Source organism: Microbacterium hydrocarbonoxydans, from assembly GCF_000956475.1.
GTDB lineage: Bacteria > Actinomycetota > Actinomycetes > Actinomycetales > Microbacteriaceae > Microbacterium > Microbacterium hydrocarbonoxydans_A.
Genome location: NZ_JYJB01000003.1, coordinates 57,361 through 111,946, shown reverse-complemented (window position 1 = coordinate 111,946; position 54,586 = coordinate 57,361). Strand labels below are relative to the sequence as shown.

Annotated in this window: 60 protein-coding genes and 1 tRNA gene (2 of these 61 running past the window's edge); 31 read left to right on the top strand and 30 right to left on the bottom strand. The window is 68.6% G+C overall.

Annotated features, from left to right (window positions below):
- Together RS84_RS00815 and RS84_RS00810 are read left to right on the top strand one after the other, a co-directional pair.
- A protein-coding gene (locus RS84_RS00815; RefSeq protein WP_045255857.1) for a sensor histidine kinase crosses the window boundary here: on the top strand, window positions 1-1,309 show its 3' portion. The gene continues 389 nt to the left of window position 1, outside the view; the window shows 1,309 of its 1,698 coding nt (coding positions 390-1,698); the start codon falls outside the window, past its left edge; the stop codon is at window positions 1,307-1,309.
- 126 nt (window positions 1,310-1,435) lie between these two features.
- The gene (locus tag RS84_RS00810; protein WP_045255856.1) at window positions 1,436-1,723 is read left to right on the top strand and encodes a WXG100 family type VII secretion target; all 288 of its coding nucleotides are present in this window, start codon (window positions 1,436-1,438) and stop codon (window positions 1,721-1,723) included.
- 62 nt (window positions 1,724-1,785) lie between these two features.
- Here the strand turns inward: RS84_RS00810 and groL are convergent, their stop codons facing one another.
- The 4 genes from groL to RS84_RS00790 all read right to left on the bottom strand — a co-directional run bounded on the left by groL (window position 1,786) and on the right by RS84_RS00790 (window position 5,375).
- Window positions 1,786-3,405: a chaperonin GroEL gene (gene groL, locus RS84_RS00805; RefSeq protein WP_045255855.1), complete on the bottom strand. Its 1,620-nt coding sequence runs from the start codon at window positions 3,403-3,405 to the stop codon at window positions 1,786-1,788.
- Window positions 3,406-3,527: 122 nt separating this feature from the next.
- On the bottom strand, window positions 3,528-4,106 hold the full coding sequence (locus RS84_RS00800; protein WP_045255854.1) for a LytR C-terminal domain-containing protein: 579 nt from the start codon (window positions 4,104-4,106) through the stop codon (window positions 3,528-3,530).
- A 9-nt stretch (window positions 4,107-4,115) separates the two neighbouring features.
- Window positions 4,116-4,373 carry a DUF3263 domain-containing protein gene (locus tag RS84_RS00795; protein WP_045255853.1) on the bottom strand — a complete coding sequence of 86 codons (258 nt, stop codon included), beginning with the start codon at window positions 4,371-4,373 and terminating at the stop codon, window positions 4,116-4,118.
- Window positions 4,374-4,382: 9 nt separating this feature from the next.
- Window positions 4,383-5,375: a DUF2332 domain-containing protein gene (locus tag RS84_RS00790; RefSeq protein WP_045255852.1), complete on the bottom strand. Its 993-nt coding sequence runs from the start codon at window positions 5,373-5,375 to the stop codon at window positions 4,383-4,385.
- 56 nt (window positions 5,376-5,431) lie between these two features.
- On the opposite strand from RS84_RS00790, the gene msrB reads away from it, so the two are divergent.
- On the top strand, window positions 5,432-5,836 hold the full coding sequence (gene msrB / locus RS84_RS00785; RefSeq protein WP_045255851.1) for a peptide-methionine (R)-S-oxide reductase MsrB: 405 nt from the start codon (window positions 5,432-5,434) through the stop codon (window positions 5,834-5,836).
- A complete protein-coding gene (locus RS84_RS00780) occupies window positions 5,833-6,426 on the top strand; it encodes a nitroreductase family protein (RefSeq protein WP_045255850.1) in 594 nt (197 codons plus the stop codon). Before msrB ends, RS84_RS00780 begins: the two co-directional genes overlap by 4 nt.
- 16 nt (window positions 6,427-6,442) lie before the next feature.
- Here the strand turns inward: RS84_RS00780 and RS84_RS00775 are convergent, their stop codons facing one another.
- The 4 genes from RS84_RS00775 to RS84_RS00760 form a co-directional block, all read right to left on the bottom strand.
- A complete protein-coding gene (locus tag RS84_RS00775) occupies window positions 6,443-6,883 on the bottom strand; it encodes a MarR family winged helix-turn-helix transcriptional regulator (RefSeq protein ID WP_045255849.1) in 441 nt (146 codons plus the stop codon).
- 25 nt (window positions 6,884-6,908) lie between these two features.
- On the bottom strand, window positions 6,909-7,364 hold the full coding sequence (locus tag RS84_RS00770; RefSeq protein WP_045255848.1) for a MarR family winged helix-turn-helix transcriptional regulator: 456 nt from the start codon (window positions 7,362-7,364) through the stop codon (window positions 6,909-6,911).
- A gap of 1 nt (window position 7,365) precedes the next feature.
- Window positions 7,366-9,021, bottom strand: coding sequence for an MDR family MFS transporter (locus RS84_RS00765; RefSeq protein ID WP_082061981.1), 1,656 nt, complete (start codon window positions 9,019-9,021; stop codon window positions 7,366-7,368).
- A gap of 78 nt (window positions 9,022-9,099) precedes the next feature.
- Window positions 9,100-10,050 carry a DMT family transporter gene (locus RS84_RS00760; RefSeq protein WP_045255847.1) on the bottom strand — a complete coding sequence of 317 codons (951 nt, stop codon included), beginning with the start codon at window positions 10,048-10,050 and terminating at the stop codon, window positions 9,100-9,102.
- Window positions 10,051-10,100: 50 nt separating this feature from the next.
- Here RS84_RS00760 and RS84_RS00755 point away from each other — a divergent pair, with 50 nt between their 5' ends.
- The 6 genes from RS84_RS00755 to RS84_RS00730 all read left to right on the top strand — a co-directional run bounded on the left by RS84_RS00755 (window position 10,101) and on the right by RS84_RS00730 (window position 14,889).
- Entirely contained in the window at window positions 10,101-10,754 is a 654-nt protein-coding gene (locus RS84_RS00755) for an SOS response-associated peptidase family protein (RefSeq protein ID WP_045255846.1), read from the top strand.
- Between the two features lie 2 nt (window positions 10,755-10,756).
- Window positions 10,757-11,140, top strand: a complete 384-nt coding sequence (locus RS84_RS00750; protein ID WP_045255845.1) for an MmcQ/YjbR family DNA-binding protein — start codon at window positions 10,757-10,759, stop codon at window positions 11,138-11,140.
- 88 nt (window positions 11,141-11,228) lie between these two features.
- The gene (locus RS84_RS00745) at window positions 11,229-12,140 is read left to right on the top strand and encodes an ABC transporter ATP-binding protein (protein WP_045255844.1); all 912 of its coding nucleotides are present in this window, start codon (window positions 11,229-11,231) and stop codon (window positions 12,138-12,140) included.
- Window positions 12,137-12,946, top strand: coding sequence for an ABC transporter permease (locus RS84_RS00740; RefSeq protein WP_045255843.1), 810 nt, complete (start codon window positions 12,137-12,139; stop codon window positions 12,944-12,946). The genes RS84_RS00745 and RS84_RS00740 overlap by 4 nt, the downstream gene beginning before the upstream one ends.
- Before the next feature lie 9 nt (window positions 12,947-12,955).
- On the top strand, window positions 12,956-14,209 hold the full coding sequence (locus tag RS84_RS00735; protein WP_082061980.1) for a sensor histidine kinase: 1,254 nt from the start codon (window positions 12,956-12,958) through the stop codon (window positions 14,207-14,209).
- A complete protein-coding gene (locus RS84_RS00730) occupies window positions 14,206-14,889 on the top strand; it encodes a response regulator (RefSeq protein ID WP_045255842.1) in 684 nt (227 codons plus the stop codon). Before RS84_RS00735 ends, RS84_RS00730 begins: the two co-directional genes overlap by 4 nt.
- On the opposite strand, the gene RS84_RS00725 is transcribed toward RS84_RS00730, so the two are convergent.
- From RS84_RS00725 to RS84_RS00715, 3 genes are all read right to left on the bottom strand, one after another.
- Window positions 14,886-15,839: an aldo/keto reductase gene (locus RS84_RS00725; protein WP_045255930.1), complete on the bottom strand. Its 954-nt coding sequence runs from the start codon at window positions 15,837-15,839 to the stop codon at window positions 14,886-14,888. The genes RS84_RS00730 and RS84_RS00725 overlap by 4 nt on opposite strands.
- 65 nt (window positions 15,840-15,904) lie before the next feature.
- Window positions 15,905-15,980: transfer RNA gene (locus RS84_RS00720), tRNA-Thr, on the bottom strand.
- Window positions 15,981-16,021: 41 nt separating this feature from the next.
- On the bottom strand, window positions 16,022-16,972 hold the full coding sequence (locus RS84_RS00715) for a DsbA family protein (RefSeq protein ID WP_045255841.1): 951 nt from the start codon (window positions 16,970-16,972) through the stop codon (window positions 16,022-16,024).
- 248 nt (window positions 16,973-17,220) lie between these two features.
- Between RS84_RS00715 and RS84_RS00710 the strand changes: the two genes are divergently transcribed.
- The 8 genes from RS84_RS00710 to RS84_RS00675 all read left to right on the top strand — a co-directional run bounded on the left by RS84_RS00710 (window position 17,221) and on the right by RS84_RS00675 (window position 24,531).
- Complete coding sequence (locus RS84_RS00710) at window positions 17,221-18,327, top strand: ABC transporter ATP-binding protein (protein WP_045255840.1); 1,107 nt, start codon at window positions 17,221-17,223, stop codon at window positions 18,325-18,327.
- A gap of 85 nt (window positions 18,328-18,412) precedes the next feature.
- The gene (locus RS84_RS00705; protein WP_045255839.1) at window positions 18,413-19,720 is read left to right on the top strand and encodes a DUF4032 domain-containing protein; all 1,308 of its coding nucleotides are present in this window, start codon (window positions 18,413-18,415) and stop codon (window positions 19,718-19,720) included.
- A 45-nt stretch (window positions 19,721-19,765) separates the two neighbouring features.
- Window positions 19,766-20,365, top strand: coding sequence for a TetR/AcrR family transcriptional regulator (locus RS84_RS00700; protein WP_045255838.1), 600 nt, complete (start codon window positions 19,766-19,768; stop codon window positions 20,363-20,365).
- Window positions 20,362-20,772, top strand: coding sequence for a hypothetical protein (locus RS84_RS00695; protein WP_052676151.1), 411 nt, complete (start codon window positions 20,362-20,364; stop codon window positions 20,770-20,772). The genes RS84_RS00700 and RS84_RS00695 overlap by 4 nt, the downstream gene beginning before the upstream one ends.
- Before the next feature lie 9 nt (window positions 20,773-20,781).
- Window positions 20,782-21,630, top strand: a complete 849-nt coding sequence (locus RS84_RS00690; RefSeq protein WP_045255837.1) for a helix-turn-helix domain-containing protein — start codon at window positions 20,782-20,784, stop codon at window positions 21,628-21,630.
- Between the two features lie 53 nt (window positions 21,631-21,683).
- Window positions 21,684-23,024: an FAD-binding oxidoreductase gene (locus RS84_RS00685; protein WP_045255836.1), complete on the top strand. Its 1,341-nt coding sequence runs from the start codon at window positions 21,684-21,686 to the stop codon at window positions 23,022-23,024.
- Window positions 23,021-23,614 (top strand): dihydrofolate reductase family protein, encoded by a 594-nt coding sequence (locus RS84_RS00680; protein WP_045255835.1) that lies wholly within the window; start codon window positions 23,021-23,023, stop codon window positions 23,612-23,614. Before RS84_RS00685 ends, RS84_RS00680 begins: the two co-directional genes overlap by 4 nt.
- Complete coding sequence (locus RS84_RS00675) at window positions 23,611-24,531, top strand: NAD-dependent epimerase/dehydratase family protein (RefSeq protein WP_045255834.1); 921 nt, start codon at window positions 23,611-23,613, stop codon at window positions 24,529-24,531. Before RS84_RS00680 ends, RS84_RS00675 begins: the two co-directional genes overlap by 4 nt.
- Before the next feature lie 17 nt (window positions 24,532-24,548).
- On the opposite strand, the gene RS84_RS00670 is transcribed toward RS84_RS00675, so the two are convergent.
- From RS84_RS00670 to RS84_RS00645, 6 genes are all read right to left on the bottom strand, one after another.
- On the bottom strand, window positions 24,549-25,190 hold the full coding sequence (locus RS84_RS00670) for an NAD(P)-dependent oxidoreductase (RefSeq protein WP_045255833.1): 642 nt from the start codon (window positions 25,188-25,190) through the stop codon (window positions 24,549-24,551).
- Window positions 25,191-25,201: 11 nt separating this feature from the next.
- On the bottom strand, window positions 25,202-26,209 hold the full coding sequence (rlmB, locus tag RS84_RS00665; RefSeq protein ID WP_045255832.1) for a 23S rRNA (guanosine(2251)-2'-O)-methyltransferase RlmB: 1,008 nt from the start codon (window positions 26,207-26,209) through the stop codon (window positions 25,202-25,204).
- Complete coding sequence (cysS, locus tag RS84_RS00660; RefSeq protein ID WP_045255831.1) at window positions 26,202-27,617, bottom strand: cysteine--tRNA ligase; 1,416 nt, start codon at window positions 27,615-27,617, stop codon at window positions 26,202-26,204. The genes rlmB and cysS overlap by 8 nt, the downstream gene beginning before the upstream one ends.
- Before the next feature lie 74 nt (window positions 27,618-27,691).
- Window positions 27,692-28,282, bottom strand: a complete 591-nt coding sequence (locus RS84_RS00655) for a short chain dehydrogenase (RefSeq protein ID WP_045255830.1) — start codon at window positions 28,280-28,282, stop codon at window positions 27,692-27,694.
- An 80-nt stretch (window positions 28,283-28,362) separates the two neighbouring features.
- The gene (gene ispD / locus RS84_RS00650; RefSeq protein WP_045255829.1) at window positions 28,363-29,538 is read right to left on the bottom strand and encodes a 2-C-methyl-D-erythritol 4-phosphate cytidylyltransferase; all 1,176 of its coding nucleotides are present in this window, start codon (window positions 29,536-29,538) and stop codon (window positions 28,363-28,365) included.
- Window positions 29,539-29,605: 67 nt separating this feature from the next.
- Entirely contained in the window at window positions 29,606-30,088 is a 483-nt protein-coding gene (locus tag RS84_RS00645) for a CarD family transcriptional regulator (protein WP_045255828.1), read from the bottom strand.
- 134 nt (window positions 30,089-30,222) lie between these two features.
- On the opposite strand from RS84_RS00645, the gene RS84_RS00640 reads away from it, so the two are divergent.
- Window positions 30,223-30,768, top strand: coding sequence for a restriction endonuclease subunit M (locus tag RS84_RS00640; protein ID WP_045255827.1), 546 nt, complete (start codon window positions 30,223-30,225; stop codon window positions 30,766-30,768).
- 76 nt (window positions 30,769-30,844) lie between these two features.
- Here the strand turns inward: RS84_RS00640 and RS84_RS00635 are convergent, their stop codons facing one another.
- Complete coding sequence (locus RS84_RS00635) at window positions 30,845-31,528, bottom strand: response regulator transcription factor (RefSeq protein WP_045255826.1); 684 nt, start codon at window positions 31,526-31,528, stop codon at window positions 30,845-30,847.
- A complete protein-coding gene (locus RS84_RS00630) occupies window positions 31,525-32,751 on the bottom strand; it encodes a sensor histidine kinase (RefSeq protein WP_045255825.1) in 1,227 nt (408 codons plus the stop codon). Before RS84_RS00630 ends, RS84_RS00635 begins: the two co-directional genes overlap by 4 nt.
- A 196-nt stretch (window positions 32,752-32,947) precedes the next feature.
- On the opposite strand from RS84_RS00630, the gene phoU reads away from it, so the two are divergent.
- Window positions 32,948-33,643, top strand: a complete 696-nt coding sequence (gene phoU / locus RS84_RS00625) for a phosphate signaling complex protein PhoU (protein WP_045255824.1) — start codon at window positions 32,948-32,950, stop codon at window positions 33,641-33,643.
- A 55-nt stretch (window positions 33,644-33,698) separates the two neighbouring features.
- Here the strand turns inward: phoU and RS84_RS00620 are convergent, their stop codons facing one another.
- Window positions 33,699-34,442 (bottom strand): phosphoglyceromutase, encoded by a 744-nt coding sequence (locus tag RS84_RS00620; RefSeq protein WP_045255823.1) that lies wholly within the window; start codon window positions 34,440-34,442, stop codon window positions 33,699-33,701.
- A 37-nt stretch (window positions 34,443-34,479) separates the two neighbouring features.
- Between RS84_RS00620 and RS84_RS00615 the strand changes: the two genes are divergently transcribed.
- Window positions 34,480-35,310 (top strand): class I SAM-dependent methyltransferase, encoded by an 831-nt coding sequence (locus RS84_RS00615; protein WP_045255822.1) that lies wholly within the window; start codon window positions 34,480-34,482, stop codon window positions 35,308-35,310.
- Between the two features lie 24 nt (window positions 35,311-35,334).
- On the opposite strand, the gene RS84_RS00610 is transcribed toward RS84_RS00615, so the two are convergent.
- The 3 genes from RS84_RS00610 to RS84_RS00595 all read right to left on the bottom strand — a co-directional run bounded on the left by RS84_RS00610 (window position 35,335) and on the right by RS84_RS00595 (window position 37,506).
- Window positions 35,335-36,468 (bottom strand): YgfZ/GcvT domain-containing protein, encoded by a 1,134-nt coding sequence (locus RS84_RS00610; protein WP_045255821.1) that lies wholly within the window; start codon window positions 36,466-36,468, stop codon window positions 35,335-35,337.
- Complete coding sequence (locus RS84_RS00605) at window positions 36,468-37,067, bottom strand: FABP family protein (RefSeq protein ID WP_045255820.1); 600 nt, start codon at window positions 37,065-37,067, stop codon at window positions 36,468-36,470. Before RS84_RS00605 ends, RS84_RS00610 begins: the two co-directional genes overlap by 1 nt.
- 148 nt (window positions 37,068-37,215) lie before the next feature.
- Window positions 37,216-37,506, bottom strand: a complete 291-nt coding sequence (locus tag RS84_RS00595) for a hypothetical protein (protein ID WP_045255818.1) — start codon at window positions 37,504-37,506, stop codon at window positions 37,216-37,218.
- 72 nt (window positions 37,507-37,578) lie between these two features.
- Here RS84_RS00595 and RS84_RS00590 point away from each other — a divergent pair, with 72 nt between their 5' ends.
- From RS84_RS00590 to RS84_RS00555, 8 genes are all read left to right on the top strand, one after another.
- The gene (locus RS84_RS00590; protein ID WP_045255817.1) at window positions 37,579-38,259 is read left to right on the top strand and encodes a winged-helix domain-containing protein; all 681 of its coding nucleotides are present in this window, start codon (window positions 37,579-37,581) and stop codon (window positions 38,257-38,259) included.
- A gap of 53 nt (window positions 38,260-38,312) precedes the next feature.
- Window positions 38,313-40,478, top strand: a complete 2,166-nt coding sequence (locus RS84_RS00585; RefSeq protein ID WP_045255816.1) for an RNA degradosome polyphosphate kinase — start codon at window positions 38,313-38,315, stop codon at window positions 40,476-40,478.
- Window positions 40,475-41,479, top strand: coding sequence for an NUDIX hydrolase (locus RS84_RS00580; protein ID WP_082061978.1), 1,005 nt, complete (start codon window positions 40,475-40,477; stop codon window positions 41,477-41,479). Before RS84_RS00585 ends, RS84_RS00580 begins: the two co-directional genes overlap by 4 nt.
- A 135-nt stretch (window positions 41,480-41,614) precedes the next feature.
- On the top strand, window positions 41,615-42,721 hold the full coding sequence (pstS, locus tag RS84_RS00575; RefSeq protein WP_045255815.1) for a phosphate ABC transporter substrate-binding protein PstS: 1,107 nt from the start codon (window positions 41,615-41,617) through the stop codon (window positions 42,719-42,721).
- A gap of 91 nt (window positions 42,722-42,812) precedes the next feature.
- Window positions 42,813-43,763 carry a phosphate ABC transporter permease subunit PstC gene (gene pstC / locus RS84_RS00570; protein WP_045255814.1) on the top strand — a complete coding sequence of 317 codons (951 nt, stop codon included), beginning with the start codon at window positions 42,813-42,815 and terminating at the stop codon, window positions 43,761-43,763.
- A 1-nt stretch (window position 43,764) separates the two neighbouring features.
- Window positions 43,765-44,862, top strand: a complete 1,098-nt coding sequence (gene pstA, locus RS84_RS00565; RefSeq protein ID WP_045255813.1) for a phosphate ABC transporter permease PstA — start codon at window positions 43,765-43,767, stop codon at window positions 44,860-44,862.
- Between the two features lie 23 nt (window positions 44,863-44,885).
- Complete coding sequence (pstB, locus tag RS84_RS00560; protein ID WP_045255812.1) at window positions 44,886-45,665, top strand: phosphate ABC transporter ATP-binding protein PstB; 780 nt, start codon at window positions 44,886-44,888, stop codon at window positions 45,663-45,665.
- A 284-nt stretch (window positions 45,666-45,949) separates the two neighbouring features.
- Window positions 45,950-46,792 (top strand): type IV toxin-antitoxin system AbiEi family antitoxin domain-containing protein, encoded by an 843-nt coding sequence (locus tag RS84_RS00555; RefSeq protein WP_082061977.1) that lies wholly within the window; start codon window positions 45,950-45,952, stop codon window positions 46,790-46,792.
- Window positions 46,793-47,146: 354 nt separating this feature from the next.
- Here RS84_RS00555 and RS84_RS00550 read toward each other — a convergent pair whose 3' ends face one another.
- The 5 genes from RS84_RS00550 to RS84_RS00530 all read right to left on the bottom strand — a co-directional run bounded on the left by RS84_RS00550 (window position 47,147) and on the right by RS84_RS00530 (window position 52,056).
- Entirely contained in the window at window positions 47,147-48,031 is an 885-nt protein-coding gene (locus RS84_RS00550; RefSeq protein WP_045255811.1) for an aminodeoxychorismate lyase, read from the bottom strand.
- A 164-nt stretch (window positions 48,032-48,195) separates the two neighbouring features.
- Complete coding sequence (locus RS84_RS00545; protein WP_045255810.1) at window positions 48,196-48,822, bottom strand: hypothetical protein; 627 nt, start codon at window positions 48,820-48,822, stop codon at window positions 48,196-48,198.
- Between the two features lie 28 nt (window positions 48,823-48,850).
- Window positions 48,851-49,717: an anti-sigma factor domain-containing protein gene (locus tag RS84_RS00540; protein ID WP_045255809.1), complete on the bottom strand. Its 867-nt coding sequence runs from the start codon at window positions 49,715-49,717 to the stop codon at window positions 48,851-48,853.
- Window positions 49,714-50,313, bottom strand: coding sequence for an ECF RNA polymerase sigma factor SigK (sigK, locus tag RS84_RS00535; RefSeq protein WP_192627847.1), 600 nt, complete (start codon window positions 50,311-50,313; stop codon window positions 49,714-49,716). Before sigK ends, RS84_RS00540 begins: the two co-directional genes overlap by 4 nt.
- Before the next feature lie 30 nt (window positions 50,314-50,343).
- Window positions 50,344-52,056 (bottom strand): cytochrome c biogenesis protein DipZ, encoded by a 1,713-nt coding sequence (locus RS84_RS00530; RefSeq protein WP_045255808.1) that lies wholly within the window; start codon window positions 52,054-52,056, stop codon window positions 50,344-50,346.
- A 143-nt stretch (window positions 52,057-52,199) separates the two neighbouring features.
- On the opposite strand from RS84_RS00530, the gene RS84_RS00525 reads away from it, so the two are divergent.
- Window positions 52,200-52,853, top strand: coding sequence for a fasciclin domain-containing protein (locus RS84_RS00525; protein ID WP_045255807.1), 654 nt, complete (start codon window positions 52,200-52,202; stop codon window positions 52,851-52,853).
- Window positions 52,854-53,765: 912 nt separating this feature from the next.
- Here the strand turns inward: RS84_RS00525 and RS84_RS00515 are convergent.
- Window positions 53,766-54,293 (bottom strand): CGNR zinc finger domain-containing protein, encoded by a 528-nt coding sequence (locus RS84_RS00515; protein ID WP_045255805.1) that lies wholly within the window; start codon window positions 54,291-54,293, stop codon window positions 53,766-53,768.
- Between the two features lie 25 nt (window positions 54,294-54,318).
- On the opposite strand from RS84_RS00515, the gene RS84_RS18835 reads away from it, so the two are divergent.
- Window positions 54,319-54,519 carry a hypothetical protein gene (locus RS84_RS18835; protein WP_082061976.1) on the top strand — a complete coding sequence of 67 codons (201 nt, stop codon included), beginning with the start codon at window positions 54,319-54,321 and terminating at the stop codon, window positions 54,517-54,519.
- Here RS84_RS18835 and RS84_RS00510 read toward each other — a convergent pair.
- On the bottom strand, window positions 54,509-54,586 hold the 3' portion of the coding sequence (locus RS84_RS00510) for a DUF1697 domain-containing protein (protein ID WP_045255804.1). The gene runs 465 nt beyond the window's last position; 78 of the gene's 543 nt are visible here — the last part of the coding sequence; its start codon lies off the right edge, out of view; its stop codon occupies window positions 54,509-54,511. The genes RS84_RS18835 and RS84_RS00510 overlap by 11 nt on opposite strands.

Sequence of the window (54,586 nt, the reverse complement as noted above, 5' to 3'; positions counted from 1 at the left end):
CGTGATCATTCAGCTCGAGGGCACGAAGGGCTCGAGCTTCCATGCGGCCGTAGCGAACACCCCGGGTGCCGGCGGCGGCGCGGTGCGCATTCAGCTCGTCGCGATGCCGCTCTCCGCCGCCGACCGCATCATCAGCCAGTACTTCGGCATCTACGTCACCGTGGCCCTCATCACCATCATCATCGCGGCTCTGCTCATCCGCGGTCTCGTCACCCTGACATTCCGCCGGCTCGGCCAGGTCGAATCCACCGCCATGTCGATCGCGGCCGGCAATTTCAGCCAGCGTCTCACCGACCTCGAGCCCACCACAGAAGTCGGTCGTCTCAATGCCGCGATCAACGCGATGCTCGATCGTGCCGACCATTCTCTCGCCCAGCGCGACCGCACGGTCAGGCACATGCGGCGCTTCATCGGGGATGCCAGCCACGAGTTGCGCACACCGCTGGTGAGCGTCCGCGGCTACGCCGAGCTGTATCGCATGGGAGCCATCAAGGGCGAAGAGGACACCGCCCGCGCCATGGAGCGCATCGAGAAGGAGGCGATCCGCATGGGCGTGCTCGTCGAGGACCTCCTCGCTCTCGCGCGCCTCGACGAGGAGCGTGAACCGGAGATCACCGCGATCGATCTGCGCCCGGTCGCCCGCGACGCCGCCCTCGACGTGCAGGCGGCCGCCCCCGGGCGCGCCGTGACCGTCGTCGACAAGACGCTCGAGGCGCCGCTCACGGCCCCCATCACCCGCCCGGCGAAGCCGGCGACGCAGCCGGCGCCCGCACCGCGGGGGCTCTCCCGTGCCTCGCTCGCACGCCTGCGCCGACGCACGCGCAATGCGCCAGCCGAGATGCCGGCGATCGACTTCACCGAGGTCGAGGACATTCCGGTGCGCACTCCCCCGATCGTGCTCGGCGAGGAGAACAAGGTGCGCCAGGTGGTCGCGAACCTTCTGGGCAATGCGCGCCGCTTCTCCCCCGACGAGAGCCCGATCGAGATCGTGGTCGACGCCGACCGCGTCGCGGGAACCGGCAGCATCGCGATCGTCGATCACGGCGAGGGCATTCCGCCGCAGATCCGTGAGCAGATCTTCGAGCGGTTCTGGCGCGCTGACACCTCGCGGGCGCGCGAGACCGGCGGATCCGGGCTCGGACTCGCGATCGTCGCCTCTATCGTCAAGGCTCTGCACGGCAGCGTGGCCGTGACCGAGACCCCGGGCGGAGGTGCGACGTTCACCGTGACGTTCCCGCTCGCACCGTCTCGTGCGACACCCGAGCATCTTCTCGAGGACACCCAGCCGCTCGACCCCCTCGAACTCTGAGTTCTCTCCTGCACATTCGCGTGGTCTGACGCGTTGTGCACATCGGGTGGGGATCGCGGCCGAGAGAGCGGATGCCGGCATCCGCTTCTCTATAGCGTCGGAACCCCACAGATCAAAGGAGTTCCCATGTCCGTCTTCACCGTCGACACCGAGGCCGTCTCCACCGCGCAGGGCTCCACCCGCGCCACCATGGAACGGCTGCAGAGCGAATCGGCGACTCTGATGGCCCAGCTCACGCAGCTCGAGTCGTCGTGGTCGGGTGCCGCGTCGGTCGCGTTCCAGAGTTGCGCGCAGCAGTGGCGCGGCGCCCAGCTGCACGTCGAGCAGGTCCTCGAGTCCATCGGCACCGCACTCGGCGGAGCGGCGACGCAGTATGCCGACGCCGATCAGTACTCGGCGAGCCTGTTCCGCTGACCCCCCCCGAAAAGCAGAAACGCCCCGGCCGGAGCCGGGGCGTTTCTGTCAGAAGGAATGGATCAGAAGTCCATGCCGCCCGACGGGTCACCCATCGGAGCCGCAGCCTTCTCGGGCTTGTCGGCGACGACGACCTCGGTGGTGAGGAAGAGGCCGGCGATCGACGCGGCGTTCTGCAGAGCCGAGCGCGTCACCTTGGCCGGGTCGATGATGCCGGCGGCGAACATGTCGACGTACTCGCCGGTCGCGGCGTTCAGACCGTGTCCCGACTCGAGCTCGGCGACCTTGTTCGCGACGACACCCGGCTCGAGACCGGCGTTCAGAGCGATCTGCTTCAGCGGAGCCTCGATCGCGACGCGGACGATGTTCGCACCGGTCGCCTCGTCGCCCGTGAGCGAGAGAGCGTCGAGCGCCTTGGTGCCCGACTGGATCAGCGCGACGCCACCACCGGGGACGATGCCCTCCTCGACGGCTGCCTTCGCGTTGCGGACGGCGTCCTCGATGCGGTGCTTGCGCTCCTTGAGCTCGACCTCGGTCGCAGCCCCCGCCTTGATGACGGCGACGCCACCGGCGAGCTTGGCGAGGCGCTCCTGCAGCTTCTCGCGGTCGTAGTCGCTGTCGGTGTTCTCGATCTCGCGACGGATCTGCGTGACGCGACCCTCGATCTGCGCGGCCTCGCCTGCGCCCTCGACGATCGTCGTCTCGTCCTTGGTGACGATGACCTTGCGTGCGCGACCCAGCAGGTCGAGCGTGGCGTTCTCGAGCTTGAGGCCGACCTCTTCGGTGATGACCTGGCCGCCGGTGAGGATCGCGATGTCCTGCAGCTGAGCCTTGCGGCGGTCGCCGAAGCCGGGAGCCTTGACGGCGACCGACTTGAAGATGCCCTTGAGCTTGTTCAGCACGAGGGTCGCGAGAGCCTCGCCCTCGACGTCCTCGGCGATGATGACGAGCTCCTTGCCGTCCTGGATCACCTTGTCGACGATGGGCAGAAGGTCCTTGATGTTCGAGATCTTCTGGTTCGCGATGAGGATGTAGGCGTCTTCGAAGACCGCTTCCTGGCGCTCCGGGTCCGTCACGAAGTACGGGTTCAGGTAGCCCTTGTCGAAGCGCATGCCCTCGGTGAGCTCGAGCTCGGTGCCGAAGGTCTGCGACTCCTCGACGGTGACCACACCCTCCTTGCCGACCTTGTCGATCGCCTCGGCGATGAGCTCGCCGATCGCGGTGTCAGCGGCCGAGATCGATGCGGTCGCAGCGATCTGCTCCTTCGAGTCGATCTCCTTGGCGCTGGAGAGCAGCTCCTCGGTGATGGCCGCGACGGCCTTCTCGATGCCGCGCTTGAGCGAGATCGGGTCGGCGCCGGCTGCGACGTTGCGCAGACCCTCGCGGACCAGTGCCTGGGCGAGGACGGTGGCGGTGGTGGTTCCGTCGCCGGCGACGTCGTCGGTCTTCTTGGCGACCTCCTTGACGAGCTCCGCGCCGATCTTCTCGTACGGGTCGTCGAGCTCGATCTCCTTGGCGATGGAGACACCGTCGTTCGTGATCGTGGGGGCGCCCCACTTCTTCTCCAGCACGACGTTGCGACCGCGCGGGCCGAGCGTTACCTTGACGGCGTCGGCGAGAATGTTGAGGCCGCGCTCGAGGCCGCGGCGGGCCTCCTCATCGAAAGCGATGATCTTTGCCATGAGTTTTGTCGTCCCTCCTGGACGTAGACGTTGGGTTTAGCACTCAGAGTGAGAGAGTGCTAACGCCATTCTGGCACTCGACCCCATCGAGTGCAAGCTGCCGGGAGAGACGCGAGCGGCGTTCAGGAAGCCGGAGTGTCCTCGGGGGTCGATGGTGCGGAGCTCGAACGATCGAGGCCGATCACCATGACCAGCTGCTTGCCGTCGGTGTTGTTCATGTCCGCGTAGAAGTCGCTCTGCTCGACCTCTGCACCGCCGATGAGATTGGCGAGACCGATCGCGGCGAGCTCGTCTGCCGCGTCGACGTAGTAGACCGTGGTGGTCGAGAAGTCCTTGCTCGTGCTGTCGCTCGCGAACACCGTGTCAGCCGCCCAGCCGCCGTTCAGCAGCGTGTCGCGCATCTGCGTGTCGAGGCCCTCGTCCGGAGTCGCGTTGAGGATCGTGACCGAATACGTCGTATCGACGACACCGGTCTCGACCGGGGTCGGCGTCGAGCTCGGCACCGCCTCGGGGAAGAGGGAGATCCGCCCCATGACCACGAGCGAGCCGAAGATGCCGCCGATGATGAGCACGAGGGCGGCGACGAACGACCACAGCAGAACGACCCAGCCGTTCATGCCCGGAACCTCGGCGCGGTGCGCCCCTACTCGTCCAGTCGAACGGGGGACGTCGTCGAATCGGTCTCGGGTGGGCTTGGACACCCCTCGATGCTAGCCGACGAATCCCGGAGTCCGTGTGGAGCGCTGCAGCGCCCGCGCATCGCGGATGCGGCGGAGTCGCCCGACGAGCATGGGGTCGTAGCGGAGAGCCTCTTCCGACTCGATCAGGCGGCCGAGCAGCTGGTAGTACCGGGCGGCGCTCATGCCGAGCTGGGCGCGGATGACCTCCTCCTTCGCCCCGCTGTGCCGCGGCCACAGGGTCTCCAGCGCGAGGATCGCGCGATCTCGCTCCGTCAACTCACCCAGCATGGGATCAGACTAGATCGGCCGGGACGCGGTTCCGGTGCGCCACTCCCATCGACGCCCGAGCGGGTCCGACGCCGCGCGCACCGATCCGTCGAGGGCCACGACGAATCCCGGCCAGCTCTCGGCGTCGACCGGCGGATCCCACACGTCCAGAAGTGCCGGCGGATCGATCGTGATCCACCGGGCGGGCAGACGGCGGATGCTCTCGACGAGCGCTGTCCTGGGCTCACGCGGGATGTGCACGAGCACCCCCGGCGTCGTGATCACGAGAGTCGCTCCCGCCGGCGCCGAGCGCGCGAGAGCGTCGATCTCCGCAAGCGCGTCGCCCGCCACGAGCATCGGCGGGTCGGACGCCGCGATGTCGAGCGCCGCAGTCACGCGCTGCTCGCGCCCCTCCTCCCCCGGCCACACGAGCCCCTGCAGCCAGCGACGGTCACGGTCATCGGCGGCGTCGAGCGGCGCGAGGTCCACTCCCGCGCGCCACACGACGTGCGGCAGGCGCATGGGCGGGAGGGGGCCGGTGACCACGCTCTCCAGCACGACGGGCGAGGGGCCGGCCGCGGGGTCGATCGCCTGGCGCAGCGCGCCTGCGTCGTCGACGAACCGGTACGAGTAGCGATCCGGGTACAGGCACAGGCCTGCCGACGCGCCGACCTCGAGCAGTGCGATGGGGCCGTCGATCTCGCTGAGCACGGGCAGCAGCGGGGAAAGACGCAAGGGCTCGTTGGTCTGCAGTCGCCGTGACGAGCTCTCGGTGACGATCTCGTCGGCGTGGGCGAGCACGAAGTCGCGCCACTGCGCGAAGCCGGTGAGACGGGCGCCCAGCATCCGCGTCACGGCGAAGACCAGCGGGGGCTGCCGCCGGTTCTCGGGAATCCGCTCGAACACGCCTCTGATCGCCGCGTCCGCGGCCACCCCGCGCGCCCATTCGGCGTACAGCTCGCTGCGCCCCGGCGCCTCCTCTTCGGCGAATCGCGCATATCGGCGCTGCACGGCATCCGTCATGCGTCCATTCTGGTCGCACTGCGCCCGGTCACAGGCAGACGCGAGAGAATGTACGCATGTCGTACAGCGTGGACAAGACCGAAGAACAGTGGCGCGAGGAACTCGGCGCCGATCAGTACGCAGTGCTGCGCCAGGCCGCGACCGAGCGCGCATGGACCGGACAGCTGCTCGACGAGAAGCGCGCAGGCCTCTACACCTGCGGTGCCTGCGGTGCCGAGCTCTTCAAGAGCGGCACGAAGTTCGACTCCGGATGCGGGTGGCCGAGCTTCTACGAGTCGATCCGCCCCGAGGCGGTCGAGCTCATCGAGGACACGAGCCTGGGCATGGTGCGCACCGAGGTGCGCTGCGCGAACTGCGGCTCGCACCTCGGCCATGTCTTCCCCGATGGCTTCGGCACTCCGACCGGTGACCGCTACTGCATGAACTCCATCGCGCTGAACTTCACGCCGGACGCCGAGTGAGCGCCCTCGAGGCGGTCCGCTCGCGTCAGTCCTGGTCGAAGGTCACGGAGCTCGCGCCGGGCCGTGAGGAGCTGCTGCATCTCGTGGCGGCCGCCGGCCGCGTGGCCGACCACTCCTCGCTGCGGCCCTGGCGTCTGATCGAGCTCCGCGGCGCCGACCGCGAGGTCCTGGGAGCTGCGATCGCCAAGGCCGAGGGCGACTCGTCGCCGTCGTCGAAGCCGCTGCGCGCTCCGCTGCTCATTGCGGTGGTCGCGAGCTACCGCAAGAGCGAGAAGGTTCCGCGCTGGGAGCAGGAGGCCGTCGCCTCCGGCGTCGCTCACATGCTGAGCCTGCTGCTCGACGAAGCCGGCTGGGGCGTGCTCTGGCGCACGGGTCACTACACGCGGTCCAAGGCCGTCGCCAAGGTGCACGGCCTCGGCAAGGATGAAGAGCTGCTCGGCTGGCTCTATGTCGGAGGCAAGCCGGCCGGAAAGCGCCCGGGCCGCCGCAAGGCCGTCGACGCCCGAAGGCTCCTGACCCGCATGCCCAAGGCGGAGAAGGCGTCGTCGAAGCAGGACAAGCCTGCCAAGAAGTCCAAGAAGAAGAAGTAGCCGTTGCGGGGGCGGCTCAGCCGCCCAGCGACGCGAGAAGGTCGGCGAAGTGGTCGAGGTCATCGGCCGACCACGCTTTCAGCCGCTCGCCGAGACGTTCCTCGTAACGGGCTCGCGCGGCGGCGACGCGCTCCTGAGCAAGATCCGTGGCGACCAGCACGCGCGCGCGGCGGTCGTCGGGGTCGCGCACGCTCTCGACGAGTCCCAGCTCCTCGAGCTGGCGCACCTGTCGGCTCACGGCAGATTTGTCGGTCTGCAGGCGCTCGATGATCGCTCCGGCCGAGGTCGCCTTGCCCGTCGCGATCGACGTCAGCACCTGGTAGCCGAGAGGCTGCAGAGCGGGATGCACCGTGACCGCCGCTTCGCGCCAGCTCACGCGGATCCGGGCGATGAGTCCGGCGAGCTCGTGCTCGACCCTGGCCACGGCGAGATCGAGGTCGGAGGGTTCGTCGGTCATGCTCGCCAGTGTAGAGCGCCGTGCCTCAGGCCTCGGCCAGGAGGCGGAACACCTTGGACGCCGTCGTGATCTCGTCGACGGTGAGCTCGCCGATCGCGGCGCGCAGGCGCAGGGCGTACTCGGCCCGCACCCGCGCGAGCGCCTCTCGCGCCTTCGGCGTCACCGTCAGGACCCGCAGCCGACCGTCGCGCTCATCGGGGCGGGATTCGAGCAGGGCGTGGCATTCCAGCATCCGCACCTGCCGGCTGATGACCGACTTGTCCATCTCGAAGCGCTCGGCCAGCTCGTGCGCGCTCGATGCTCCTGCGCCGTCGAGGAAGGTCAGGAGCTTGTATCCGGTGACGTGAAGCTCGGGATCGATGCGCGCGGCGGAGTCCTTCCAGAGCAGCCGGGCCTTCGCGAAGATCAGGTTCAGCTGCCCTTGGAAGTCGGCCAGGGCGCCGTCGACATCCGACGGCACCGAGGCTTCCGTGACGGTCATCTCAGCGCCGTGACGGCTCGGCGCCGACCACGCCGATGGTTCCGGTCGACGCGCCGACTTCGGCTTCGGCGACCTCGATCGCCGATTCCTCCGCCTGCTCTCGCAGCTGCTCGGCGGCGTTCTTGGTCGACAGCGGCTTGTTCTTGATGAACGCGATCGCGATGATCGCGAGCACCGCGAGCGGGATGGCGATGATGAACGCATCCGCGATGCCGTGGCCATAGGCGCTCTCGACGATCGAGCGGATCGCGTGGGGCAGCTCCGACACCTTCGGCACGTCGCCCGAGGCGAGGTGCTTGAGTGCGGCGACCTCATCCTCGTTCGTCGGCGTGAAGCCGGTCAGCCCGTCCTTCACGTAGGTCGTGACGCTGTTCGAGAGCATCGAGCCCATGACCGTCACGCCGATGGTTCCCGCGATCGTGCGGAAGAAGTTCACGTTCGACGAGGCCGCGCCCAGCTGCGTGGGCGGGGTGTCGTTCTGCACGATCAGCGTGAGGTTCTGCATGACCATGCCGAGACCGGCGCCCAGCACGAACATGTACACGGCCACGAGCGGGAACGGGGTGTCGTAGCGCAGCGTGGCCATCAGGCTCACGCCGATCGTGGTGAGCACGGAGCCGACCAGCATCCACCCCTTCCACTTGCCGAAGCGGCTCACGAGCTGGCCGATCACGATCGAGGCGCCCATCTGGCCGACGATCATCGGGATCGTCATGAGGCCCGACTCGGTCGGCGTCGCGCCGCGCGCGAGCTGGAAGTACTGCGCGAGGAAGACCGAGGTCGCGAACATCGAGACGCCGATCGCGATCGACGCGATGACCGAGAGCGTGAACGTGCGATTGCGGAACAGCGACATCGGGACGATCGGCTCCTTGACCACGAACTCGACCGCGATGAAGGCGATGATGGCGAGGCCCGCGACCGCGGCGAGCGCATAGCTCGTCATCGAATCCCAGTCGAACTCGCTGCCGCCCATGGAGACCCAGATGAGCAGGGTCGATACGCCGACGGCGAGAAGCACGATGCCGAAGTAGTCGATCGAGACCTTCGCCCGAGCGGGCTTGGGCAGGTGCAGTGTGAACTGCAGGAGCACGAGGGCGACGACGGCGAACGGAACGCCGACGAAGAAGTTGGCGCGCCAGCCCCACACATCCGTGATGAGACCGCCCAGCAGCGGCCCGCCGATCGTGCCGAGGGCCATGATGCCGCCGACCACGCCCATGTACTTGCCGCGTTCGCGGGGCGAGATGATCAGCGCGACGGCGATCATCACCAGGGACATGAGTCCGCCGACGCCGATGCCCTGCACGACGCGGACGGCGATGAGCATGTTCGTGTCGGTGGAGAATCCAGCGATCACAGTGCCCGCAGTGAACAGGATCAGGGCGATCTGGATGAGGATCTTGCGGTCGACGAGGTCGGCGAGCTTGCCCCAGATCGGGGTGGACACGGCGGTCGCGAGCAGGCTCGCGGTGATGACCCAGGTGTACTGGGACTGCGTGCCGCCCAGGTCGGCGATGATGACGGGCATCGAGGTCGACACGACGGTGCCGGAGAGCACCGCGACGAACATTCCGACGATGAGGCCGGAGATGGCGGTGAAGACCTCGCGTGCCGAGCGCGCGGTCTCGGGCGGCGTGGAAGAAGTGGTTGTCACAGTGATGGCTCCTGCGTAAATAGTTGATCTTCATCAACTGTACGCCTTTAGTTGCCGAAACGCAACTATCGACTGCGATCAACCATTTCGAGGTCGGCGGCGCCGCGGCACCGCCACGACGACCGAGAGGACCGCCACCGTGATCATGGCGACGAGCTGCCACAGCTGAGGCCCCGCATCAGCAGGCCAGAGCAGATCGATGAGGACGGATGCCGTGAGCTGCCCGAGCACGGAGCCGAGCCCCATCAGCAGCACGCCCGTGTGCGCCACGATGAAGGCGCCGAGAAGGATGTATGCGAAGCCGAGCAGACCGCCGAGATACAGCCAGGGATCGGCGGGCGGCTGCTGCGGCAGACCGCGGATCAGGATGCTGACGCCCGCGGCGAGGGCGAGCGCGATGACCCCGCCGATGAAGCTCATCAGCGTCGCCGCCATCGGCGACTGCACGCGCTGTGCGAGCCGCCCGTTGGCCGCCGACTGCCACGCGATGCCGACTCCGGCCGCGAACGGCAGCAGCAGCATCCACAGCGGCGCTTCGGCGAGCACATCACCCGAGAGTGAGATCGCGACCGCACCGAGGGCGAAGACGCCGCCCAGCACACGGCCGGGCGTGACGGCGACGACCCCGGCCGGCCCGACGCCCAGCCGATCGAGCACGAGCCCATGCAGGGTCTGGCCAGCCACGACCCCGACTGTGAACAGCGAGACGCCGAGCACGCCGGCCGTGATGCCCTGCGTCGAGACGGTGAGGGCGCCGCAGGTGCCGCCCAGGAGCATCCAGAACGGGATCGTCCTTGCGCGCACGCCGCGCCACAGGCGCGCAGCTCCTCGCCTCGCCGAGGGGATGCACGGGATGACGACGATGAGGATCAGCAGACCCACCGCGAAGGAGATGAAGCCCGCGACGATGCCGTTGTCGACCTCGACCCCGAGCACGCCGTTCACGCGAGCCTGCACGGCCGTCATGACGCCGATCGCGACCGCGCCGCCGAGGGCGACAGGGGTGGGCAGGGGGCGTTTCGCGGTCACCTCTCGACCCTAGCCGAGCGGATGTCGGTGCCCGGAGCTAACCTGTCTGCATGTGCGCGAGCTACGGCCTGGATCCCCGCTTCACCGATGACGAGCTGCTGGCCGAGGCCGACGAGGCCCTGATCGAGGGTCTCAGGGAGTGGGCCGAGGCCAACGCCGGCGAGACGCTGCGCCCGACCGGCAAGAATCTCCGCAATCTCAGCCCGATCGTCATCGATGCCGACGGGCAGACCACGCTCGAGCCCGCATGGTGGGGGTTCCTCGTGAACGGCGAGCCGGCGAAGTTCCCCTCGATCAACACCCGGTCCGAGCGGCTGCAGGAGCGAACGGGGGCTCTGAAGTCGCGCGCGCTGGTTCCCGCGACCGGGTGGTACGAGATGAAGAAGCCCGAGCGCGTCTGGCACGAGTTCGGTCTCGACACCTCGGCCCTGTTCGGCATGGCAGCCGTCACGCAGCGTGGCCGGACGGCCGACGGCCAGTGGTTCACCTGCTACTCCATCGTGATGCGCCCGGCCCCCGCGCACCTGGCAGACCTCCATGACCGCATGCCGGTGCTCATCCCGACGGCTTTCGCGCAGGACTGGCTGCGGGCCCAGGGCGACCGCGAACTCATCGACGAGGCGCTGCTGGCCGCGGCATCCCTCGACGACCGGGTCGTCGCCGTGCCCCGCGCCGACGACAAGGGCGCCGAGCGGCTGTTCTGAGGATGGATGCCGAACACCTGATCTCCCTCGCCGCGCAGCGCGCCGAAGAGCTCCCTGGCGCGACGCGCGAGAATCCCTTCGGACCCGACTGGGACGTCTACAAGGTACGAGGACGCGTGTTCCTGCTGATCCCCCTCGACCGTACGGGCCGCGTGACGCTCAAGTCGCACCCCGACGACTCGGTCGCTCTGCGCGAGACGTTCGCCGACATCTCGCCCGGCTACCACATGAACAAGAAGCACTGGATCACGCTGACACCGGGCCCGTCGCTCGAAGCGGGACTCGTGACCGAGCTCGTGACCGAGTCGTACCTGCTCGTGGTCGAGAAGCTGCCGCGGGCGATCCGCCCTGTCGACCCGGACACCTTCGGCCGGCCCAGCTCCTGAGCATCCGCCACAGGGAGGACACCGCCGTGCTCGAGGACGGTACTCGGGGAGGACGCGGGGAGCGGATGCCGCCGCATAGCGTGGAGGCATGATCACAGCTGAAGGCCTCACGAAGAGGTTCGGAGACAAGACCGCCGTTCAGGACGTGTCGTTCACCGTCAAGCCGGGAAGCGTCACCGGGTTCCTGGGGCCGAACGGTGCGGGCAAGTCGACCACGATGCGTATGATCGTGGGACTCGACCGCCCGACCTCGGGTCGCGCGACCGTCGCAGGACGCGAGTACCGCAGGCTCCGCGCTCCCCTCACAGAGGTGGGCGTGCTGCTCGACGCCAAGGCCGTGCACACCGGACGCACCGCGCGCAACCATCTGCGCGCCATGGCCGCGACCCACGGCATCCCCTCGACGCGCGTCGACGAGGTCATCGACCTCGCCGGGATCGGATCCGTGTCCCGCAAGCGCGCCGGCGGGTTCTCGCTCGGCATGGGGCAGCGACTGGGCATCGCCTCCGCGCTGCTCGGCGACCCGCACACGCTGATCCTCGACGAACCGGTCAACGGCCTCGACCCTGAAGGCGTTCGGTGGGTGCGGCAGTTCGTCCGGCACGCAGCATCCGAGGGGCGCACCGTGCTGCTGTCGAGCCATCTGATGAGCGAGATGGCCCAGACCGCCGACCATGTGATCGTGATGGGCCGCGGCCAGGTGCTCGCTGACGCGCCTCTCGAGGAGCTCGTGCGCGCATGGACCGTCAACACCGTGCGCGTGCGCACGCCTCGCGCCGCCGACCTGGCCGCGGCGGTCGGCGGACCATCCGTCGAGATCGTGAGCACCGCACCCGACCTGCTCGACATCGTGGGCCTCCCCGCAGCCCGGATCGGCGACCTCGCCGCCGACCGCGGCATCCCGCTGCACGAGCTCACCCCGACCACCGGCTCGCTTGAAGAGGCGTATATGGCCCTCACCGGCGACTCCGTCGAGTACCGCACCAAGGAGATCTCATGACCGTCCAGGCCCCTCCCCTCACCCGGCCCCGTGCCGACACGGTCCACAGGCCCAGCTTCCTGCGTTCGCTGCACGGCGAATGGATCAAGCTCGCCACTCTTCGGTCGACCTGGTGGTCGATCGCGATCGCAGCCGCACTCACGATCGGCATCGCCATGCTCATCGCTCAGGCGGTGGATCAGCCAGGGTTCGATCCGATCCAGGCCGTCGTGATGCCGATCCAGTTCACGATGCTGCTCGCCGGCATCCTCGGCGCCATCTCCGTCACCGGCGAATACTCGACCGGGATGATCCGCTCCACGTTCGCGGCGAACCCGGTGCGAGGATCGGTGCTCGCGGCGAAGGCCGTGGTCATCGCCCTCTTCCTGTTCGTCTCGTCGCTGCTGACCTTCTTCGCGGCCGCGCTCGCCGTCACGGCAGTGGTCTCGACGCGGGATCAGAGCATCGACTGGTCGGACCCCTCGGCGTCGCTCCTCCCGATCGTCGTGTCGTCTCTGGCGATGGCCGTGTTCGCCCTGATCGGGGTGGCATTCGGATTCATCCTCCGCTCGGGAGCGGGTGCGATCGCCGCCACCGTCGGCCTGCTGTTCGTGCTGCCGATCGTGGCGAACTTCTTCATGCTGGCCGGCGAGTCCTGGGCCTGGGTCATGGATGCCGCGGCGTACCTGCCGGTGGCGGCTGCGCAGAGCGCGATCCTGACCGATGGCGCGGCTCTCGAGACCCCGGTCGCCTACCTCACCCTGGCCGCATGGGTGGCCGCGGGAATGCTCGGCGCCTGGGCCGTGCTGCGCACCCGCGACGCGTAGAGTCGCTCCGTGAGCAAGACCCGCAGCCGCAGCGCCGTGTCCCTCGAGGACGACGGCCTGCGGCTGCCGCGTCCCCCCGGGGTGTTCCAGAGGTTCTGGGGCCGGCATCCGCTGTTCGGGGATGTGCTGATCTCCCTGTTCTGCCTCCTGCTCTCGCTGGCTCCGGTGAGGAGTCCAGCCGACGATCTTCCGGAGCCGACCGCGCTCCTGCTCGCGGTCCTCGTGCCGATCTCTGTGGTCGCGGCGTGCGGCGCTCTTCTGCTCCGCCGACGGCATCCACTCGTCCCGTTCATCGCCGCCTTCGCGGCCGAGGCGTTCTTCCTCTTGCTCGGAGCACCCGGAGGCACCCCGATGGTGACCGTGGCGGCGTACTCACTCGCCGTCTATGCGTCGAACCGTGCCGCATGGGTCGGGCTCGGAATCGGCCTGGCATCGCTGACCGTGCTATCGGGAGTCCTCTTGCTCCTCGGCGCGATCACCCTCCAGATGGCGGCGAACGGGCTCCTGGGCAATCTCGTGGTCGGCTTGATCGGCACTCTCATCGGCATCAACGTCGGAGGACGCAAGCGCTACCTCGCCGCGCTCATCGATCGATCACGTCAGCTGCTTGTCGAGCGAGATCAGCAGGCGAAGCTCGCCGCCGCGGCGGAGCGCGCACGGATCGCGAGAGAGATGCACGACATCGTCTCGCACTCGCTCACGGTGATCGTCGCGCTCTCGGAGGGGGCAGCGGCGACGTCGGATGCTGCGCGCGCTCGCGACGCTTCGACCGCGGCCGCGGCCACGGCCCGTTCCGCACTCGGCGAGATGAGGTCGATGCTCGGCGTCCTTCGCGAGGACGAAGCCGCGTTGCCGCTGTCGCCGATGACGGCCCCGACGCCGCACGACACCGTCATGACCGCGCAGCAGGCGGGGTTCCCGGTCACGTTCTCGAGCACGGGAGGCGCGACGTTCACAGCCGGTGTCGAGCACGCCGTGGCGCGGATCGTGCAGGAGGGCGTGACGAACGCGATCAGGCATGCGCCGGCCGCGACCGCGATCGATGTGCGCCTGGAGCGATCAGCGAACGGTGTCGTCGTCGAGGTGGTCAACGACGGCGTGGGCGCCACGGTCGGCCCGTCGGGCTTCGGTCTCAGGGGGCTTGCCGAGCGCGTCGCTCATGTGAACGGCAGCATCGCCTACGGTCGCGCTGATGGCTCACGATGGAGGCTGCGCGCGACGATTCCGGCCGGAGACCTGGCCCTGGAACAGGAGAATCCATGACAGAGCAGATCCGCATCCTCCTCGTCGACGATCAGGAGCTCATCCGCCTCGGGTTCCGCATGGTGCTCGAGGCCGAACCCGACCTGGTCGTGATCGGCGAGGCGAGCGATGGTCACGCGGCGATCGCTCAGTCGGGTGCCCTGCAGCCCGATGTCGTGCTCATGGACATCCGGATGCCCGGACTCGACGGCATCGCAGCGACCGAGGCGATCGTGCGTGATCATCCGGGCACCCGCGTTCTCGTGCTGACGACCTTCGATCTCGACGAATATGCCTTCGGCGCGATCCGCGCCGGGGCGAGCGGGTTCCTGCTCAAGGACGCGCAACGCCACGAGATGATCTCCGCGGTTCGCGCCGTGCACCGCGGAGACGCCGCGCTGTCACCGCGGATCACTCGGACGCTGCTCGACCACGTGTCCGCGCGTCTGCCCGGGCCCGGGCCCGAACCCGACGGAGCCGACGTGCTCGAGAGCCTCACCGAGCGCGAGCACGACGTGTTCCTCGCGATCGCGCGCGGGCTCAGCAACGCCGAGATCGGCGCCGAGCTGTTCGTCTCCGAGTCCACCGTGAAGACGCATGTGAGCCGTGTGCTCGCCAAGCTCGGGGCCCGCGACCGCATCCACGCCGTCATCCTCGCGCACCGGCTCGGCTTGGGAGAGGATGCGCCCGCCGGAGACTAGCTGCGCGCGGGCGACCACTCCGAGACCCGGTTCAGGGTCTCGACCTCCTCAGCCGTGAGCTCCAGCCGCGCGCCGGCGAGAAGGTCGGGCACCTGCTCGACCGTGCGGGCGCTCGCGATCGGCGCCACCACGGTCGGCTGCGCCCGCAGCCACGCCAGCGAGGTCGACGCGATCGACGCTCCGTGCGCTGCGCCGATCTCCTCGAGCGCGTCGATGATCCGCAGCCCCGCCTCGGTCGCGTACTTGGCGGCGCCGGCGGCGCGAGGAGAGGCGAGGCCCTCGGCATCCGTCGAGCGGTACTTGCCGGTCAGGAAGCCGCTCGCGAGCGAGTAGTACGGAACGAGGCCGAGGCCGAATTCCTCGGCGACCGGGATGATCGTCTCCTCGACGACGTTGCGATGCACGAGGTTGTAGTGCGGCTGCACCGCCACGGGGCGGGCGACGCCGAGCCGAGTCGTGATGTCCTCCCACTCGCGGATCCGTTCGGCGCTGTAGTTCGAGACGGCGATGTGGCGCACCAGACCGTCATCGACGAGCTGCCCGAAGGCGGGGACCGTCTCCTCCAGGGGAACGGTCTCATCGTCGAAGTGCGCGTAGTACAGGTCGATCGCATCGACTCCGAGCCTGGTGAGGGACGCCTCGGCCGCTCGGCGAACGTTCGATCCCGAGAGACCCGTGAACTCGGGGTGCTGGCTCACCTTCGTCGCGACGACGACATTCCGGGGCTTGCGCGAGGCGAGCCATTCGCCGATGATCCTCTCGCTCTCGCCGCCGTGGTTGCCGGGCACCCAGGCGCTGTACGAGTCGGCGGTGTCGATGAAGTCGCCGCCTCCGTCGATGAAGGCGTCGAGAACCGCGAAGGAGGCGTCGCGATCGGCCGTCCAGCCGAACACGTTGCCGCCGAGGGAGAGCGGGAAGACGTCGAGGTCACTGTTTCCGATGCGGGTCATGCCCGAGACAACCTCGTGCATGCCCCGCGGCATTCCCGCGAGACGCCGTGTTGCGGATCCGCTCCTGGAGCCGACTACGGGACTCGAACCCGTAACCCCCGTATTACAAGTACGGTGCGCTACCAATTGCGCCAAGTCGGCGGATGCCACCAGCTTAGCGATGGCGGCACGGTGCTCCGAACCTACTGCGCCGGAGTCTCGGTCGGAGAGGGTGTCGGGGTGGGCGTCTCCTCGTAGTACGTGTCGCTGGCGACCGTGAGCACGAACTGCGAGAACTCGGTGGCGTCGTCCAGCGCGCCCACATACTGCTCGCCGTTCACGACGACCATCGGCGCGGAGGTGAGGACGAGGTCATCCGATCCGACCAGAGGTCCTGCGAGTGCGCGGTTGGTGGCTTCCTTGGCCCAGGCGATGTAGTCCTTGTTCTCGATGCACGACTTCACGTCCTTGGCGTTGCTCACGCCGACCGCCGTGGCCGAGTTCGCCAGGTCGACGTCGCTGCGTCCGTCGCTGTTGATCTCGGGCTGGTCGTCGAGCAGGTCGTGGTTGAAGGCGTAGAACTGCTCGGGTGAATGCGTGGCGACGCACGCGGCGGCCGCGGCGGCGCGCAGCGAGTACTTGGTGCCGTTCGAGCTCGCGGTCAAGAGCGCGACGGGGTGGTACGTGACAGTCGCCGCACCCTCGGTGATCCAGTTCGCCAGCTGGCGGGCGTTCGCGCGCTCGAAGGTCCCGGCATCCGGCGACAGATAGTCCACGTAGATGTGGATGTCGACCGCGTCGCCGGCCGCGGTGGGCTCGGGAGTGGGAGTGGGCTCTGTGGAGGCGCCGGTGGGCTCGGCGCTCGGCGTGGCGGGGACCTCGTCGGACGATGCGGAGGCCGAGACCCCGGTGATGAGGATGCCGTCTCCGTCCATGCCGGAGGGCGTGAGCTGCGGCTTGGTCACCTGCGCCGAGACCGCGAGCGTGACGGCGGTGCCGATCGCACCGACGGCCACGATCGCGACCGCGCCGATGATGATCCGTCGCATCAGACGCGCCCTCGACTGCTGGGCGTGCACCTGCTGTGCCTTCTCCCGCACGGCCTCGCGCGAATTGCGAGGTGTGGGGACGTTCGGCGTCTCGTCGCTCGACATCGTTCCTCTTGCCGTCTCACGGGGGCAGGGTGGCCCCGGACGCCGCTCGACGCGGCGAACGCCGCGAAGCGCGGCCGGAATCGATGCTAACCAGACAGTCTGAGAAATACCCAGGTGCGAGCATTTACCGATCCGTGTCGGCTCTGCCATACTGAACCCGACCCAATGATGGGTCACGGCGGGTGCTCACCCGCCGCTCTATCACTACGGATCGTCCGGCACGTACCTGCCGGTGAAGGAGAAACGCAATGGCATCTGTCACTTTCGATGACGCCACCCGCCTGTACCCCGGCGGCACCCGTCCCGCCGTGGACAAGCTGAACCTCGAGGTCGGAGACGGCGAATTCCTCGTCCTCGTCGGCCCCTCCGGCTGCGGTAAGTCCACGTCGCTCCGCATGCTCGCCGGCCTCGAAGAGGTCAACGCCGGCCGCATCCTCATCGGCGACCGCGACGTCACCGACGTGCCGCCGAAGGACCGCGACATCGCGATGGTCTTCCAGAACTACGCGCTGTACCCGCACATGACCGTCGCCGAGAACATGGGCTTCGCGCTCAAGATCGCCGGTGTCGGCAAGGAGGAGCGCGCCACCCGCGTCCTCGAGGCCGCCAAGCTCCTCGACCTCGAGCAGTACCTGACCCGCAAGCCGAAGGCGCTCTCCGGTGGTCAGCGTCAGCGCGTCGCCATGGGTCGCGCGATCGTCCGCCAGCCGCAGGTGTTCCTCATGGACGAGCCGCTGTCGAACCTCGACGCGAAGCTGCGCGTGCAGACCCGTACGCAGATCGCATCGCTGCAGCGCCGCCTCGGCGTCACCACGGTCTACGTCACGCACGACCAGACCGAGGCCCTCACCATGGGCGACCGCATCGCGGTCCTCAAGGACGGCCTCCTGCAGCAGGTCGGTTCGCCCCGCGACCTCTACGAGAAGCCGAACAACGTCTTCGTCGCAGGCTTCATCGGCTCGCCGGCCATGAACCTGTTCGCCGCAGACCTCGCCGACGGCGGCGTGAAGTTCGGCACCGAGATCGTCGCCCTCGACCGCGACACCGTGGGTCGTGCGAACGGCTCGCAGGTCACCGTCGGCGTGCGCCCCGAGGACATCACCGTCGGTCCCGCCGACGGCAAGGGCCTCTCGGTCGTCGTCGACCTGGTCGAGGAGCTCGGCGCCGACGGCTACCTGTACGGCCACACCGAGATCAACGGCAAGCGCGCCGACCTCGTCGCACGCGTCGACGGCCGCAACCACCCGAACGCGGGCGAGACCGTCACGCTGGCCGCGAACCCCGGCCACGTGCACGCCTTCGACATCGAGTCGGGCGAGCGTCTGAACGACAAGCCTGTGGTCTCGGCTTCCTGAGTTCTGCAGCATCGCGGCGCGGGGCGACCTTCTGGTCGTTCCGCGCCGCGTCGTTTCCCCCGGCATCCGTCCCTTCAGGAGAACCATGCAGGACGCACTTCGCATCACCGCCAGCACCGTGGACCCGGGCCTGCTCGCCCTGCCCTGGTCGACGACCCTCGCGAAGTGGCCGTCGGAGCAGATCGTGTCGCTCCCGAAGGGGCTCTCCCGGCATCTCGTGCGCTTCGCAGACCTCTCCGGCCGCGTCGTCGCGGTGAAGGAGACCACCGACGAGATGGCGCAGCGCGAATACGACATGCTCGGAAACCTGGCACGCCTCGCGGTCCCCTGCGTCGATCGAGTCGCCGTGATCGCAGGACGGACGGATGCCGCGGGAGACCCGCTCCCCGCCGCACTCGTCACCTCGCACCTGCGCTTCTCGATGCCCTATCGCGCCCTGTTCACGCGTGTCCTCCGCCCCGACACCGCGACACGCCTGGTCGACGCGCTCGCGCTGCTGCTCGTGCGTCTGCACAACGTCGGCTTCTACTGGGGCGACGTGTCCCTCTCGAACACGCTCTTCCGCCGTGACGCGGGCGCGTTCGCGGCCTACCTCGTCGACGCCGAGACCGGCGAGCTGCACGAGGAGGGTCTGACCGACGGGCAGCGCGCCTACGATCTCGACCTCGCCCGCACGAACATCGCCGGAGAGGTCATGGACCTCGCCGCGGGCGGCCGGCTCGAGCGCGGTGTCGACGCGATCGCGATCGCCGACGGCATCGTGTCCTCGTACCGCTCCCTGTGGGCCGAGCTCACGGCGCAGGAGTCCTTCTCTGCCGCCGAGACCTGGCGCATCACCGAGCGCGTCGAGCGCCTCAACGCCCTCGGCTTCGACATCGACGAGATGTCGATGTCGACCACCTCCGACGGCACGGTCGTCGAGATCCAGCCGAAGGTGGTGGATGCCGGGCACCACCAGCGGCGCCTGATCCGGCTCACCGGACTCGACGTCGAGGAGAACCAGGCGCGCCGCCTGCTGAACGACCTCGACGAGTTCCGCGCGCGCTCGACCAAGCAGTGGGCCGACGAGGAGATGTACGCCCACGAGTGGCTCACGCGCGTGTTCGAGCCCGTGGTCCGCGCGATCCCCTACGACCTGCGCGCCAAGCTCGAACCTGCAGAGGTCTTCCATCAGGTGCTCGAGCACCGCTGGTATCTGTCGCAGAATCAGGGCCGTTCGGTGCCTCTGGCCGAAGTCCTGACGAGCTACATCAACGAGGTGCTGCGACACCGGCGCGACGAGGCGACCATCATGGGGCCGCCCACCGAGACGATGAGCCTACCGGTGATCACCGGCGTGACGCCGATCGCAGACGACGACGAGGATGAGGTCGACTGGCGGGACCTGGTCTGATCCTCCCGCATTGACAATTTTACTCACTTGAGTAATATCTCCGGTATGACACCGGAGACACGCACCTATGCCCCGACCGAACGCCGACGACGGCAGATCATCTCCGCGACGATCCAGGCGCTCGCCGAGAGCGGCTACGCGTCGCTGACGTTCTCGCGCATCCGCGACGTCGGCGAGCTCAGCAGCACCCGGCTCATCTCCTACCATTTCGACAGCAAGGAACGGCTCATGGAAGCCGTCGTCATGCAGGTGGTGTCGGATGCCGGTGAGGTGATGCGTCCCGCGATGGACGCCGCGTCCGACTTCCGCGGCAAGCTCGCGGCCTACATCCGCTCGAACCTCGACTACCTGGCCGCGAACCCCGCGTCGGCCATCGCCGTGACCGAGATCGTCCGCGGCAGTGGCCGTCCGCGCGACGGCGATGACGTCTCGGTGATGCTGCTGTCGATCCTGCTCTCGCAAGGACAGCATGCGGGCGAGTTCGGCGAGTTCGAGCCCGAGGTGATGGCGCGCAGCATCCGCGCCACAATCGACGAGTTCGCGTACCGCCGCACGCTCGAACCGGCCGATGCCACGGAGGAGATCGACGAGATCGTCGCCATCTACGACCGCGCTGCGCACCGTGCCGAAGAAGGCCGCTCATGACGACCGCACTCGACACAGAGCGCGATCTGCGTCGCGTACGCGCGCTGTGGGCCGCGGCCGGATCCATCTCTCTCGCGGGGCTCATCGTCACCGTCGTTCTTTCGATCACGAGTCCTGCCGAGGTGAACTGGGTGATGTGGCTGCGCGGCGTCGCCGTGACGATCGCCTGCTTCGCCTTCATCGCGGTCACGGCTGCGGCGTCCCGGGGCAGCCGCAGGGCCTACACCCGCATGCGGCTCATCGCCACGATCGCCCCGATCGGAGTGATCTTGCTGATCGTCGCCCCCGATTCGGGATATCCGCCGTGGATGAAGGTCGAGCAGGGCCTGCTCGCTCTGCCCGTGATCGTCATCGCCGTCCTGCTCTGGAAGCGCAGCATGCGCCGCGCCTTCCCCGCGGTTCGCTGACGGACCGAGATGTCCGGCATAGCCGCGCCCGCCTCGTACACCGAGCGCCTGCCGATCGCGCAGCTGCGCGGAGTCGCCCGCACGGTGTGGATCCAGCAGGTGGGTGACGAACCATACGTACAGCGGCACCTGCCGACGGGAGGCGTCGAGCTGCATTTCCCTGTCGGTGGACGCCCGCACCTTCTGGGTCCGCTGACCGGGCCGCTGGTCGAAGTGATCCCCGCCCGGACGACCGTGCTCGGCGTGCGCTTCTTCCCCGGCGGAGCCCCGCCCCTCCCGGCCTTCCTCGATGACCTGGTCGACCAGCGGGTTCTTTTGCAGGACCTCTGGGGAGCCGACGCCGAGAGGCTGGCTGAGGCGCTCGCGCTCGCAGCGAGCGCCTCGGTCGGACTCGCACTGCTGCAACGTCGTCTTCTGCAGGAGTACCGTCGGGCCGCGCACCTGGATGTGCTGGTGCGCGAGGCCGCGCGCATCCTGATGCCGTGGCGTCCTTCTCAGGTCGGCGATGCGGCTGATGCCCTGGCGCTCTCGGCGAGCCAGCTGCGCCGGCGCTGCCTGAGCGCGACCGGTCTGAGCCCGAAAGTGCTGCAGCGGGCTCTGCGCTTCCAGGGGTTCCTCGCCCTCGCCCAGGCCGGTGCCGGTGCGACCGGGCGGAGGGATGCCGACGGAGTGGCAGGACTCGCCGCCGATGTCGGGTACTCCGATCAGGCGCATCTGAACCGGGAATGCGTGCGACTGACCGGCGTGACACCGCTGCAGCTGCTCGGAGGCGTCGATCGCTGTGCGTGCGGACACGACCACCTCGCGTCGTACGCGCCTTTCCTCGCGGCCCGGCCGATGCCGCTGCCAGCAGGGTGAGGATGCACGATTCATTCAATCGAGCACGGGCACGCGCTTCATAGAGTCGAGCCATGCGCGAGATGACCAGGCTGCGCGAGACCCTCGACGGCGAGCTCCTCATGGAGGGCGACGTGGGCTACGACGACGCCCGCCGCCCCGCCGGCGCGCCGCACCGCGACGTGCACCCGCTCGCGGTGATCCGCTGCCGCTCGGTCGATGACGTCGTGCGCAGCGTGCGCGCAGCGGCCGAGGTCGGCGCCCATCTGGCACCTCGCGGCGGCGGGCACTGCTTCATCGGCAGCTCATCGACCGATGGGGTCGTGCTCGACGTGTCCGGGCTCGCCGGCATCGAGGTGGCGCATGACGGCACCGCTGCGATCGGAGCGGGTGCGCGCCTGGGCGGGGTGTACTCGGCCCTGCAGGCCCACGGGCGAACTCTTCCTGCAGGCTGCGGGCGCACTGTCGGAATCGCGGGTCTCACTCTCGGCGGCGGGATCGGTCTGCTGGGGCGCGCACACGGGCTCACCTGCGACAGCCTGGTGAGCGCCGTCGTCGTGCTGCCTGGCGGACGCGTCGTGCAGTGCGACGAGACGCACGAGCCCGAGCTGTTCTGGGCTCTGCGCGGTGCGGGCGGCGGGCGCTTCGGCGTCGTCGCATCTCTCGTCTTCTCGACGCTCGCCGAACCGGAGGCGATTCCGATCGACTTCGAGCTCCCCGAGGCGGATCTGCCGGCTCTCGTCGCGGCATGGCAGGATCGGGCCCCGGATGCTCCGCCCGGTCTCACGGTCGATCTCACCGTCGAGTCGAGCCCGGCCGGCGTCACCGCGCGCCTGTTCGGAGCTTCGCTGCTGCCGGCATCCGACACCTTCGAGCACCTGCGCACGCTGCTCGCGACCGCGGGCTGCGCAGACGTGCGCGAGTTGCCCCTCGCCGCGCCGGCACGATTCCACCGGCTGAAGCAGAGCCTGGCTGAGCGGGATGCCGACGACGGATCGGCCGTGCGCATCCGCTCCGAGTTCTTCGCGACGAGGATGAGCCACGGGCCGATCGTCGACCTGCTCGACGCGCTCGCTCACCCCTCGCAGACGTCACGGCGCCTCACGTTCACCGCGATGGGCGGAGCATACGACCGCACGCCGCCAGAGGCCACCGCCTTCGCCCACCGCGGCCAGCGCTTCCTGCTCGAGCATGTCGGCGACACGGGCGACGACTGGATCGATGATTCCTGGAGCATCGCGCATGCCGAGGGCTCAGGGCGGGTCTATCCGAATTTCCCCGACGCCGCCCTCGCCGATCCCGCCACCGCCTATCACGCGCAGAACGCCGACCGCATCGCCGAAGCCGAAGCCGCGTACGACCCCCACGGGCTCTTCCGATCCCCCACCCCCGACACCCCGAAGGAACGATCATGACCAAGGTCATCACCGCACTGTCCGTATCCGTCGACGGCTACATCACCGGCCGCGATCCCCGGCCGGGGCACGGTCTCGGCGACGGAGGCGTCCTGTTCGACTGGTACTCGAGCGGCGACGTGCCCAGCCGCGCGTTTCCCGGATTCACTCTCACCGCGGAGAGCGTCGGGTTCTTCGACGAGGCGGCCGGCCGCGTCGGTGCGAGCCTGGCCGGCCGCAAGACCTACACCGACTCGAACGACTTCGCCGGCGGCGCCCCGCACCCCACCGCCCCGCTCGTGGTGCTCAGCCACCAGGAGCTGACACCGGCATCCGACCGGCAGCACATCGTGACCACCGGCCTGGCCGACGCCGTCGACCTCGCTCGCGAACTGGCCGGAGACAAGGACGTCGCCCTCATGGGCGGGGTCATCACGACCGAGGCGCTCAAGGCGGGACTCGTCGACGAGCTGATCCTGCATCAGGTGCCTGTGCTGCTCGGCGGTGGCCGCCCTTACTTCCATGAACTGCCGCAGCACATCGGCCTGAGGCTGATCGAGGCCGTCGTCGCGCCCGACGTGACGCACCTGCGCTACGAGGTGCAGCGGTGATCCTCGTCACGGGCGGCCTCGGGATGATCGGCGCCCACGCCGCCGCGGCCCTCGCCGACCTCGGTGAGGAGGTCGTGATCACCGGACATCGTCGCGCCGACGTGCCGTCGTTCCTCGTCGGCCGCGTGCGGGTCGAGACCCTCGACGTCACAGATCGCGAGGCCGTGCTCGACCTCGGGCAGCGGTTCGAGATCACCGACATCGTGCATCTCGCCGGGAGCATCCCCGGCGACGACCCTGTGGCGTTCTTCCGCCACGACCTGACGGGGCTGCTGAACATGCTCGACGCCGCCCGCGCCTGGCGGGTTCGGCGGTTCGCCGTGGCCAGCAGCATCGGCGTGTACATCGGCACGGCCGAACTGCCCTGGCGCGAGGAGCACGCGCTGCCGGCCACCGACGTGCCTCACCTGATCATCGCGCTGAAGAAGGCCGCCGAGCCGGTCACCACTCAGGCACTGCGGGATATCGGCATCCAGCCGGTCGTGGTGCGGATCGGCAGCACGTGGGGTCCGCTGATGGACCCGGAATCGACGTTCAACCCGATCCCTCCCTACGTGGGAGCGCTGCTGCGGGGAGAGAATCCGCCCCCGCTGCATGCCGATGAGGGAAGCGACTTCTCCTACGCTCCGGACACCGGCAGGGCGATCGCGCTCCTGATGACGACCGACCGGCTCGCCCACGACACCTACAACGTCTCCAGCGGTGGTCGGCTCACCTACCGCGAGGTCGCTGCCGCCGTGGCGGCGTCGATCCCCGGCTCGACTCCCCCGCTCGTCGACGGCGGGCGCGACGGCGACGGCGTCGACCCCTACCTCGACATCACCCGGCTCACCGCGGAGACCGGATTCCGCCCCGACTACGACGTGCCGGCGGCCGTCGCGCACTATGTCGCGTGGCGCCGCGAGAACGCCCGCTGAGCGGAGGCGGGATCGCGTCAGTACCCGACGGTGAACCGCTCGCGGTGGTGGTTGCCCTGCTCGATCTCGTCGACGACCGCGACCGCGAAGTCGGCGCCCGAGATGTACGACTTGCCTTCGTCATCGCGCACGAGGACATCGCCGCCGTCACGATAGTGACCGGTGCGCTCCCCCTCGGCCCAGGGGCCGAACACCTCGGCGGGGTGAACGAAGAACCAGTCGAGGCCGGAATCCGTCGTCTCCAGCATCGCGAGCGAGTCGATGCCGACCTGCGCCTCGTGCTTGTACTCCTCGGGGAAGCCCTGGTCGAACAGCCGGGGGCCGCCGGGGGCGATCAGGCTGCCGCCGGCGCCGCCGACGACGCCGAGGCGCGTGGAGGTGCCGCTCAGCAGCTCGGCGACGTTGGTGAGAGCCTCGAGAGCACGATCTGTCATGTCGCCGCGAGGCGACAGCGCCGAGACCACCGCGTCCGCCGCGGTCAGGGTCTCCGCGAGCGGAGCGACGTCGAGCGCCGAGCCCTGCACGTACTCCGCCCCGATGACCTGGTCTGTCGGGACCGAGCGAGACACGGCGACGACCTCATGGCCGCGGCTCACCGCCTCGGCGACGATGTGACGACCGGCATAGCCGGTCCCTCCGAGAACGACGATGCGGGTCATGACGTGCCTTCCTACTTCTTGGCGTTGCGGACGGTGGAGACCTGGTACAGCGCGACCGAGGTCGCGATGCCGGCGTTCAGCGACTCGGTGGCCGCCGAGATCGGGATCGACACGATCTGGTCGCACGTCTCGGCCACGAGCCGCGAGAGGCCCTTGCCCTCTGAACCCGTGACGATCACGACAGGACGATCGGCGAGCTGCAGGTCGGGCAGATCCACATCGCCGCCGCCGTCGAGTCCCAGGACGAACACGCCCTGCTTCTTGAACTCCTTGAGCTGCGTCGTGAGATTCACGGCGAGAGCGACCGGGACGCGTGCTGCCGCGCCGGCGCTGGTCTTCCACGCCGCCGAGTTCACCCCGGCCGAGCGACGCTGCGGCAGGATGATCCCGTGACCGCCGAACGCGGCGGTCGAGCGGATGATCGCACCGAGGTTGCGCGGATCGGTGATGCCGTCGAGAGCGACGAACAGCGGCACCTGGCCCTTGTCGATCACCGCTTCGAGCAGGTCCTGCGGGTGCGCGTACTCGTACGGCGGCACCTTGATCGCGACGCCCTGGTGCACGCCGTCGAACCCGGCCATGCGGTCGAGCTCCTGACGGGTGACCTCGAGCACGGGGATGCCGCGGTGCGTCGCGATCGCGAGCATCTCCTTGGTGCGGTCATCCATCTCCACACGCTGGGCGATGTAGAACGCGGTGGCAGGGATCTTCGCGCGCAGCGCCTCGAGCACCGAGTTGCGCCCGGTGACGATCTCGGTGTCGGTGGTGTTGTCCTTGGCGCGAGCCGAGCGGTTCGGGTTTCCGCCCGAATTGCGCTGCTGACCGGGTCGGCCCTTGCCGCCGGCGGCAGCGAAGCGCTCGGCCGCGGCCTTGCGCTTGCCCGCGGGATGCCACGCGCGGTCCTCCGCCTTCGGGGTCGGTCCGCGACCCTCGAGCGCCTTGCGTCCGAGTCCGCCGGTGCCCTTGCTGGGCCCCTTCTTCTTGCCCTTGCCCGCTGAGGGGTTGCCTGGCTTAGCCATCGATACTCCAATGAGTTCCGGCCGGAGTGTCCTCCAGCGTGATTCCTGCGGCGGCGATCGCGTCACGGATGCGATCCGCCGCCGCCCAGTCCTTGTCAGCGCGCGCCTGCGCACGCTGGGTGATCATCGTCTGCACGAGGGCGTCGAGAGCGGAGGCCGTCGCCCCCTCGCTCTCGGTTCCTCCCGGAACGTCGTCCAGGCCGAGCACGCCGACCATCGCGCGAACCTGGTGCAGCGCCTGCTCCGCCGCCGCGCCGTCGTCCTCATCGATCGCCTGGTTGCCGGCGCGCACCCGCTCGTGCAGGACGGCGAGAGCCTGCGGCACTCCGAGATCGTCGTCCATCGCACGTGCGAATTCTTCGGGGAGAGTCGGGATGTACGTCACGGTCCCGTCGCCCGAGAGCGAGCCGCGGCTCCTCTCTGCTCGTTCGAGGAAGGTGCGGATCCGCCCGAGCGCGGCCTCGGCCTCGGCCCACGATGACTCGGTCAGATCGAGGCTGGAGCGATAGTGCGCGGCAGCGAGCGCGTAGCGCACCACCTGCGGGTCGTGCGCGGCGAGCACGTCGGCCGCGAGGGTGAAGTTGCCGAGCGACTTCGACATCTTCTGCCCGCCGACCGTCACCAGGCCGTTGTGCACCCAGTACTGCGCGAAGCCGTCGCCGGCCGCGGTCGATTGGGCGAGTTCGTTCTCGTGGTGCGGGAAGCGCAGGTCGAGGCCTCCGCCGTGGATGTCGAATTCGGCGCCGAGGTAGCGCTTGGCCATGGCCGAGCACTCGATGTGCCAGCCGGGGCGCCCTGCCCCCCAGGGCGACCGCCACACGGCGTCCGCCGGCTCCTCCGCCTTGGCGCCCTTCCACAGGGCGAAGTCCTGAGGGTTGCGCTTGCCGCGAGGGTCGGCGTCCTCCGCCGGCTCCATCGCGTCGAGCGACTGGTGCGTGAGAGAGCCGTATTCGGGCCAGGAGCGCACGTCGAAGTACACGTCGCCCGAGCCGTCGGGGGCGGGATAGGCGTGGCCGCGGTCGATGAGCGTCGCGACGATCTCCTGCATCTGGGGGACCGAGGCGGTGGCCCGGGGCTCATAGGTGGGGGGAAGGATGCCGACGGCGGCATACGCCGCGGTGAACTCCTGCTCGATCCGGTACGCGAGCGCCCACCACGGTTCCTCGGCGGTGGCGTTCGCGAGGGTCTTGTCGTCGATGTCGGTGACGTTGCGCACGAAGGTCACGCGGCCATACCGGTGCGTCAGCCACCGCCGCAGCAGATCGAAGCTGAGCGCCGCCCTGACGTGCCCGATGTGGGGGCCCGACTGCACTGTGGGTCCGCACACGTACATCGTGATGTTCTCGGGATCGAGAGGCACGAAATCGCGCAGAGCGGCAGCGCGGGTGTCGTAGAGGCGGAGTGTCACTGCTCAAGACTACCGGGCGGCCGACCGCGAAGCCTGGGCGCACCGCAATGCGTCGCGCCCAGGCCGACACGGGGTCAGTCGACCGGGAAGACCTGCCCCGTCTGCACGCCGAGGACGCTCTTCGCGTACGCCTGACCGACCCGGTGCGAGGAGACCGGGATGAAGCCGGGGAACGATGAGTGATACGCCGGGGCGTCCTCCAGGACGGAGGGGCTCACCGCGTTGAGGCGGATGCCGCGAGGAAGCTCGGGCGCCGCACCGAGGACGAACGCCTCGAGGGCGCCGTTCGCCAGCGACGCCGCAGCGCCGGTCGCGATCGGCTCACGCGCAAGGATGCCGCTGGTCAGGGTGAATGAGCCGCCTTCTCGCACGAAGGGCGTGCCGATCCGGACGATGTCGATCTGCGACAGCACCTTGCCCCGGAAGGCCGATTCGTAGGCGTCGCGTCCGAGTTCGGCAAGCGGCGCGAACGGCACGCTGCCCACAGCCGCGATCACCGCGTCGACGCTCCCGACTTCGCTGAAAAGGCGCTCGATCGAGGCGGGATCGGTCACGTCGACGGCGGGCTGTCCGCCGCGGGAGGCTCCGACGATCTCGTGCCCTTCGAGGGCGGCGGCCGCTGCGCGCCCGACGTGTCCTGTCGCTCCGATGATGAGGATCTTCATTCCGATTCCTTCTTTCGTGGTCACCCCATCAGGCAACGAGGCGCCCCGGCGGCGCATTCCCGCCCGCGGGGCTCCGGACATCAGAGCGGGATGACCGTCGCGATCGCGGTGACCGAGATGCCCTCGCCACGGCCGGTGAAGCCCAGGGCGTCGGTGGTCGTGGCCGTGACCGACACGGGGGCTCCGAGGACCTCGCTCAGCACTGCCTGCGCGTGCGCCCTCCGAGGGCTGAACTTGGGCCTGTTCCCCTGAAGCTGCGCCGACACGTTGCCGATCGCGTAGCCGTTCTCCGCGAGGATCTCCCGTGTGCGCGCGAGGAACACGACGCCGTGGGCTCCGGCGTACTCGGGATGCGCTGTGCCGAAGTGCTCGCCGATGTCGCCGAGACCGGCGGCCCCCAGCAGCGCGTCCACGATGGCGTGCGCTACGGCGTCGCCGTCCGAGTGTCCCGACAAGGGCTGCTCGCCCGGCCATTCGAGCCCGGCGAGCCACAGGTTCCCCTCGCCGCCGAACGCGTGCACGTCGGTGCCGATGCCCACCCGAGGAAGCAGCGGACGCGGAGCGGATGCCGTGAGCAGATGCCGTGCTCGCTCGAGGTCGGCCTGCGTGGTGATCTTGAAGCCCCGCTCCGAGCCGGCGATCCGCCGCACAGCGTGGCCGGCCGCGGCGAACAGCGCCGCATCGTCGGTGTATTCCACTCCCGCTTCACGCGCATCCTCGTATGCGGCCTCGAGCGCTCCGCGCGGAAAGCCCTGCGGGGTCTGCGCGGCCGCCAGCTCGGCGCGATCGATCGCCGCGACGATCATGTCGCCGTCGACCTTCTTCAGGGTGTCGACGACCGGCAGCATCGGCAGCACGCCGGCGACGCCGTCCACGGAATCGGCGACCGCGTCGATCACCGCCGTCGGCGTGAGCGCCCTCGCTGCGTCGTGCACCAGCACGGTGTCGATGTCGCCCCAGAGCGCGGCGAGCCCCGCCGACACCGACTCCTGGCGGGTCGCACCTCCGGTGACGACGCGGCCGAGGTCGGCGCGCTCCCCCGCCGCAGCGAGCAGATCGCTCTCGGCCTGCCCTTCGAAGCCGGCCGGAGCCACGACGATCACCTGCATCGGCTGCGCGGCGAAGACGCCGTCGAGCGCGTGGCGCAGGATCGACCGGGCATCGATCCCGACGAACGCCTTGGGCGCCCCGCCGGCCAGGCGCGTACCCGACCCTGCGGCGACGACGATGATCGCGGTGTGCGGAACAGGAAGCATGCTCACACGCTACCGGGCGCACGAAAAAGGCGGATGCCGGAGCATCCGCCTTCCTCACTCATTCCGCTCAGGAAGCGAGGACCTCGTCGAGCAGCGCGCCCGCCTTGTCCTCGTCGATCTTCTCGGCGAGGGCCAGCTCGGAGATGAGGATCTGGCGAGCCTTCGCCAGCATCCGCTTCTCACCCGCGGAGAGACCGCGGTCCTGGTCACGACGCCAGAGATCGCGGACGACCTCGCTCACCTTGATGACATCGCCCGAGGCGAGCTTCTCAAGGTTCGCCTTGTAACGACGCGACCAGTTGGTGGGCTCCTCCGTGAACGGCGCACGCAGAACCTCGAACACGTGGTCGAGGCCCTCCTTGCCGATCACATCGCGAACGCCGACCAGATCGACGTTCTCAGCGGGAACCTCGATGATCAGATCGCCCTGGGTGACGTTGAGCTTCAGATACTTCTTCGCCTCGCCCTTGATGATGCGCTCCTTGACCTCGATGATGGTCGCAGCGCCATGGTGCGGATAGACGACTGTTTCGCCAACCTCAAAAAGCATAAAAACGTGTCCTTTCGGCAACCTCAAGGATACCACAGGGGATATGCGCTAAGGTTCGCGCCCCTGCGTCCGGGACTCGCGCGGCCGTACCCATAGAATGGATGCGGATATCCCGCCGGACCTCAGGAGGACCAGTGAATTCGCGCCTCGTCGCAGCTGCCGCCATCAGCACCCTCGTGCTGCTGGGCACGACCGGATGCACGTTCATCTCGCCCCAGGCGACGACGATCAACTACTCGGCATCCGACGGCGTGAACGTCTCCGATGAAACCGGTCCCGTCGTCGTCCGCAACGCCTTCATCGTGGCGAACGAAGACGGCTCGGTCGGCAACTTCGTCGCCGCGCTCGTGAACCCGACCGATGAGAAGGCGACCCTCACGATCACGGTCGAGGGCATCGACCCGATGGCCGTGACGGTCCCCGCGGGCGGCACCGTGAGCCTCGGCGCCGACGAGGAGCCGCTGCGCATCGTCGACCTCGACACGATGCCCGGCGCCACGATCGAGGTGCACTTCCAGTCGGGTGACAGCTCAGGCGTCAAGGCCGACGTCCCCGTGCTCGACGGTTCGCTCCCCTACTACGCAGACCTGGTCCCCTCGGCTGAGAAGCCGAAGCCCACGACCAAGCCCGCACCGGAGCCGACTCCGACCGACACCGCCGCACCGGCTCCGTCGAACTGACTTCTCACTCATCGAAGAAGGCCGGCCCCTCGGGGGCCGGCCTTCTTCGTCGGGTCGGCAGCTCCTGCCGAAGGGGTCAGCCCTCGAAGCGGTAGCCGAGGCCCCGCACCGTCACGAGCATCACGGGCTCACCCGGGTTCTGCTCGATGCGCGAGCGGATGCGCTTGATGTGCACGTCGAGGGTCTTCGTGTCGCCGAAGTAGTCGCTCCCCCACACCCGGTCGATCAGCTGGCCGCGGGTGAGCACGCGACCGGAATTGCGCATGAGCACCTCGAGCAGCTCGAACTCCTTGAGCGGCATGTTGATCTGCTGGCCGTCGACCGACACGGTGTGCCGGTCGATGTCGAGCGAGACCCGTCCGCCGTCCAGCACCCGCTCGTCGAGCTCGCTGTCGGCCTGCACTACCCGGCGCAGCACGGCACGCATGCGCGCCAGCAGCTCTCGCGAGGAATACGGCTTGGTGATGTAGTCGTCGGCGCCGAGCTCGAGACCCACGACGATGTCGACCTCCGAGTCCTTCGCCGTGAGCATGATGATCGGCACGGCAGAGGTCGAACGGATCTGGCGGCACACCTCGGTGCCCGGCATGCCGGGGAGCATGAGATCGAGCAGCACGATGTCCGCCCCGCGCTCGCGGAACGCGGCGAGCGCCCCTGGTCCGTCTTCGGCGATCTCGACTTCGTAGCCCTCTCGGCGCAGCAGGTACGCCAGCGGGTCGGCGAGGTCGGGTTCGTCTTCGACGAGAAGGATGCGGGTCATGCTGTCTCTCCGTTTCGGACGCGAGCGGCGGCGGCTTTGACCGCCTTCTTCTCGCGCTTCTTCTTGCGCTTCTTCTCCTTCTTGACGTCGCCCGAGACCGGCGAGTCGATGCGGGGAAGTCGGACGGTGAAAGTCGATCCGCGGCCGGGGCGCGACCACAGCAGCACCTCGCCGCCATGGCGCTGGATCGCGTGTTTGACGATCGAGAGCCCGAGGCCCGTGCCGCCTGTGCGGCGCGAGCGTGCTTCATCGGCGCGATAGAAGCGCTCGAAGATGCGCTCGCGATCGGCCTCGGCGATGCCGATGCCCTGGTCGGACACGGCGATCTCGACGATGTCCCCGTCGGCGCGCACGCCGATGCCGACGCGCGAGCCCTTGGGCGAATAGACGATCGCGTTGGCGACCAGGTTGCCGATCGCCTCGATGAGGATCTGGGCGTCGCCGCGCACCCACACGTCACGATCGCCGCCGCGGGCGAGGTCGACGCCTGCCGAGTCCGCCTGCACCACATGGGCCTCGATGGACGCGGCGATGACCTCGTCGATCGCCACGGGGCGCACGTCGCCGAGGCCGTCATCGGCCTGCAGACGCGAGAGGCTCATGATCCTCCCCGTGAGTTGACCGAGCCGCGATGCCTCGGCCGAGATGCGGGCGGCGAAGATGCGCACCTGCGCGGGGTCGTCGGCGGCGGATTCGATCGCCTCTGCGAGCAGCGTGACCGCGCCCACCGGCGTCTTGAGCTCGTGACTGGTGTTGGCGACGAAATCGCGCCGCATCTGGTCGAGCCGCTCCTGCTCCGTGACGTCTCTGATGATCAGCAGCGTCATGCGCGGGCTGATCACGCTCGCACGCGCCGACACCAGGCGAGGATCGAGGCTCAGCCCACCTCGAGTGATACGGAGCGACTCCGTGGCGGTCCCGCCGGTCGCGCGCACGCCGCGCACCAGCTGACGCAGCTCGGGGTTGTCGAGGGTCGCGCCCACCTGGATCCCGAAGCGCGCCGCTGCGAGCGACGCCGCGAGCACGAGCCCCGATGTGTCGATCACGCAGGCCGCATCATCCATGCTGCCGAGGACGTCGGTCACGCCCTCGGGGACGGTGGTCGAGGTCTCTTCATCCATCCGGGCCCTCGCCCGGTACGCCCAGACCACGACCAGCGAGAGCGCGATGCCGATCAGCAGCCCGATGGCGAGCGAGATCAGAGCGATCTGGGGCAGGGTCATGCCTCAAGCGTAGAGTGCGTTCACCTGCGCTCCGGCGGGTTTCCGGCGCTCAGCGGCATCCGGAGAAGTACTATTCACGTGCTGGGCACCGTTCGTTAACCTTCGGGGCACACAATCGCATCGGGCCTGTGCGGAGCGCGGCCCTACCCTCTCGCGGACCTTTCCGACGAGATCCGAATGAAAGGTTGCGCCCACCATGCGCGAAGTCTTCCACCAGTCCCTCGAGGACCTGCAGAACCGGCTCGTGGAGATCGCGGACCTCGTCACCGTCTCGATCGACAAGGCGACGCGCGCGTTCGCCACCAGCGACGTCGCCCTCGCGGAGGAGGTCATCGCGGACGACGCGAAGATCGACGAGCTGGCAGTGGCCCTCGACGAGCAGGCCATCGAGATCCTCGCCCGGCAGCAGCCGGTCGCACGCGATCTGCGCATCGTGGTCACCGCGCTGCGCGTCAGCGCGTCTCTCGAGCGCATGGGCGACATGTCAGAGCACATCTCGCAGCTCGCACGCCTGCGCTTCCCGGAGCGCGCAGTTCCCAAGGGCCTCAAGGGCACGTTCACCAAGATGGGCGAGCTGGACGTCGAGATCGCCCGCACGCTCTCCGAGCTGCTCCGCACGCAGGACCTGCGCCTCGCGGACGCCATCCGCAACACCGACGACGACATCGACGAGCTGCACGCCAGCGTGTTCGAGAAGGTCCTCAGCGACAACTGGAAGGGCGAGGCGACCGCGACGGTCGACGCCACGCTGGCCAGCCGCTACCACGAGCGCTTCGCCGACCACGCCGTCGCCGTCGCGAAGAAGGTCGTCTACCTCGCCACCGGCGACTGGCACGTCGACGAAGAGGACATCGCCCTCGCGGTAGAGCAGCAGGAGCTCGGCCACGCCTGAGCGGACATGACGAAGGCCGGATGCCCGCGGGCATCCGGCCTTCGTCATGTGGTTCTTACTTCTTGCCCTGGGCCGCGACGGCGGCAGCACCGGCGGCAGCGGCCTCGGGGTCGAGGTAGCGGCCGGGGCCGGTGGGGACGTTGTTCTCGTCGAGCTCGTACACCAGCGGGATGCCGGTGGGGATGTTGAGCTCGGCGATGTCCTCGTCGCTGATGCCTTCGAGGTGCTTCACGAGGCCGCGCAGCGAGTTGCCGTGCGCGGTGACGAGCACGGTCTTGCCGGCCTCGAGGTCGGGCACGATCGCGCTCTCCCAGTACGGCAGCAGCCGGTCGATCACGAGCTTGAGCGACTCGCTGCGTGGCACCTCTCCGTCGATGCCGGCGTAGCGCGGGTCGTTCACCTGGCTGAACTCGCTGTCGTCGTCGAGCACGGGCGGCGGCACGTCGAACGAGCGACGCCAGAGCTGGAACTGCTCGGGGCCGAATGCCTCGAGCGTCTCGGCCTTGTCCTTGCCCTGCAGTGCTCCGTAGTGGCGCTCGTTGAGGCGCCACGAGCGGGTCACGGGGATCCAGAGGCGGTCGGCCGCGTCGAGGGCGATGTTCGCGGTCTGGATCGCCCGGCTCAGCAGCGAGGTGTGCAGGACATCGGGCAGGATGCCGGCCTCTGCGAGGAGCTCGCCGCCGCGCTGGGCCTCGGCCTTGCCCTGCTCGTTCAGGCGGACATCCACCCAGCCGGTGAACAGGTTCAGTTCGTTCCACTCGCTCCGGCCGTGGCGGAGCAGGATCAGGGTGCGGGTCATGGCTCCAGCTTATCGAGCGGGCTGGGAGGATTGACGCATGGCGTCATCTCCCCTTGGCAGGCCGACTCGCGGCACGACCGGGACGAACCGCCTGCGTCGCAACGATCGCTGGATCGCGGCATCCGACGCATTCCGCACCGCCGCCGACCCTCTCGTGGTCGACCTCGGCTACGGAGCGAGCGGCGTGACCGCCTTCGAGCTCGCGGCGCGGCTTCGCCGGGTCAGAGCGGATGCCGAGGTCCGCGGACTCGAGATCGACCCCGCCAGGGTGGCGCTCGCGACGGCACAGCTCGAAGAGGTGCGGGCAGGCCGTACGCCCTTCCCACCGGATCTCGTCGTGTCGTTCGCGCGCGGAGGGTTCGAAGTGCCCCTGCCTGGCGGCCGGCGACCCGCCGTCATCCGCGCCATGAACGTGCTGCGCCAGTACGACGAGGCCGACGTCGCCGACGCCTGGCGCACGATGGCCGCTCGGCTCGCTCCCGGCGGCCTGCTCGTCGAGGGCACCTGCGACGAGATCGGCCGTGTCGCGAGCTGGGTCGATGTGGAGGCCGACGGGATGCCGGTGCGCTTCACGCTCTCGCTGCGCCTCGCGGGGCTCGAGCGCCCGAGCATCGTCGCCGAGCGGCTTCCGAAGGCGCTCATTCACAGGAACGTGCCGGGCGAGCGCATCCACTCGCTTCTCGTCGACCTCGACCGCGAGTGGGAGCGTGCCGCCGCGCTGTCGGCCTTCGGCGCGACGCAGCGATTCCTGGCCGCGGTCGCCGCGCTCAAGACGATCGGCTGGCCGGTGCTCGGAGGCAACGGGCGTTGGCGCCTCGGCGAGCTCACGCTGCCGTGGAGCGCCGTGGCGCCACAGCCCGGTCATTGAGCAAGGGCGCGCCGTGAGCGAGACTCACCGAGCGGAGGCGTCCGAATCGCGCGGGTCCGGTGCGCTCGGTCGGCGGGAGAGCCGGGTGATCCGCGGGATGTCTGCAGTCGCTCCCGCGTCGGCCGGCACGATGACCTGCTGAGCGGCGGCGATGTCGCCTTCGGCCGTCCGCACCACGAGATCGCCCTCTGGCGCCCGCCGCGACAAGATGGCGAGCGCGATCGGTCCGTCCTCGAAATGGCGGGCCACGGAGGTGACGTGGCCGAGCTCGTCGTCGCCGACGAGAACGGGGTCGCCTGGCGCGGGCAGGACGGCATCGCTGCCGTCGAGGTGCAGGGCTGCGAGCCGGCGCGGCGGATGACCGAGGTTGTGCACCTTCGCCACCGTCTCCTGGCCCCGGTAGCAGCCCTTGTTCAGGTGCACGGCGGTGCGGATCCAGTCGGACTCGTGCGGCAGCGAACGCTCGTCGACCTCCGCAGCCCAGCGCGGACGCCACGCGGCGACGCGCAGGGCCTCGGCCGCGAGCAGGCCCGCGAGCGATTCGACCGGCGTCGACGCGGCGAGCTCGTCTGCGGCATCCGCCGGCACGATCGCGACCCGCCAGGCGAGCGCGGCGCCAGGGTGCTCCGAGACCTCGGCGTACTGGTGTCCGCCCGCGCTCACCCGCTGCCACGGATCGCTCCAGATCAGGGCGACGCCGTTCGGAGCGGATGCCGCGACACTCGCGGCCTGCGCGGAGGAACCGCCATCGACGAAGCCGATCAGACGCAGATCGTCGCGGACCTCGACGGTGGCCTGGGTCCGGAATTTCATGCGCGTGAGCCACGTCGCGAGCGCGTCGGCGTCACCGGCGTCTGCGATCAGCCAGGTCGACGCTCCGTCGTCGATCACCGCAGCCGCATGCTCGACGCGCCCCTGGGGATCGAGCACCAGGAGCTCCGTGCTCTCGCCAGGCGCGAGACGCGCCACGGACTGCGAGGTGATCGAGTCGAGCCAGCTGAGACGCTCAGGGCCGGCGACCTCGATCACGGTGCGGTCGCCGAGCGGAGCCATGGCCTCTCCGGCAGCGAGGCGACGCTGCTCGCGGAACGCGTCGCCGAAATGGGCGATGCCCTCGTCGGTCGAGACGGCGCCGTCGATGTCGCCGAACCCCGCCATCAGACCCTCGCCAGGCGAGCCGAGGCGTGCGAGCGAAGGGGCGTGCCGAGAGCGGCGATGTCCCACGCCCAGAGCAGGTGGTTGTCGACCAGGCCGTACATACGGGATGCCGCTGCGTACTCCTTGCCGCCGGCAGGGCGCACGATCGCGTCGGAGGCGATGTCGACGCGCGGGCCGTTGATCTCACCCAGGTACAGCTCGAGAGTTCCGTCGGCATGCGCGAGTGACACCTCGAGCGGGAAGCCGCCCGTCGCGGTGCGCATCGCCTCGACGTCGTGGACGTCGCGGGGCGCAACGGCAGCTGTCGGCGGAAGCAGTGCGGGACCGGCATCCGACTCCCCCGCCGCCCGCGACAGCCGCCAGAAGCCGCTCTCGGCGACCAGGGGAATCGATACGTCGCCCTCCCCGGTGAAGGTCGCAGTCGCCGCGTAGTTGAGGAAGGGACCGCCGTCGTGGCTGAAGCTCACGCGATGGACGAACTCGCCCTGCAGCCGTTCGTCGCCGACGGGATAGTCGATGACCCCGGTGCCCTCCCACACGCCGATCAGCCAGGAGAGCGGGGCGAGGTCTGCGGGAAGATCCGCAGGAAGCTCGAGCATGCGCTCAGCGCTGGCCGCGGAAGAGGTTGCGCAGCACCACGATCGAGACGAAGGCGATCGAGAGGCTCGCGAGACCCAGCAGGCCGATGAAGAAGAATTCGAGGGCGACGAGATCCATAACCCCAGCCTACTCCCCCGATGCAGGTGGTCAGGCGGGGATGAGAGCGGCGAGGCCGAACCCGGTGGCGATCAGACCCGTCAACACGAGCGCGCCGGTGACGCTGCACGCGACGCGGAAGATGAACCCCCGGGTGCTGCCGTACCAGAGCTGCACCGCGAAGGAGAGCAGCACCAGCCCGCCGAAAACGACCAGCATCCATGACACGCGCCACTCCTCCGGGACGAAGATCCCGACGGCGATGGAGGCGAGGAAGGCCACGGCCCACACGACGAACACACCGATGAAGGCATTGCGCGGGGCGAGTGCGGGTTCCGACATGTCTCCATTGTCGCCTATCCGGTGCCGGTATCATGGCGTCACGGCGACATCCGTCGGCCGAGAGGAGAGCGTGTGGCCCAGGTGCTGGCGTTGACCAACGCTCCGATAGCGGAGCTGGTGCTACCCGCGCTCGAGCTGCTCAGTCACAGCGTCCGCCAGATTCCGGCGGAACCTGCGCAGCTCGTGAACGCGCCCGACTACGACATCGTGATCGTGGATGCGCGCACCGACCTGGTCGGGGCGAAGTCCCTGTGCCGCCTGCTGCGTGCAGCGGGTCAGGATGCTCCGCTGCTCCTGGTGGTCACGGAGGGCGGCATGAGCGCGGTCTCCGGAGAGTGGGGCATCGACGACGTGCTGCTCGCCACCGCGGGCCCTGCCGAGATCGATGCACGGCTCCGGCTCGCGCTGGCGCGTCACGAGGAGGCGGCCGAGCCGTCTCGCGTGCAGGCGTCGGGCGTGACGATCGATGAGCAGTCGTATTCGGCGAAGCTGCACGGCAAGCCGCTCGATCTCACCTACAAGGAGTTCCAGCTGCTCCACTTCCTCGCGACGCACCCCTCCCGCGTCTTCACCAGGGAGCAGCTGCTCAGCGAGGTGTGGGGCTACGACTACTTCGGCGGCACCCGCACGGTCGATGTGCACGTGCGGCGGCTCCGCGCCAAGCTCGGCGACCAGGAGCAGATCATCGGCACGGTGCGCAACGTGGGCTACCGCTTCAACGTGTACGAGGACGAGACCGTCGCATCGCGGTAACGGAACCGCCGCCGTTCACACACGCGACACCTTGCGGTGCTTAGATGTACCCCATGATCGATCCCGCTCTCGCCGATGCAGGTCTCGGTGACGCCGAAGACGACGACTTCGATGCCGTCGAGTCCCCCGACGCGCTCCTCCCCGACCACCGCTACCTCGACCGCGAGCTGAGCTGGCTCGCCTTCAACCAGCGGGTGCTGGAGCTGGCGGAGGATCCGAGTCTTCCCGAACTCGAGCGGGCGAACTTCCTTGCGATCTTCGCGAGCAACCTCGACGAGTTCTTCATGGTCCGCGTCGCCGGGCTCAAGCGGCGGATCATGACGGGCCTGGCGGTGCCCACGAACATCGGCCGCTCCCCCGTGGACGCGCTCGCGGACATCTCCCGCGAGGCGCATGCCCTCCAGCTCCGCCACGCCGATGCCTGGGCCGGCAAGGTCCGCCCCGCACTGGCGGATGCCGGCATCGAGATCACCGACTGGGAGGCTCTCACCGGCGACGAGCAGGCCGCCCTGTCGGAGTACTTCCAGGCGCAGGTCTTCCCGGTGCTGATGCCTCTCGCGGTCGACCCGGCCCACCCGTTCCCGTACATCTCCGGCCTGTCGCTCAATCTCGCGATCCGCATCCGCAACGCCCGCACCGGGCGCCAGGAGTTCGCGCGCCTCAAGGTGCCGCCGATGCTCCCCCGCTACGTCGAGGTCCGCGGAACCAGCGAGATCACGCGATTCATCCGGCTCGAGGATCTCATCGCCAACCACCTCGGCGATCTGTTCCCCGGCATGGAGGTGCTCGACCACCACGCCTTCCGCCTCACCCGCAACGAGGACATGGTGATCGAGGAGGACGAGTCCGAGAACCTCATCCAGGCCCTCGAGGCCGAGCTCATGCGGCGCCGCTTCGGCCCGCCCATCCGACTCGAGATCACCGACGACATGGACGACGTCACGCTCGACCTGCTGGTGCGAGAGCTCGACATCACCGACCAGGAGGTCTATCGCCTTCCCGGTTCACTCGACCTGCGCGGACTGTTCGATCTCGGCAAGATCGACCGCCCCGATCTGCGCTACCCGCCTCATCTGCCGACCACCTCGGTGTCGTTCCAGCCCGGCGACAGCAACTCCCGCCCGGACATGTTCAAGGCGATCCGCAAGGCGGATGTGCTCGTGCACCACCCCTACGAGTCGTTCACGACCAGCGTGGTCGCATTCCTCGAGCAGGCCGCCCGCGATCCCCACGTGCTCGCGATCAAGCAGACCCTCTACCGCACCTCGGGCGACAGCCCGATCGTGCAGGCGCTGATCGACGCGGCCGAGGCCGGCAAGCAGGTGCTCGCCCTGGTCGAGGTGAAGGCGCGCTTCGACGAGGCGAACAACATCGTCTGGGCCCGCAAGCTCGAGAAGGCCGGGGTGCATGTCGTGTACGGCCTGGTCGGCCTGAAGACCCACTGCAAGCTCGCTCTCGTGATCCGCGAGGAAGACGGCACCCTGCGCCACTACTCGCACATCGGCACCGGCAACTACAACCCGAAGACCAGCCGCATCTACGAGGACTTCGGCCTGTTCACCGCAGACCCCCAGGTCGGAAAAGACCTCACTCGCCTGTTCAACGAGCTCAGCGGCTACGCGATCGAGAAGAAGTTCAAGCGTCTGCTCGTGGCGCCCCTCCACCTGCGCAAGGGCTTGATCCGCCAGATCGACCACGAGCGCAAGAACGCTGAGGCGGGCAAGCCCGCGAGCATTCGCATCAAGGTGAACTCCATGGTCGACGAGGAGATCATCGACGCCCTCTACCGAGCGAGCGCGGCCGGAGTGAAGGTCCAGGTGTGGGTGCGCGGCATCTGCAGCCTGCGCACCGATCTCGAAGGCATCAGCGACAACATCACCGTGCGCAGCATCCTGGGTCGCTATCTCGAGCACTCGCGCATCTTCGCGTTCGAGAACGACGGCGACCCGCAGGTGTACATCGGCAGCGCCGACATGATGCACCGCAACCTCGATCGCCGAGTCGAGGCGCTCGTGCGCGTCACGGATCCCCGACACCTCGACGAGCTGCTCGCGTTCTTCGATCTCGCGATGGACCCCGGTACGAGCTCCTGGCATCTCGGCGCGGAGGGCGTCTGGTACCGCCACTCGGAGGACGGCGAGGGCAACCCGCTGGTCGACCTGCAGGACAAGACCATGGGGTTGATCCAGCGGCGGCGCCGCGCGCGGGCGGTTCGATGACTTCGAAGACCGGCGCAGCCACCGAGCGCGCGAAGCGGGACCATCAGGCGCCGCGCGCCAAGTGGGAGGACAAGGCCGTATACGCGGCCGGCGCCGTCGTGTGGCGCATCGTCGACGGCAAGCTGCGGATCCTGCTGATCCACCGCGGCAAGTATCGCGATGTGACGCTGCCCAAGGGCAAGGTCGACCCCGGCGAGATGCTCGCCGAGACCGCCGTGCGTGAAGTGCACGAGGAGACCGGCATCCGCGTCGTCCTCGGTGTTCCTGTGGGCGTCAGCCGCTATCACATGGCGTCGAACAAGCAGAAGGTCGTGCACTACTGGGCGGCAGAGGCCACGGACGACGCGATCAGGGAATCGACGTTCGTTCCGAACCGCGAGATCGCCGCCCTCGAGTGGGTGAGCCTGAAGAAGGCGCGCGCGCGCCTGAGCTACCCCGTCGATCTCGAGATCATCGACTTCTTCCAGAATCTCGTCGACGACGGCGTGCTGCGCACCTTCCCCGTCATCGCGCTGCGGCACGCGAAGGCCCTGTCGCGGACGGCGTGGGACGGAGCGGATGCTGCGCGCCCGCTCGCCGAGCGGGGACGCACGCAGGCGAAATCCATCGTCGGCCCGCTGCGCGCCTTCGGCGTGAAGCGGATCGTCACGAGCGACGCGGTGCGCTGCGTCGACACCGTGGTTCCGCTCTCGCACGCGCTCGGGCGCAAGATCACCGAGACCCCGAAGATCAGTCAAGATGCCTGGGAAGAAGGCACGGCCGACCTGCGCACCGTGATCGGCAAGAGGGTGCGCAGCGGCAAGGCCGCGGTCGTGTGCAGCCACGGACCCGTGCTCCCCAGCATCCTCTCCGAGCTCGCTCTCGCCACCGGCACCATCCACGGCTCCTACATCGACAGCGCCGCCGACCTCGAGCCCGCGGCGTTCTCGGTCGTGCACCTGTCGGCATCCAACCCCGGATCCGGGATCATCGCGATCGAGACCCACATCCCCAAGGTCTGACCAGGCGAATCCAGAGAGTCGACGGTCGTTCACCTTCCGTTCACCTGACCGGGAGAATCTCGTTAACCGCCGCGCATAGCGTCACTGTGTGCCCTGCACCGGGCCCATTCCCATTCCCGATCGAACGGATCCACAGTGAAGATCTCCCGCATCGCCCGTATCGGCGCCATCGGCGCCGTCGCTGCCCTCGCTCTCGCCGGCTGTGCCGCGAACGAAGGCGGCACCGGCGGTTCCACCGACGCGCCCTCCTCCGACGCAGCCCTCTCGGGTTCGCTCGTCGGCTCCGGCTCGTCGGCGCAGCAGGTCGCCATCCAGTCCTGGACGGCTGAGTTCCAGAAGACCAACCCCGACGCCGTGGTCGAGTACGACCCGGCCGGCTCCGGCGCAGGCCGCGAGTCGTTCCAGCAGGGCGCCGTGAACTTCGCCGGCTCCGACCGCGCGTTCAAGACCGACGAGGTCTCCGCGGGCGGCTTCGGCGCGTGCGTCGACGGCTCCGACATCGTCGAGATCCCTGCCTACGTGTCGCCGATCGCCATCGTCTTCACGCTCGACGGCGTCGACTCGCTCGACCTCGACCCCGAGACGATCGCCGGCATCTTCGCGGGCAAGATCACCAAGTGGAACGCTCCGGAGATCGCCGCGACCAACAAGGGCGTCGAGCTCCCCGACCTGGCGATCTCGCCGGTGCACCGCTCCGACAAGTCGGGCACCACCGCCAACTTCACCGACTACCTCGCGCAGACCGCCCCCGACGTGTGGACTGCGGGCAGCGTCGAGGAGTGGCCGGCCGACCTCGGCGGCGAGTCCGCTGAGAAGACCTCGGGCGTCGCGAACGCCGTCAAGGGCGGCCAGGGCCTGATCGGCTACATCGACTCCTCGCAGGCCGCCGACTTCTCGGCCGTCAACGTCAAGGTCGGCGACGAGTTTGTCGCGCACTCCCCTGAGGGCGCCGCTGCCACGCTCGACGCCTCGACGGTCGAAGACGGCCGCACCGAGGGCGACCTCGCGATCGCGATCGACCGCACCACGGACGCGAAGGGCGCCTACCCGGTTCTCCTGGTCAGCTACCTGATCGCCTGCACCGAGTACGAGGACGAGAACGTCGCCGCTCTGACCAAGGCGTTCTTCGAGACCGCGATCAGCGCCGAGGGCCAGGACGCAGCCGCGACCAACGCCGGCAGCGCCCCGATCTCCGACGACCTGCGCACCAAGGCGCAGGCCGCGATCGACCTGATCAAGTAATTCCTGTGGACGGTGTCCGGGGCGCGATACGCACCCCGGACACCGTCTGTCCGCACCCGATACCCGATCCATCGAGCAGGAAGCAGCTCCCATGACAGCCACGACAACGGAGGCCCGCGCTCCGATCGTCGCGAAGAAGCGCGCTGGAGACATCTGGTTCTCCGGCACAGCGGTCGCCGCCGGCTCCATGATCATGATCACGCTCGCCGCGGTCGCGATCTTCCTCATCGTGCAGTCGCTGCCGGCGTTCAGCGCCGATAACGGCTCCGCGTCTCTGCTGCAGACGAACTTCTGGGATTACGTGGGTCCGCTGCTGTTCGGCACGCTGTGGGCCGCCCTGCTCGCCCTCCTGATGGCCGTGCCGCTGTCGCTCGGCGTCGCCCTCTTCATCACCCACTACGCACCGCGCCGCCTCGCGCAGACCATCGGCTACATCGTCGACCTGCTGGCCGCGGTGCCCTCGGTGGTCTTCGGCCTCTGGGGCATCTTCGTGCTGGCCCCGGCCGTGCAGCCGGTCTACGCGTGGCTGAACACCAACCTGGGCTGGATCCCTTTCTTCGGCGGTGTCGTCTCCCCGACGGGCCGCACGGTACTCACCGCCGCCATCGTGCTCGCCGTCATGGTCGTGCCGATCATCACCGCGATCTGCCGCGAGATCTTCCTGCAGACGCCGCGGCTGCATGAGGAGGCGGCGCTCGCACTGGGCGCGACCCGGTGGGAGATGATCCGCATGGCTGTGCTGCCCTTCGGCCGCTCCGGCATCGTGTCGGGCTCGATGCTGGGCCTCGGCCGCGCGCTCGGCGAGACCATGGCCGTGGCCATGGTGCTCTCGGTGAGCAAGGCCGTCACGATCGAGATGCTCACCTCGACGAATCCCTCGACGATCGCCGCGAACATCGCGCTCACCTTCGCCGAGGCGTACAAGACGAACATCAACGTCCTCATCGCGACCGGTCTCATCCTCTTCATCGTGACGTTCGCCGTGAACGCGGTCGCGCGGTGGTTCGTGAACCGCCGCAAGGAATTCTCGGGAGCGAACTGACATGACCACCATCGCTCCTCCCGCGCCGAACGCCATCTCGTCTTCGCGCGCATCGCTGTCGTCCGGACACATGCCGCGCTGGGCGCCGTGGGCGCTGCTGGGCGTGGCACTCCTCGTGGCCGCGGCCCCGTTCGGACTCTCCGCGGCGGCATCCGGCTCCGAGTTCAACATCGCGGGCAGCCTCATCGTCGGCGCCCTGTTGTACCTCGCCATCATCTACGTCACCTCGCGCATCGTCGAGGGACAGCGCAAGGCGCTCGACCGCTTCATCACCGGTGTCGTCACCTCTGCGTTCCTCGTGGCGATGGTGCCTCTGGTCTCGGTGGGCTGGACGGTCATCTCGAACGGCGTCGCGCGCCTCGACCCGCTCTTCTTCAGCTCGTCGATGCGCGGCGTGCTCGGCGAAGGCGGCGGCGCGCTGCACGCGATCATGGGCACGCTGACGGTCACCCTCGCGGCGACCGTGATCTCCGTGCCCATCGGTCTGATGACCGCGGTCTACCTGATCGAGTACGGTCGCGGCACGCGCATGTCGCGCATCATCACCTTCCTCGTCGACGTCATGACCGGCATCCCTTCGATCGTGGCCGGACTGTTCGCCTATGCGGTGTTCGCCCTGATCTTCGGTCCTGGTGTGCGCATGGGCATCATGGGCTCGGTCGCGCTCTCTGTGCTGATGATCCCGGTCGTGGTGCGCTCCACCGAGGAGATGCTGCGGCTGGTGCCGAACGATCTGCGAGAGGCCTCGTACGCGCTCGGCGTGCCGAAGTGGCTCACGATCGTCAAGGTCGTGCTGCCGACCTCGATCGCCGGCATCACGACGGGCGTCATGCTCGCCATCTCGCGCGTGATCGGCGAGACCGCCCCGCTGCTGCTCACCGCGGGCTTCACCGACGCGATGAACTACAACCTGTTCGGCGGACGCATGCAGACGCTGCCGGTGTTCATCTACTCGCAGTACGCCTACCAGGGCATCCCGGCGGAGGCATACGTCGACCGCGCCTGGGCCGCCGCCCTCACCCTGATCGTCATCGTCATGGTGCTCAACCTCGTGGCGCGCGTCGTCGCCAAGGTGTTCGCCCCGAAGACCGGCCGCTGAGCCACAACCCGAAGGATCATCCCGTGTCCAAGAGCATCGAAGTCAACGACCTCAACGTCTACTACAGCGACTTCCTCGCTGTCGAGGGCGTCTCCCTCGACATCGAGCCGCGCAGCGTCACCGCGTTCATCGGCCCCTCCGGCTGCGGCAAGTCCACGTTCCTGCGCACCCTGAACCGCATGCACGAGGTCATCCCCGGCGCACGCGTCGAGGGTCAGGTGCTGCTCGACGGCGACGACCTGTACGGCCCCTCGGTCGACCCGGTCAACGTGCGGCGCCAGGTCGGCATGGTCTTCCAGCGCCCGAACCCGTTCCCGACCATGTCGATCCGTGAGAACGTGCTGGCCGGAGTCAAGCTCAACAACAAGCGCATCGCGAAGTCCGACGCCGACGCACTGGTCGAGAAGTCGCTGCAGGGGGCGAACCTGTGGAACGAGGTCAAGGACCGGCTCGACAAGCCCGGTGCGGGCCTTTCCGGCGGTCAGCAGCAGCGTCTGTGCATCGCCCGTGCGATCGCGGTCTCCCCCGACGTTCTCCTGATGGACGAGCCGTGCTCGGCCCTCGATCCGATCTCGACCTACGCGATCGAGGAGCTGATCGGCGAGCTGAAGAGCGAGTACACGATCGTGATCGTGACGCACAACATGCAGCAGGCGAGCCGCGTCTCGGACAAGACGGCGTTCTTCAACATCGCCGGCACGGGCAAGCCCGGCAAGCTCATCGAGTACGACAACACCACGAGCATCTTCACCACGCCGAGCGTGCAGGCGACCGAGGACTACGTCTCGGGACGCTTCGGCTGAGGCGGACGGGGAGGCGCGACGGTTCGCCGGCCTCCCCGCGCCGGCTTCGTGCGGGCGCTTCGTGCGCGCGTTTCGTGCGCGAAAAGTCGGAGTCTCTTGACGACACGCCGGTAATGGATGCCGGTGCGCGGCGTGTCGGCGAGGAACTCCGACTTTTCGCACCTCGGGACTCCGCCCACGACTCGTCCTGCACAACCGGCCCGGATCACGGCTTCTCCACTCCCCCCGGGTGATAGCGGAGATCCCTCGAGCGGGCGGGCTTCGAGCCAGGGCACACTCGCGAGATGACCTTCCGTACCGCTGCCCACGCCCTCGCTTCCGAGGGCGGCATGGCGCGCACGCGCACGCTCCTGGCAATGGGGGTGACTGCTCGCGAGCTGAACCGAGCTCGTAAGGCCGGCGAGATCGTGCGTCCGCGTCAAGGGCTGTACGCTCTCCCCACGACCTCACCGCAGGAGTTTCACGCTGCCGCCCACGGCGGTGTCCCCGCGGCCACCACGGCGGCCCGGCTCCACGGCCTGTGGGTGCTCGACGAGAACACGATCCACGTCTGGATGGGCGCCGAGGGACGCCAGCTCGCCGCCTGCGCCGACTGTTGCCTGCATTGGTCTGCGGGTCAACCGGAGACGGGTAGCCTGCCCTCGATTCCGCGAACGCTGCTGCAGATCGCGCAGTGCCGAAGCGAGGAGTCCTTCTTCGCAGCGCTCGAGTCCGCGTTGAGACAGCGCCTGCTCAGCGGCGAGGATCTGCGGCGGCTGCGCTCCGAGTTGCCCGCGCGTCTGCGGTGGCTGCTCGACTTCGCGCGCGACGACGCCGACAGCGGGCTCGAGTCGATCGTGCGGCATCGACTGCATCGGATCGGGATCGATGTTCGCACGCAGATCCTGATCCACGAGACCGGCCGCGTCGACCTGCTCATCGGAGATCGCCTGCTCATCGAGATCGACGGCAAGCAGAACCACGACGGCAGGGCAGAACGCCACAAGGACCTGATGCGTGATGCCCTGTCAGCGATGTGGGGCTACGAGACCTTGCGGTTCGACTTCGCCATGATCATGTACGACTGGGCGCTGGTCGAACATGCGATCGTGGCCAAGATCGCTGCCGGCGCGCACATGTGGCCCTGACGCTGACAGCGGTGGCTATCTTGCACTGCGGTGGCTTTCTTCCTGCGAGAGACGCGATGCGCCCGCGGAGTCGTCGCAGGAGGCTGCGCCCGGCCGTCCTTGCGTGCCCGCGTTTCGGCCGCCGGGCCTCGGTCCGGTTCCGCCGTCCGGTTCCGCCGTCCGGTTCCGCCGTCCGGTTCCGCCGTTCCGTCGTCCGGCTCCGTCGTCGGATCTGCCGTGCTGTGATGCTGTGCGAAAAGTCGGAGTCTCTCGACGACACGCCGGTGGCGGATGCAGCAGCACGGCGTGTCGGAGGAGAACTCCGACTTTTCGCGCAGGCCGCCGCGCCTGTCGCGCAGGCCGCGGCCCGGTGAGTCAGTCGCGGGGCGAGAGCAGGTACTGGTTGAGCTCGGCGGTGAGGGCGGCGTCGACCGGCAGTGCCGTCCCGTCGACGGCGGTGATGGGAGCGGCGAGGCGCACGCTCGACACGAGCCAGGCGGCATCCGCCTTGACCAGATCGGATGCCGGGATCTCGGCGTATCCGACCTCGAAACCCCGCGCGGACAGGTGCTCGTAGACGCTCAGCTGCGTGGTGCCGTGCAGGATCCCGCCGTTCGGCGCGGGCGTCACGAACCTCTCGCCGACGCGGAGGACGAGGGAGGCGGTCGGCGCCTCGAGCACGAATCCGTCGCTGGAGAGGAAGATCGCGTCATCCGCTCCTCTGCGATGCGCTTCGCGGAGCGCCGCCATGTTGACCGCGTACGAGAGGGTCTTGGCCCCCAGCAGCAGCCACGGCGCACGCTCGGCGACGTGCAGGTCGTAGCCGCGATCGAGAGTGACGACGCGGATGCCGTCGACGCGCACCGCGGAGAAGTCCGCCGCCGGCGCCGCCGTCACCCAGGCAGTCGGTGTGGGCCCGTGTTCCACACCTCGGCTCAGGATGAGCTTGATCACCCACTCGCCTTCGCCGCACTCCGCAGCGGCGACAGCCACCGCCTGCCGCCACTGCTCCTGGTGCGGCACCGGCAGATCGCACAACCGCGCCGAGTGAGCCAGGCGCTCGAGGTGCGGAACGACCTCCTGGGCGTGCGCGTCGATGACGCCGATCGACTCGAACACCCCGTCGCCGCGCTGCGTGCTGAGCTCCCCCACGCTGAGCGCCGGGGCCGCCGCATCCACCGCCGTGAAGGTGCCGGAGAAATCCTCCCGCTCCTCGGAGGCCGCCACAGGGTCGATCATCAGTGCGAAGCGCCGGGTCATGAATCCGAGCCTAGAGGGCGGGAATAGCTCCCGCGAGATCGCGTTACAATCAATTGGCCGGGCCGCATAACCCCGGGCTCCAATTTTCGCCGCTGCGAGCGGCCTTCCGCCGAGAGGCGTTCTTGCGGCCCGGTCTTCTCATATCCGGACCACGAATCCCAGGCTCAGACCAGCCCGTCGATGCGCCACAGCACCGCGCTGGCCGAAAGATCCTGTGCGTAGGAGCTGAGCCTGAGCGCCCTCGTCGTCAGCTCGCTCGCCCGCTGCGGCTCGGTCGCCTCGTAGTCATCCGCCACATGCGTGGCACCGGATGCCTGCACACGGCAGAACGCCGCCGCACGATCGAGCGCCACGGCGAAATCGCCGCGGAACGCGCCGTGCAGGATCGCATCGATCAGCACCACGAGTTCGTCAGGGTCGGCAGGCACCGGCGCGCCGGCGACCACAGCATCCGCCGAGGCCAGCTCGACGCGTCCGCGCTCGTACAGCAGCGCAGCGGTCTGCGGATCGCCATGGATCGCGAGCTGCAGCACGTACAGACGCCACAGGGCGCCGGGCAGCGTGCGCGAGGGCGCCTTCGACCACAGCTCGGCGATCTCGTCGATGCCGTGCTCAGCGGTGAACGCCACCAGCCGGTCTGCGCTCTCGCCGCTGTCATCCGCGCGCACACGGGTCAGCAGAGCGGATGCCGTCGCATGCGCGATGCGCGTCTCCTCGGCGGGGTCGTGAGAGCCGACGATGTTGTCGAAAGACCTCGTCGGGCGGCGGATCGGGCGGTGGTGCTCAGGCATCACTCCAGGGTACGCGCGATCGGCGGAGTCAGGCGGTGGGGATGACGATCACCGGATCGGATGTCGGCTGCCCCGTCGGCGAGCCGCCGGCCGGCTCGACCGTCACCGCGATCGCATCTCCGGCGCGCATCTCGCCTTTCAGCTCAGCGATGGCATGTCCTCCGTCCACGCTGAACGTGCCTGCGGAGACGGCGCCGTCGTCCCGTACGAACCAGAGCTCATAGGTCTCGTCGGGGGCGGGCACGGCGATGTCCTCCGTGACGAGCACGGCCCGGCCCAGCGATGCCGACCAGTGGGCGATGGCTGTTCCTCCCCCGCTGACGGCGATCGAGGCCTGCTCCGCGTCGGCTGCGCCTTCGATCTGCTCGAGAGCGATGACGGGGGCGGGCCGCGCGAGGAACCCGTTCAGCGCGATCGTTCCCACTCCGATCCCGACGAGAAGCACGATGCAGGCGGCGAGCGCGAACAGGAGGCGTCGGCTGCGCGTCCGGCCGGTGAGGCGCTCGGCCTCGGTCCCCGCCTGGCCTTCGGCGGTCGACAGCGAGGGGCTGCCCGCCTCCGGGTGGCCCGCGCGGGATTCCTCGGACTCCTCCGTCATGCGTGGGCGGGTCTGCTCGCGAATCGGCTCGGCCGAGGTGGTGCGTTCTGCCGGCGCAGACCCGTCGTCCGGCGCGGTCTCGGCGATGCGGGCGAAGAGAGCCGAGCGGACGCGGTCGGGCGGCGTGACCGGCTCGACGCCGTCTGCGAGGGTCGCCGCGGCCTCCGCGTCGTCCTGTGCGATGCCCCGCCATTCGGGATGCACGGCCAGGGCCGCCCGGAAGCGGCGCTCCTCATCGGGAGACAGCGCGTGCAGCGCAGCCCCCGCGGAGAGCTCCGCGAACTCCTGCTCGTTCATGCCGTCACCCCCATCAGGCTGCGAAGACGGATCAGCCCGTCCCGCATCCGTGTCTTGACCGTGCCCAGCGGCGCTCCCACGAGCACCGCGATCTCGTTCTGACTGTATCCGCCGTAGTAGGCGAGGACGATGGCCTCGCGCTGCGGCTCCGAGAGCCCGGAGAGCGCCTCGACGACCTTCTCGCCCTCGATCCCCAGCTCCACCTGCTCGGCGACGCTGTCGTGCGCCACTCCGATGTCCTTCAGTCCCGCCCGCACGTCGCGATCGGCGCTGGACTGCGATGCACGCACCCTGTCGACCGCTCGGCGGTGGGCGATCGTCATCACCCAGCTTCTTCCCTGCCCCTTGTTCGGAGCGAAGCGGTCAGCGGATTGCCAGATCTCCAGGAACACCTCCTGCAGCACCTCTTCGCTCTGCGAGCGGTTGACGAGCACTCGGAGGATGAGACCGAACACGCGGGAGGAGAGGGAGTCGTACAGCTCGGCGAAGGCGATCTGATCGCCGTCGGCGATGCGCCCGAGGAGGTCGGCGACGGCATCCCGCGCCGTGCCGTCCTCGGGTACGTCCATCCCGTCGATGACCATCTCCACCAGCATGCCGCATCCCCTCTCGATCCGCTGCAGGCGTCACCCGAAGGTGAAGGAATAGACCTGCACACCCGCCGGCACCTCGAGGACGAACGAGCCCGTAGCGACAGCATCCGCCTCCTGCAGGGCGTACGAGCGCGGAGTCCCGTCGATCCGGATGCGCTGCTCCTGGCCGTCGGAGTCGCGCACGACGATCTCGCCCGACCCCGCGACCACCACACGGACCTCGGCGGCGTGGTAGTTCAGGCGGATGCTGCCGGAGCCGGCCGACGGCGTCGCGTACTGGGTCTGCACCGTCCAGGTCCCCTCGAGGGCGAAGCTGTCGTCCGGCTGATCGCCGGGAAAGCCGAAACCGCGGGTGCCGGCACTGTAGGCCGTGTCTCCGGCGAAGTTCACGTCCTTCGACGAGCCGAGGAAGGTCTCCCTGGTCGTCGAGCCCACATCGGGAGTCGTGTCGGCGATGTCGGTCGCCGGCGGGAGCACGACTGCCGGATCGGCGTCTTTCAGCAGTTCGCGGATGAGCTTCTCCGTTTCGGCGTAGCCGCCCTCGCCGAAGGAGATGTGCCGCACCGTGCCCTCGGCATCGATCAGGTAATGCGCCGGCCAGTACCGGTTCCGGTAGCTCGTCCAGGTGGAGAGACTGTTGTCCAGGGCGACCGGATAGTCGATGCCGAAGTCGGCGACGCCTGCGGCGACGTTGCCAGGGTCCTTCTCGAACGCGTACTCAGGAGAGTGGATGCCGACGACCTGGAGCCCCAGATCGCGGTACGCCTGGTCCCAGGCCACGACGTGCGGCAGCGAGCGCTGGCAGTTGATGCAGGAGTACGCCCAGAAGTCGATCAGCACGACCTTTCCGCGAAGGCTCTCGAGTTCGACGGCCTGGCCGTTCGGGGTGTTGAGCCACTGCTGGATTCCGGCAATCGATGGCGCCGTGCCACAGGACTCGAGCTCCTCGGCCCCGTTCGTGCACTTGTCGAGATCCTTGTTCTCCTCGGTGACCAGCCCGCCCAGGTCGAGGGCGTCAGAGACCTCCTCCGAATCGGCGAGTTCCTGCTGCAGCGGCGAGGTGTAGTCGGGAAGGAGTCGCTGCAGGGCCTGAGGCACGTTGAACACCAGCCCGACCGCGAGAGCGATCATCGCGACACCCGCCGCGATGCGCAGTGCGCGCTCCTTGGATCGGAAGGCGCGGATGCGCTCGATGACGCTCCTTCCGGCCAGGGCGAAAACGAGAAGCGGAACGGCGACGCCGATCGCGAAGGACACAGTGAGCAGCACCGTGCCTGCGCCGATCCGTCCTGTGGAGCCGGCGACGATGATGGCCGCGAGAACAGGGCCGGCGCACGGGACGAACACGGCGCCGAGTGCCAGGCCCACACCGAAGCCGTTGCCCCGGTTCTTCACCTCGCGCTGCCCGAAGCGCTGGAAGGGTCGTTCCAGGATCCGCTCGAATCGCGGCACGATCAGCCCGACGCCGATGACGACCAGCACCGCGATGCCGACCCAGCGGATGATGTCCTGCGGCAGGTTCAGCAGGCCCAGCAGCAGGGATCCTCCCAGCGTCACGAGAGTGAAGCTCAGGACCAGTCCCGCGATCACGAGGTAGGGCCTGCTGCGCTTCGCGGGCACCACCTCTCCGTCGAACTTCGCCGACTGCGCTCCCCCGGTCAGGAAGATGACCGGCAGTACGGGCAGGATGCACGGCGAGATGCCGGTGATGAGCCCGCCGAGCAGGCCGATGATGATCAGGTCCATGGGGTCCTCGCTTCTGTCCCCCTCTGTTCGCGCTGACACCCCGAACGGATTGGATTCCACGACTTCCCATCCGAATCCGCGCGGGCTCCGAACAGAGGTCGACGCCACGGAGAGGCCGTGGCTCAGTTCTGAAGGAGCTCGAGATGTTCAGCACCAAGAAGGTCACCGCAGCACTCACCCTCACGCTGGCGAGCGCATTCCTGCTCTCCGGATGCTCGATGGGCGGCACTCCCGCGGCGGAGTCCCCCAAGCCCTCGGCGCCCGAATCGTCCGACGCCGCTCCCGACACCATGGATCCGGCAGCGAACCTCGTCGGCCCGGGTTGCGCCGCATACGCCGAGGCCGTCCCTGACGGCGCGGGCTCGATCCAGGGCATGTCGCAGGATCCGGTCGCGGTCGCCGCATCCAACAATCCGATGCTCACGACGCTCGTCGCCGCCGTCAGCGGTCAGCTCAACCCCGACGTGAACCTCGTCGACACGCTCAACGGCAGTGAGTTCACGGTGTTCGCACCGGTCGACGACGCCTTCGCGAAGATCGACCCCGCCACGATCGAGGCTCTCAAGACCGACAGCGCGACGCTGAGCTCGATCCTCACGTACCACGTGGTTCCCGGTCAGATCGAGCCGTCCGACATCGAGGGGATGCACACGACGGTGCAGGGAGCGGATCTCGACGTCACCGGCAGCGGCGACGACTGGATGGTGAACGACGCCAAGATCGTCTGCGGCGGCGTGCAGACCGCGAACGCCACGGTGTACCTGATCGACACCGTGCTGATGCCCCCGGCCCAGTAAGGCGGGGACGCCGGGCTGGGGAGCTCGGCGCTCTCACCCATCGGGGGATGACGGTGAGAGGAACGGCAGGGCCGTCGGCGAACTCGGTGTCGCCGGCGGCCCTGCTCGTGCGCATAGACTGGAAGCACACGGGCCTCTAGCTCAGTTGGCAGAGCATCGGACTTCAACAGAATAGGAGCGCCTCGGGGGAAACTCCGGGGATGACACCACTCAAAGTCGGGGAACCCTTCCTGGGAGACCAGTTGGCAATCCCGAGCCAAGCCGGACGCGAGTCCGGAAGGTGTAGAGACTGGACGGGTGGCACCTACAGCGAAAGCCATGGTGAAGGGACAGTCCAGACCACGAACGCCCTGCGGGGCGGCGGCGAAAGCCGAAGTGGCAGGTTAATCCGCGGGTCGAGGGTTCGAGCCCCTCGGGGCCCACCGTGAAAAGCAGGATGTCGGTACCGGCAACTAGGTTTCAATTCATGAAACGCTGCGGAACGTGCGGCGTCCGCAAGGCACTCGATGAGTTCAATCGAAAACGATCGAGCGCCGACGGACACCAAGAAGTCTGCCGAACGTGCAATCGAGAGTCGTCACGTCGCTATTACGAGCGGAATCGCGAGCACCACGTCGCCGTGATCCGTGCACGCACAAGAGCGCAACAGGCAGCGAGTATCGCCTTCGTGTCCGCGCATCTCCTGGACCATCCGTGCGTAGACTGCGGCGAGTCGGACATCCGCGTCCTCGATTTCGATCACCGCCCTCGGGCGGAGAAACGCGATGAGGTCATGCGGTTGGTACGCAACGGCCACAGCATCACCGTGATCGCGAGCGAGATCGACAAATGCGACGTGCGTTGTCGGAACTGCCACGCGATCGTCACATACGAGCGGATGGGACCGAATTGGCGGTCGGTGGCTTGGGCGGCTCACTCCGCCGAATGACCACGCGCACGATGTCGGCGCACGGCTGCGCGGTTCGCGCAGCGGACCGAACAGAACCTCTGACGGCCGTTGCGGGTCACATCGACCACGACGTTCGTGCACGGAGACGCCTCGCAGCGTGACAGCCGGTCCATGCCTCGGGTGACGAGGTGCAGAGACGTTCCGACGTTGATGATCGCTCGCAGGACGTACGGCAGCGACTGCACGTCGTCGCGATAGTGCAGGTGCCAGCCCTCGCCATCATGATTCGTGAGCCGAGGGTATGCGCCTGCCGATGCCATCTGGGCGTTCAGCAGTTCCGCCCTCGTCGCCGGATCGTTCTCGTCCACGACGCGCAGCCAGTCGTCGATCACAGCCCGCACCTGCGCATGATCGTTCGGCGCAGGCGGGAAGACCATCGTCATGCCACCCTCCAGCGTGCGCGCTTCGATCCCCGCGCGATCTGCCGGCCAGTCGTTCGCGAGGGATGCAGCGAGCAGAACCGCATACTCGCCGTAAGGGTTGAGATGCATAAGGCCATTACATCACGCTGGATGCATGACCGCATTGCACACCCGCCCGATCCCTCAGCCGATCATCACCGCGCATGAGCACGCGTGGTCTGTAGAGTCCAGGCACCGCACGAGCGAAGGGACCGTGCTGTACGTCCGCTGCGGAGACTGCGGTACCCGCCGCGTCGACGTGGAGCAGCATCCGTCGATGCCGCCCACCGCGCTGAGTCGAACCCTCAGACGGTGAGCTCGGCCAGCGTCCGCACCGTGCGCACGTTGCGCGCGGTCCCCTCGACTCCCAGCGCCTTGTCGAG

Bases quoted from the DNA above. Each gene is read 5' to 3' on its own strand.
- sigK (WP_192627847.1), bottom strand. From the start codon at position 50,313: ATGCTGGTGGAGATGGTCATCGACGGGATGGACGTACCCGAGGACGGC.
- RS84_RS00605 (WP_045255820.1), bottom strand. From the start codon at position 37,067: ATGCTCGAGCTTCCTGCGGATCTTCCCGCAGACCTCGCCCCGCTCTCC.
- groL (WP_045255855.1), bottom strand. From the start codon at position 3,405: ATGGCAAAGATCATCGCTTTCGATGAGGAGGCCCGCCGCGGCCTCGAG.
- RS84_RS00615 (WP_045255822.1), top strand. From the start codon at position 34,480: ATGGCGTCATCTCCCCTTGGCAGGCCGACTCGCGGCACGACCGGGACG.
- RS84_RS00685 (WP_045255836.1), top strand. From the start codon at position 21,684: ATGCGCGAGATGACCAGGCTGCGCGAGACCCTCGACGGCGAGCTCCTC.
- RS84_RS00525 (WP_045255807.1), top strand. From the start codon at position 52,200: ATGTTCAGCACCAAGAAGGTCACCGCAGCACTCACCCTCACGCTGGCG.
- RS84_RS00550 (WP_045255811.1), bottom strand. From the start codon at position 48,031: ATGACCCGGCGCTTCGCACTGATGATCGACCCTGTGGCGGCCTCCGAG.
- RS84_RS00635 (WP_045255826.1), bottom strand. From the start codon at position 31,528: ATGACCCGCATCCTTCTCGTCGAAGACGAACCCGACCTCGCCGACCCG.
- pstC (WP_045255814.1), top strand. From the start codon at position 42,813: ATGACAGCCACGACAACGGAGGCCCGCGCTCCGATCGTCGCGAAGAAG.
- RS84_RS00655 (WP_045255830.1), bottom strand. From the start codon at position 28,282: ATGAAGATCCTCATCATCGGAGCGACAGGACACGTCGGGCGCGCAGCG.
- RS84_RS00645 (WP_045255828.1), bottom strand. From the start codon at position 30,088: ATGCTTTTTGAGGTTGGCGAAACAGTCGTCTATCCGCACCATGGCGCT.
- pstA (WP_045255813.1), top strand. From the start codon at position 43,765: ATGACCACCATCGCTCCTCCCGCGCCGAACGCCATCTCGTCTTCGCGC.
- rlmB (WP_045255832.1), bottom strand. From the start codon at position 26,209: ATGGCTAAGCCAGGCAACCCCTCAGCGGGCAAGGGCAAGAAGAAGGGG.
- RS84_RS00725 (WP_045255930.1), bottom strand. From the start codon at position 15,839: ATGACCCGCATCGGAAACAGTGACCTCGACGTCTTCCCGCTCTCCCTC.
- RS84_RS00515 (WP_045255805.1), bottom strand. From the start codon at position 54,293: ATGCATCTCAACCCTTACGGCGAGTATGCGGTTCTGCTCGCTGCATCC.
- phoU (WP_045255824.1), top strand. From the start codon at position 32,948: ATGCGCGAAGTCTTCCACCAGTCCCTCGAGGACCTGCAGAACCGGCTC.
- RS84_RS00775 (WP_045255849.1), bottom strand. From the start codon at position 6,883: ATGACCGACGAACCCTCCGACCTCGATCTCGCCGTGGCCAGGGTCGAG.
- RS84_RS00810 (WP_045255856.1), top strand. From the start codon at position 1,436: ATGTCCGTCTTCACCGTCGACACCGAGGCCGTCTCCACCGCGCAGGGC.
- RS84_RS00790 (WP_045255852.1), bottom strand. From the start codon at position 5,375: ATGACGGATGCCGTGCAGCGCCGATATGCGCGATTCGCCGAAGAGGAG.
- RS84_RS00595 (WP_045255818.1), bottom strand. From the start codon at position 37,506: ATGTCGGAACCCGCACTCGCCCCGCGCAATGCCTTCATCGGTGTGTTC.
- RS84_RS00690 (WP_045255837.1), top strand. From the start codon at position 20,782: ATGTCCGGCATAGCCGCGCCCGCCTCGTACACCGAGCGCCTGCCGATC.
- ispD (WP_045255829.1), bottom strand. From the start codon at position 29,538: ATGCTTCCTGTTCCGCACACCGCGATCATCGTCGTCGCCGCAGGGTCG.
- RS84_RS00540 (WP_045255809.1), bottom strand. From the start codon at position 49,717: ATGAACGAGCAGGAGTTCGCGGAGCTCTCCGCGGGGGCTGCGCTGCAC.
- RS84_RS18835 (WP_082061976.1), top strand. From the start codon at position 54,319: ATGACCGCATTGCACACCCGCCCGATCCCTCAGCCGATCATCACCGCG.
- RS84_RS00620 (WP_045255823.1), bottom strand. From the start codon at position 34,442: ATGACCCGCACCCTGATCCTGCTCCGCCACGGCCGGAGCGAGTGGAAC.
- RS84_RS00555 (WP_082061977.1), top strand. From the start codon at position 45,950: ATGACCTTCCGTACCGCTGCCCACGCCCTCGCTTCCGAGGGCGGCATG.
- RS84_RS00610 (WP_045255821.1), bottom strand. From the start codon at position 36,468: ATGGCGGGGTTCGGCGACATCGACGGCGCCGTCTCGACCGACGAGGGC.
- RS84_RS00715 (WP_045255841.1), bottom strand. From the start codon at position 16,972: ATGTCGAGCGACGAGACGCCGAACGTCCCCACACCTCGCAATTCGCGC.
- RS84_RS00770 (WP_045255848.1), bottom strand. From the start codon at position 7,364: ATGACCGTCACGGAAGCCTCGGTGCCGTCGGATGTCGACGGCGCCCTG.
- RS84_RS00700 (WP_045255838.1), top strand. From the start codon at position 19,766: ATGACACCGGAGACACGCACCTATGCCCCGACCGAACGCCGACGACGG.
- RS84_RS00755 (WP_045255846.1), top strand. From the start codon at position 10,101: ATGTGCGCGAGCTACGGCCTGGATCCCCGCTTCACCGATGACGAGCTG.
- RS84_RS00730 (WP_045255842.1), top strand. From the start codon at position 14,206: ATGACAGAGCAGATCCGCATCCTCCTCGTCGACGATCAGGAGCTCATC.
- RS84_RS00545 (WP_045255810.1), bottom strand. From the start codon at position 48,822: ATGCCTGAGCACCACCGCCCGATCCGCCGCCCGACGAGGTCTTTCGAC.
- RS84_RS00530 (WP_045255808.1), bottom strand. From the start codon at position 52,056: ATGGACCTGATCATCATCGGCCTGCTCGGCGGGCTCATCACCGGCATC.
- RS84_RS00750 (WP_045255845.1), top strand. From the start codon at position 10,757: ATGGATGCCGAACACCTGATCTCCCTCGCCGCGCAGCGCGCCGAAGAG.
- RS84_RS00680 (WP_045255835.1), top strand. From the start codon at position 23,021: ATGACCAAGGTCATCACCGCACTGTCCGTATCCGTCGACGGCTACATC.
- RS84_RS00585 (WP_045255816.1), top strand. From the start codon at position 38,313: ATGATCGATCCCGCTCTCGCCGATGCAGGTCTCGGTGACGCCGAAGAC.
- RS84_RS00710 (WP_045255840.1), top strand. From the start codon at position 17,221: ATGGCATCTGTCACTTTCGATGACGCCACCCGCCTGTACCCCGGCGGC.
- RS84_RS00695 (WP_052676151.1), top strand. From the start codon at position 20,362: ATGACGACCGCACTCGACACAGAGCGCGATCTGCGTCGCGTACGCGCG.
- RS84_RS00580 (WP_082061978.1), top strand. From the start codon at position 40,475: ATGACTTCGAAGACCGGCGCAGCCACCGAGCGCGCGAAGCGGGACCAT.
- msrB (WP_045255851.1), top strand. From the start codon at position 5,432: ATGTCGTACAGCGTGGACAAGACCGAAGAACAGTGGCGCGAGGAACTC.
- RS84_RS00670 (WP_045255833.1), bottom strand. From the start codon at position 25,190: ATGACCCGCATCGTCGTTCTCGGAGGGACCGGCTATGCCGGTCGTCAC.
- RS84_RS00705 (WP_045255839.1), top strand. From the start codon at position 18,413: ATGCAGGACGCACTTCGCATCACCGCCAGCACCGTGGACCCGGGCCTG.
- RS84_RS00795 (WP_045255853.1), bottom strand. From the start codon at position 4,373: ATGCTGGGTGAGTTGACGGAGCGAGATCGCGCGATCCTCGCGCTGGAG.
- RS84_RS00745 (WP_045255844.1), top strand. From the start codon at position 11,229: ATGATCACAGCTGAAGGCCTCACGAAGAGGTTCGGAGACAAGACCGCC.
- RS84_RS00740 (WP_045255843.1), top strand. From the start codon at position 12,137: ATGACCGTCCAGGCCCCTCCCCTCACCCGGCCCCGTGCCGACACGGTC.
- RS84_RS00630 (WP_045255825.1), bottom strand. From the start codon at position 32,751: ATGACCCTGCCCCAGATCGCTCTGATCTCGCTCGCCATCGGGCTGCTG.